Source organism: Enterobacter sp. BIDMC 26 (assembly GCF_000534435.1).
Classification (GTDB): Bacteria; Pseudomonadota; Gammaproteobacteria; order Enterobacterales; family Enterobacteriaceae; genus Enterobacter; species Enterobacter ludwigii.
The window spans coordinates 2405783-2462962 of the sequence record NZ_KI973182.1; the positions used below are offsets into that span (position 1 = coordinate 2405783).

Here is a 57180-nt window from a genome sequence, read left to right on the forward strand (position 1 = left end):
GTCGGTGGTGGGCTGGCGGGTCTGCTCTGTGGTATCAGGCTAACGAAGCAGGGGCTGCGCTGCGCCATCATCACCCGGGGCCAGAGCGCACTGCACTTCTCGTCGGGTTCGCTGGATCTGCTGGATGAGGCATATCGCGATGCCCTGCCGCCAGAGCATCCCTATAACCTGACGGGCAGAGACACCGTCGACCGCTTCGCCCATGAAGCCGAAACCCTTCTGGCCGAGTGCGGCGCACGGCTGCAGGGTAACGCCCGGAAAAATCATCATCGGGTTACTCCGCTCGGCACCCTGCGCTCTGCCTGGCTCAGCCCGGAAGAGGTGCCTGTTGCCCCCTTCAACGCAGGACGGGTCCTGGTCGTGGGTATTAGCGGTTTTCTTGATTTCCAGCCCCACCTCGCTGCGGCATCGCTCTGTCGCCAGGGCGTGAACGCACAAACGGCTGAGATAGAGCTTCCTGAGCTTGACGTCCTGCGCGACAACCCGAGCGAGTTTCGCGCGGTGAATATTGCCCGTTTTCTCGATAACGACGATAAATGGCCGCTGCTGTATGCCGCGCTCCGGCCGCTTGCCGAAGGTTGCGACACGCTGTTTATGCCCGCCTGCTTTGGCTTAAGCGACAACCGGCTCTGGCGCTGGCTCTCGGATCGCCTGCCCTGCTCGCTTGGCCTGCTGCCGACGCTTCCCCCTTCTGTCCCCGGCATTCGCCTGCATACCCAGCTTCAGCGGCGGTTTATCGCTCAGGGTGGCGTGTGGATGGCGGGTGACGAGGTGAAAAAAATCACCCTGACGGATGGTTCGGTGAGCGAAGTCTGGACGCGTAATCACGCTGATATTCCGCTTCGCGCGCGTTATACGGTGCTGGCAAGCGGCAGTTTCTTCAGCAACGGGCTGCTGAGCCGTCGGGACGGCATCCAGGAGGCCATTATGGGGCTGGATGTCCGGCAAACGCCCTCCCGCGCGGACTGGTATCAGAGTGATTTCTTCACCCCACAACCCTGGCAGCAGTTCGGCGTGATTGTCGATAAGCAACTGCACCCGCGACTTTCTGGTCAGCCGGTCAGTAATCTCTATGCCATTGGCTCTCTTCTGGGGGGATACGATCCCATCGCTCAGGGTTGCGGCGGCGGGGTCTGCGCCATCACGGCGCTGTATGTGGCAGAGCAAATTGGCCAGCGCATGGAGGCTGAGCAATGAACGATACCCGGTTTGAAAGCTGCATCAAATGCACAGTTTGTACCACCGTCTGCCCGGTCAGCGGTGTGAATCCGCGCTACCCGGGCCCGAAACAGGCCGGACCTGACGGCGAGCGCCTGCGTCTTAAAGACGGTGCGCTGTACGATGAGGCGCTGAAATACTGCATCAACTGTAAACGTTGCGAAGTGGCCTGTCCGTCGGACGTGAAAATCGGCGATATCATCCAGCGAGCCCGCGCGCGTTACAGCACACAAAAGCCGTCCCTGCGCGATGCGATCCTGAGTCACACCGACCTGATGGGCAGTGTCTCCACGCCTTTTGCCCCGCTGGTGAATGCTGCAACGTCTCTCAAGCCGGTGCGAAAACTGCTGGATGCCACGCTGAAGATAGACCACCACCGCAGCCTGCCAAAATACTCTCACGGTACCTTCCGGCGCTGGTATACATCCGTGGCAGCGGAACAGGCGCAGTACACCGATCAGGTCGCGTTCTTCCACGGCTGCTATGTCAACTACAACCACCCGCAACTGGGAAAAGATCTGCTGAAGGTACTCAACGCGATGGGGACCGGCGTGCAGCTCCTGAATAAAGAGAAGTGCTGCGGTGTGCCGTTGATTGCCAACGGTTTTACCGATAAGGCGCGCAAACAAGCCAAAAGCAACGTCACGTCCCTGCGCGAGGCCATCGTTGATAAAGGGATTCCGGTGCTGGCCACCTCGTCCACCTGTACCTTCACCCTGCGTGATGAGTATCCGCACCTGCTGGACGTGGATAACACCGGTCTGCGCGAGCACATTGAGCTGGCGACGCGTTTCCTGTGGCGCAAACTGGACAGCGGGCAGACGCTGCCGCTGCGGGAACTACCGCTGAAAGTGGTGTATCACACACCGTGTCATATGGAGAAAATGGGCTGGTCGCTCTATACGCTTGAGCTGTTGCGGCTCATTCCGGGGCTGGAGCTGACGGCGCTGGACTCGCGCTGCTGCGGCATCGCGGGCACTTACGGTTTTAAGCGAGAAAACTACGAAACGTCACAGGCGATCGGCGCCCCGCTGTTTCGCCAGATTGAAGAGAGCGGCGCAGATATCGTGGTCACCGACTGCGAAACCTGCAAGTGGCAGATAGAGATGTCTACCAGCAAGCGCTGCGAGCATCCGATCACTCTGCTGGCGAAGGCGCTGGGCTAAACCATGCCGGGGCAAAACGCCCCAGCAAAGGCATCACTCAACAAACAGCGATTCGACAACATTAATCCAGCCGTGCTCGCTGGCCACCTCTTTACCCATCAGCCAGCGGCGCAGCATGTTCAGCGCCATCATGGCGCAGACCTCCTGACGTACCGCCAGACTGTGGCGAGTAATGCTCATTTTAACCCGCAAAGCATACGTGCCTTCCGGCGTCGCCAGCGCAAAGTTGAGATGTTCCTCATCCAGCCCCCCCACAAACAGCGACAGGCCAGCAAAATGTTTCACCCTTCTTTCCGAAGCCCAGCGCGCGGTCTGCGCCAGCGTTTCCTGCTGGAACGGCACCACTTCACTGGCTAACAGCGGCGCACTGGCGCGCGACAGCTGTAGCGCCAGCAGGCCGCCGGTGAACTGTTCGCTTAAGGTCACGCTCAGCTGCCGAGACTGCAGATGTGACGCAATCTGCGCCGGCAGCCCCTCGGTGCCTTCAAAGATCAGGCTTTCACCTGCGACGCGCTGCACCTCCGGCCAGAGCGCCAGCATCGCCGCCTTCTCTGAGGCCGGTCCTGTCAGCTTGAGTTCAATGATGGGCATGGAGGAGCGGTAGCCCATTGAGACACCGGGTGGCAGGGAGAGATGATCAAGACTCTGGGCCAGATCGCTTTCGGAGCGGCCAAACGTGGTCAGACGCAGGCAGAGCGGAGGCTCAGGCAGGGTAAAACGTTCGCGAAGGCGCGGCAGGATCTGCTGCTCAACCATCACTTTAAATTCTGACGGTACGCCCGGCGTGAAGAACATCAGGCAGCGGTTCAGCGTAATGGCAAACCCACACGCGGTACCCACGGGGTTATCGACCAGTTCGGCGCTGGCGGGAATTTCCGCCTGCTTGCGGTTGCTGGGTGCCATAACACGGCCACGTTCGGAGAAGAAATGCTCCATCTGCGCCAGCCACTCTTCATGCAGCACCAGCCCTTCACCTTTTGCGGTCGCGGCGGCCAGGGCGCTGAGATCGTCGCTGGTGGGACCGAGCCCGCCGTTCACAATCAACACATCGGCGTGTTCGCTACGCTCGCGCAGCACATTCATCAGTGACTCAAGATTGTCGCCCACCGTATTGCGGCGCGTTAACGGTAATCCTTGCTCAAAGAAAAGATCGGCAAGCCAGGCAGCATTGGTATCAATAATTTGTCCATGCAGCACTTCGTCGCCGGTGGATAACATCTCCACGTTAATCATTGTGTTCTCCCGCTTATATGGTCAAAACACTATAGCGCAAATGGATGTCGGGAGAAGAGAGAAACTGGCGCGACAGAATGCCGCGCCGGCGTGATTAGAACCCTGCGCTGACCCCCACGTACGGGCCGTCAGCCAGTGCGTTGTCGCGGTTGCCGTCTTTACCCGCCAGGTTCAGATAGCGATAGCCTGCTTCAATCGTAATCGGATGCATGATGGTCCAGCGCGCGCCCGCGTTGGCTTCTTCATAGCTGTCGATACCGCTGGAGAGCGAATCCGGAGAATAGTAATACTCGCCGAACAGGCCGAAGCTATCGCCAATTTTCCACTGCAGGCCGCCGCCTACCGCCGCCGCGTAACCTTCATCGCCGTCGTTCGGGTTAGTGTAAATTCCCTTACCGCCCACGGTGGCCAGGAACGGGCCAAGCGGAATGTTCAGACCCAGGCCGAGGCTTGCCGCATCGCCATCGTCATCGTTATGTGTCCAGCCGCCGGTCATCGCCAGACCGGAGGTCTCGGTCCCAAGGCCAAAGCCGAGGTGAGTATAATCCTGACCCGCCGAGCCGTTGAAGCTGATGGCGTTCGCCGCCGAAGAAACAACCATCAGGCCTAAGCCCACTAATGCCACTTTTTTCATTGTCGTGATCCCGCACAATTTTATAGAGATGTCCCAAAACCGCGAGATTTTAACCTGAGTCGCCCGGGGATCAAGCACTCTGCGTGCGGCAGGCGAGTAGTTTGTAACGATTTGATACCCGGTGTTTTTTTACGTGAGCAGCAGAAAACGCATTTTAACGCTCAGGCCACCCAGCGTTTCGCTGCGCGTCAGCTGCAAAGGACTTCGGTGCAGACGGGCAATATCAGCGGCCAGCGCAAGCCCGATCCCTGACCCGGCGGCATCTCCGACGTTATCCAGCCGGTGGAAAGGCAGCATCGCCTGCTGGATCTGGTCCTCTTCGATGCCCGGACCACTGTCCTCCACGCTCAGCTCAACGGCGCCCTGATCTGTTCGCAGGAACACGGTCACTGTCCCTTCTGCAGGGGTATATTTGATCGCATTCTCCAGCAGGTTGGCGCACAACTCCCCCAGCAGCACGTCATCGCCTTCGATCATGACCGGCTGCTGAAGACCGTCATAGCCCAGGTCAATCGCTTTACTGCGCGCCTGCGCCAGCCGGGAGAAGCAGCAGTTTTGCACCACCTGAACCAAATCCACCGGCGCAAACTGGCCCTCCCCCTGCTCCTTACGCTTCACAGCGGAAAGCTGCAGCAGCCGTTCGGTCAGTACAATGGTGTCATCCAGAGTCGCATTCATTGCCCGCAGGCTCTCCTGCCACAGGGCGGGCTCCTGACGCATCAGGGCAACGGAGACCTGGGTTTTCAGCACCGCCAGCGGGGTTTTGAGCTGATGCGAGGCATCCGCGTTGAAGCGTTCCTGACGCGACAGCACGCCGCGCAGCCTGTCGATATAGCGGTTGAACGCCACAATCAGCAGCCGGGTCTCAGACCAGGGCAACAACTCCGGCAGCGGCGCGAGCAGGCCTGGATCACGACGCACCATCAACGAAGAGAGCTGGCGCATTGGCCGCAGTACGCGACGCAACAACCACGCGGTCAACACCAGGGTCAGCAGCACCAGCAATCCCTGAGAGACCCATGATGAAAAGAGCAACTGACTGGCGAGATAGCGGCGGGACTGGAGCGTCTCCGCAACATAAATCTCCGCCATGCCGACGATATTCCCTTCATTGACGGGCTGCAGCAGACGCGCGACACGGATCGCCTGCCCGCGGTATTCGGTGTGATAAAACCAGGCCAGCGCCGGATAGAGCGTGGTACGGGATGTTGCCGGGGGCATCCGGGGCAGATCGTCATAACCGGAGATCACCCGCCCGTCGGGATCAACCACTTTATAATAGAGCCGGTCGTTCATATTGAGTTCAAAGCTGTCGAGCACCACCCAGGGAACATTCACGCCCAGCCTGCCGTCGTGAACCTCCAGCCGCTCCGATATTGTTCGGGCAGAGGATAACAGCGTGCGGTCGTAAGCCTGCGTGGCCGCCTGCAATGCGCTGACATAGCTGTTAAATGCCGACAACCCCCACAGCAACAACAACGGAAGCCCAAGAAACAGCAGCAGTTGCAGGTAAAGCGACTGCGGCTTAACCCACCTCATCGCCGCACTCCAGCACATAACCCAGTCCGCGAAGGGTGGTGACCCTCACGCCGCTACCGCTGAGCTTTTTGCGCAGACGATGAATATAGAGATCGATACTCTCCGGGCTGACGTCGTCATTCAGGCTAAACACCTGATCGAACAGCTGCTGCCGGGATACGGGGCGGGTCCGGCGATGCATCAACACCTTCAGCAGCGACAGTTCACGCGGTGTGAGCGACAGAGGCTCGTCGCGCAGCAGGAAAAAGCCTTCGTCGTCATATTCCAGCTCCCCAAGGCGCTGACGCTCCTGCGTTCGCCCTTCGCTTCTGCGCAACAGGGCGCGCAGCCGCGCGTCAAGCTCCTCCAGCTCAAACGGTTTCGGCAGATAATCATCCGCCCCGGCGTTGAGCCCTTTCACCCGGTCCGCCACGTTGCTGCGCGCGGTGAGAAACAGGACGGGCAGCGTCTGACCGCGTTTACGCAGACGATGCACAACCTCCAGACCGTCAAAGCCGGGCATTCCGATGTCCAGAATGGCAACCGCATAGCTTTCTCCCTGCAGCAGATGGTCGGCGGCGCGCCCGTCAGAAACGCAGTCCACGGCAAAGCCCTCCTGCACCAGCGCTTTCTCCAGCCAGTGAGCCAGCTCACGATTATCTTCCGCGAGTAAGAGACGCATATCACATCCTGTAAAGTTGGTGTCGCATTGAAAGGGAAATGAAAGGTTATTGTTTTAACAATCACGCAACGGAACCGCTACAAGGTGGTTCACATAATCAGAAAAAAGACCCGTACCCGTACTCCCGGAACTCCGGCGTGAGGATAAACGATGAAAAAACAACTACTTTCGACGCTTGCTGCAAGCGTATTGATGATAAGTGCCTCTGTCGTTCAGGCGCAGGATGCCCCGTCCCGCACCGAGTGCATTGCGCCGGCGAAACCCGGCGGCGGTTTCGATCTCACCTGCAAACTCATTCAGGTCAGCATGCTGGAGACCGGCGCTATCGCAAAACCCATGCGTGTGACCTATATGCCCGGCGGCGTGGGTGCCGTTGCGTACAACGCGATTGTCGCGCAACGCCCTGCGGAAGCCGGCACGGTGGTGGCTTTCTCCGGTGGCTCGCTGTTGAACTTGTCTCAGGGGAAGTTTGGCCGCTACGGCGTGGATGACGTGCGCTGGCTGGCAACCGTCGGTACCGACTACGGCATGATTGCCGTGCGCGCGGATTCACCGTGGAAATCCCTGAAAGACCTGCTGACCGCCATGGAAAAAGATCCGAACAGCGTGGTGATTGGCGCCGGTGCCTCCATCGGCAGCCAGGACTGGATGAAAGCCGCCCTGCTGGCACAGCAGGCGAAGGTTGATCCTCACAAGATGCGCTACGTGGCGTTTGAAGGGGGCGGCGAACCGGTGACGGCGCTGATGGGAAATCACGTTCAGGCGGTATCCGGCGATCTCAGTGAAATGGTGCCCTACCTGAACGGCGATAAAATCCGCGTGCTGGCGGTCTTCTCTGAGAACCGCCTGCCGGGCCAGCTGGCGAACGTCCCTACCGCAAAAGAACAGGGCTATGACCTGGTCTGGCCGATTATCCGCGGTTTCTTCGTCGGGCCAAAAGTGACCGATGCCGAATATCAGTGGTGGGTCGAAACCTTCAATAAACTCCAGCAGACCGAAGCGTTTAAAAAGCAGCGCGATCTGCGCGGGCTGTTTGAGTTCAACCTGAGCGGCAAACCGCTGGATGAGTACGTCAAAAAACAGGTCAATGACTATCGCGAACAGGCGAAAGCCTTTGGCCTTGCCAAATAACCGGAGGCGGTATGAGCGATCGTATTTTTGCCGGGATTTGGCTGCTGCTCTGCGTCGGTGGGATGTTCGTCGCCTGGCAGATCCACAGCGAATACAGCTATGAACCGGTGGGGCCGCGCCCCTTCCCGATGGGCATTGTTGGACTGATGCTGCTCTGCTCGGTGGCCCTGCTGCTCCGTCATCCGGATACCGTAGAGTGGCCACCGCGCCGTATTCTGCAGCGTCTGCTGGTGATGGTCATCGTTCTGCTGATGTACGCCTGGGGTTTTGAGTGGCTCGGCTTTCCGGTGGCAACCGCCATCCTGACGATGGTGATCGGCATGCTGTTTAACGCCACCCTCCCGGCGGCGGGGATTTCCGGCGCGGTAATGGGGATCTTGCTGTGGTTTGCCTTTGACCGCCTGCTGGATGTGACCTTACCGCTCGGCGCATGGTTTAATTAACGGAGCACGCTATGGATACCTGGATTTATCTCTCGCAGGGGTTCGCCGTGGCGATGACCCCCGAAAACCTGGTGATAGCCCTGATCGGCTGCTTTGTCGGGACCATTGTGGGTCTGCTGCCCGGCCTTGGGCCGATTAACGGCGTCGCCATTTTACTCCCGCTGGCGTTTGCCCTGCATCTGCCTGCGGAATCGGCGCTGATCCTGCTGGCGACGGTGTATATCGGCTGTGAATATGGCGGGCGTATTTCATCCATCCTGCTGAACGTGCCAGGCGATGCGGCGGCCATTATGACCGCGCTGGATGGCTACCCGATGGCACGGCAGGGTCGCGGTGGCGTGGCGCTGTCCATCTCCGCGGTCAGTTCGTTTTGTGGTTCGCTGATTGCCATCGGCGGTATCATTCTTTTTGCCCCTGCGCTGGCCCAGTGGTCGCTGGCGTTTGGTCCGGCAGAGTATTTTGCGCTGATGGTCTTTGCCATCGCCTGTCTCGGCAGCATGATGGCGCAGAATCCGCTGAAATCGTTTTTGTCCGCGTTGATTGGTTTAGGGTTAGCCACCGTCGGCGTGGATGCCAACACCGGGGTTTATCGCTTTACCTTTGACAGCGTGCACCTTTCCGACGGTGTGCAGTTTATCGTGGTCGTGATTGGCCTGTTCTCGGTCTCTGAAATTTTATTGATGCTGGAACATACCAGCAGCGGACAGACGCTGGTGCGTAAAACGGGCCGCATGCTTTTCAGTGCCAAAGAGGGCGCACAGTGTATCGGCGCGACGCTGCGTTCGTCGGTGATTGGCTTCTTCGTCGGCATTCTGCCGGGGGCCGGGGCCACCATCGCCAGCGCCATCACTTACATGACCGAGAAAAAGCTCAGCGGCAACAGTGACAGCTTCGGCAAGGGGGACATTCGCGGGGTAGCGGCACCAGAGGCTGCGAATAACGCCTCGGCCTGCGGTTCGTTTATCCCGATGCTGACCCTTGGCGTACCGGGTTCGGGCACCACGGCGGTGATGATGGGCGCGCTGACGCTCTATAACATTACGCCTGGACCGGCCATGTTTACCGAGCAGCCGGATATTGTCTGGGGGTTGATTGCAGCGCTGCTGATCGCCAACGTGATGCTGCTGGTCATGAACATTCCGCTGATTGGTCTGTTCACCCGGATGCTGACAATTCCCCTGTGGTTCCTGGTGCCGGCTATCGCGGCCGTCTCTGCGGTGGGGGTGTATGCGGTACACAGCACCACTTTCGATCTGGTGCTGATGGTGCTGCTTGGCGTACTGGGCTACATCCTGCGTAAGATGCACTTCCCGATGTCACCGCTGATTTTAGGCTTTGTGCTGGGAGAGATGCTGGAGCAGAACCTGCGCCGCGCCTTGTCCATCAGCAACGGCAATATGTCTATTCTGTGGGACAGCAGCGTGACGAAGGTGCTGTTAGCGATGGCCATCCTGGTGATTGTGGTTCCGCCGGTATTGCGTCTGCTGCGTCGCCGCCAGCGCAAACCGGCACCGGATATCGGTTGATTATCCTTTCAACAGACGGGTGACCCACTGTTTTAATGCCTGGCGGGAGATCTTAATCCCGCCATTTTTAAGCTCTGCCGGCAGCATCAGCCAGTGCACCGGCTGCTCAAAGCGCGCCAGTTTACCCTGCACCCATGCCGGGAAGCCGGTGATATCGGTTCCCGGTTCACACTCCACCACCGCCACCGGACGCTGACCGAACTCGGCGTCATCGAGTGGGACGATAAACGCCTGGTTTATCTGCGGATGACGGGCAATAACCCGCTCAAGGCTTTCCGGCTGGATCCCTTCGCCCCCGCTGAAAAAGAGGTTGTCCATTCGGCCAAGGATCGTCAGGCGCCCGTCATGCCATTCCCCGCGATCGCGGGTGGCAAACCAGCCCTGAGCATTGGTCAGCGGAATCAATGCACCGTCCCGCCAGTAACCTGCGGCCATACTTTGCGCTTTGATCCACACTTCACCGTCAACCACCCGCACCTCTCTGCCCGGCAACGCAGCGCCGACGTCCGGTTCACCGTCCGCCTCTTTGGCGCAAACCGTTGAGGCAAACTCCGTCAGACCGTAGCCACAGAAAGTGCGGATCCCCCGCTGGCTCGCCTGCTGAGTCAGATCAACGGGGATCGCGGCCCCGCCAAGCAGTACGGCTTTCAGCGCGACAGGCTGGTGTGCATTAAGCAGACGCCAGAGCTGCGTCGGTACCAGTGAGGCATGCGTACAGCCCTGCAGGGCCTGCGCCAGCGGCTGCTTCTCGCGGACGGTTAAGCGCGCGCCGGCCTGCAACCAGCGCCACAAAATCCCCTGCCCGGAGACATGAAACAGCGGCAGGGAGAGCAGCCAGTCGTCTTCATCGCCGTAGGGCATCAGCGAAAGCACGCCGCGTGCACTGGCAAGATGGGCGGCACAGGTATGGACCGCCGCCTTGGGTAAACCGGTTGAACCGGATGTCAGCGTCATGGAAGCCAGCCGCGATGGTTGCCACGCCACGCGACACCCGCCCGGCGCCTCGCGCATGCTGAGTGCCACCAGCCCGTCGTAGACGCCGTCCAGCACCAGGGCAAAGCGCAGCGTCATCTGCGGGAGCAACACGTCCAGCAGCGGATGCGGCAGCTGCGGGTTAACGGGAAGAATACGTGCCCCGCACTGAAGCAATGCCAGCCACGCCATCAGGGTTTGCGGGTGATTATGCGCCAGCAGCAGTACGCCGTCGCCCTCCTGCACACCCTGCAGCTGAAAGCCTGCGGCCAGTCTGTCGATGCGCGCACACAGCTGTTGCCAGCTGAGCGTCTCATCGTTCAGCCTCAGGGCCGGTTTATCAGCATACTGCGCGCACCAGTGTCGCCACGGCCAGTCGATAAAACTCATAGCAACGGCTCCAGCCCCTCAACGTCAAGGAGCGGCAGCGTGCTGTCTGGCCACGGACGGATAAGCTGATTTTGCATCAGGTTCAGCGTATCGAGACCGGGGACAGTGTCTGGCGTTAACCAGGCGGCAATGCGCGCCAGTTGAGTTAGCCCCAGGCTGGACTCAATCGAAGAGCTAATGACCGCCGTCAGCCCGGCGGCATGGGCCGCCGCGACCTGCTCACGTACCTTAGCAAGGCTGCCGGTCAACGTCGGTTTAATGACCACCGCGCGGACACCCGGTTCGGCGACAAACGCAAAGCCGTCTTCACGCAGGCTTTCATCCCACGCGATGGCAATGCCGGTTTCACGGGCAAACGCCCGGGAATCGTCGCGGGTTTTACACGGCTCTTCCAGAAACGCGATGCGACTGCGGTACGCCGGGTTTACGTACTTCGCGAACTGCTGCGCCTTCAGCGGCGTCCAGGCGCGGTTAGCATCCAGACGCAGATGCAGGTCGGGCAATGCTTCCAGTAAGAGGTTAGCGACCATCCCATCGCGCACCGCTTCATAGAGACCGACTTTGATTTTCGCCACTTTCTCGCCCGGCATGGCGGCGAGCAGCGCAAACAGTTCATCCGGATCGCCCGTACAGAGCGGTGCCGCGCGGTAATTAGCCTCTGCAGGCAAGCTACCGTCCAGCTCCGCCAGCGCGCAGCTAATACCAAAAGCCGCGGAAGGCACCTCCGGCAACGCCGGGTTCGCGCCCTCACGCCACTCACTGGCCCACGCCAGCAATACCGCCTGCGCGTCATCCAGCGATTCAAGGCTAAAACCCGGCAGCGGCGAAATCTCGCCCCAGCCTTCCTGCTCGCCCTGCTGCAAATGCACCAGCATGCCATCACGGGTTTTTAACCGCCGTTCACGCAGCACCACGCCCGCGTCCATCGGTATCTGCCAGCGGTAAACCTGCGCGCGACGCATTACGGATTCCGTTTATATTTGCTGAAGTCAGGCTGGCGTTTTTCGTTAAAGGCGTTGCGACCTTCCTGCCCTTCTTCGGTCATGTAGAACAGCATGGTGGCGTTACCTGCCAGCTCCTGCAGACCTGCCTGACCGTCACAGTCGGCATTCAGGGCCGCTTTCAGGCAGCGTAGCGCCATTGGGCTGTTTTGCAGCATTTCACGACACCAGCGCACGGTCTCTTTCTCGAGGTCGGCAATTGGCACCACGGTGTTCACCAGGCCCATATCCAGCGCTTCCTGAGCAGTGTACTGACGGCACAGGAACCAGATTTCGCGGGCTTTTTTCTGACCGACAATGCGAGCCATGTAGGAAGCCCCCCAGCCACCATCGAACGAACCCACTTTCGGGCCCGTCTGGCCAAAGATGGCGTTCTCTGCGGCAATGGTCAGGTCACACATCATGTGAAGCACATGGCCGCCGCCGATGGAGTAGCCTGCCACCATCGCCACCACCGGTTTTGGACAGGTGCGGATCTGGCGCTGGAAATCGAGCACGTTCAGGTGGTGAACGCCAGAGTCATCCTGGTATCCGCCGTAATCGCCGCGCACTTTCTGATCGCCACCGGCACAGAACGCTTTTTCACCTTCGCCGGTCAGGACGATAACACCGATGTTGTCGTCATAGCGCGCGTCTGCCAGCGCCTGAATCATCTCTTTGACGGTCAGCGGACGGAACGCGTTACGCACCTGCGGGCGGTTGATGGTGATTTTGGCAATGCCGTCTGCGGATTTGTGGTAACGAATGTCGGAGTAACCTTCGGAGCAGTCTTGCCATTCAACCGGCGCATAGAGCATGTGTTCATCAGGATAGATCATAGAGAGTCCTTTATTCGAAGACGCAGTATCTGAGCCAGACTCGCAGCAACCGCAGCGGGGTTTTCCCGGTGGGCGTTGTGTCCGGCATGGGGGATCGCATGGCGTACGGCGTGCAGTTCAGCCGCAAGGGCTTTGAACTTCTCATCACGTTCACCATATAAATAATCAAAAGCGACGTTGCAGGCGCTCAGTGCCGGACGCAAATCAGGCTGCACGGCCAGCGAGGTGGCCTCGAGCATCATCGCCAGAGTCGCGCCATTGTTCTGGCTACGCAGGCGAATAAGCGCCTGCCGCTGAACGTCCGTCAGGGAAGCAAATACGGGTTGTCGGTACCAGTCAGTGAAAACCACGTCGAGCGCCTCGGTACGAAAGCGCCGCGCCCAGCGGCGATCGGATGCCAGCCGCGCACTCCGCTCACCGGCGTCCTGTAGCCCGGGATGGCCGCCTTCCACAATAATGCCCTTCAGCCCCTCTGGCTGCTGGCAGGCATGGAACATCGCAATGCGGCCGCCGAGGGAGTACCCCACCAGCCAGAAATTCAGTATGTTGTAACTAAGCAGGGTTCGGGTCAGCAAATCGCTCATCTCCTCTAACCCGGTCACGCCAGTATTGCCGGAATCACCGTGCCCCGGCAGGTCGAGATACAGCTGCGGGTAATCGCTCAGCGCCGCCCCGACCGTCTGCCACTCGCGGCAATCCCCGGAAAAACCGTGCAAAAAGACCAGCCAGGGATAACCCGGCTTTCCAGCCTGCTGCACGCCCGCGAGGATCACAGGTGGCTTACCTGGGCCAGCAGGCTTTGCAGTTTCTGCGCGCCGTCAGCATCGTTCACCACCAGTTCGATCAGCGTCGCACCGGGCTGTCGCCAGGCGCTGCTGAGGGCCGCATCAAGCGCCTCCCAGCTTTCCGGGCGATGGTATTTCAGGCTGAACATTGCCGCGGCGTGTTCAAACTGCACGTTCTGGGGCATCAGATAGAAACGCTCACGTTCGCTCTGCGGGGTGGGCAGCAGGGAGAAAATCTGTCCACCGTTGTTGTTAACCACAATCAGCACAAACGGTGCCGAAACCTGACGCAGCAGCGCCAGGGCATTGAGGTCGTACAGCGCGGAGAGATCGCCGACGATCGCCAGCGTAGACTTCGCGCTGGCACGCTGTACGCCCGCCGCCGTGGAGATCAACCCGTCAATGCCGCTGGCCCCCCGGTTACTGTAGACCGGGTAACCGGCTGGCAGCTTTGAAAAGGCATCTATCAGGCGAACCACCAGACTGTTGCCGACAAAGAGCTGCCCCTGCTCGGGCAGATACTGACGAATACGGTGTGCCAGCCCGGCCTCACTGAATGCTTCGCAGCTCGCCTGGGTTAACGCCCAGGCCTGTTCCGAAAGCGCCGGGATCGCAACGGCCCAGGGCTTGCGTTTTTCAGCCGGATGGAGTGCAAGCCAGGCGTCAATCTCACTGACCAGACGACGACCACGATGGTGTGCCGGGTCGAGCCGCCCTTCCAGCGAGTCCACCAGCCAGTACTCTTCTGGATCACAGGTTGCCTGCCACTGCAGTAACCGTTTACCGGTCAGGCTTGAGCCGAGCTGGACAATAATCTGCGCCTGCGAAAGCTCGGTGACCGCCTTCGCATTCCCCAGCCAGAGGTCGGCACACGGCAGCGGCTGACCGGTCTGGGAAAGCACGTCGCCAATCAGCGGCCAGCCAAGGGTTTGCGCCCATTCCGCAACCAGCTTGCCTTGCGCGGCGCTCATGCGCCCGGCAACCACCACGCCACGCTTCTGCCGCCAGAAGAACCAGTCACGTTGTCTGGCGCTTTCAGGATGCGGTTGTGCACGCAGCCACGGCTTTTCACTTTGCCACCACTCACCCAGGGTGCGCTGCCATTCAAGACCGGTGTCATCCATTTCACCATACAGCGGTTCGGCAAACGGACAGTTAATATGCAGCGCCCCGCTGCGCAGTGTCCCGATGGCATGATCGATTGTCGAGACCAGCCAGCTTGCCGGAATATCCTGAGTAGGACGCGGTAGCGCGATTGCCTGTGAAGGATGCGAGGCAAAGATGCCCGGCTGACGAATGGCCTGGTTGGCGCCACAGTCGATAAGCTCGGGGGGACGATCCGCGGTCAGCAGGATCAGTTTCTCCCCGGTTAATCCGGCTTCGATCAGCGCCGGATAGAGGTTTGCCACCGCGGTACCGGAGGTCACAATCACCGCCACAGGCTCGTTGCTGACTTTCGCCAGCCCCAGCGCCAGATGGCCAAGCCCGCGTTCATCAAAATGAGTGTGGTGAATAAATGCCCGGTTTTCAGCGGCCGCCAGCGTCAGCGGCGTTGAACGAGAACCCGGTGCAATACACACGTGCCTGACGCCATGGCGAGTCAGGGCTTCAAGGATCACCGCCGCCCAGCGTCGGTTAAAAGAACTTACTGACATGAGATTGTCCGGTATCAAGAATGCGACACAGTATAAATAATAGAAAAAATTGGAATTTTGATATGAATCGGGATTGCGCGAATCAGTATTAATCCCTTAGGAGCAGAGAGCGCAGTCCGGCCGCTTTGTTTTCTATCTCCTGCCACTCCTGCTCCGGGTCAGAGCCGCTGACAATTCCTGCCCCGGCGTACAGCCGCAGGGCGTCTTCGTAAACACGGGCAGAACGCAACGCCACGCAGAACTCGCTTTGTTCAGGGGATAAATACCCGGCAGAACCTGCGTACCACTCGCGGTCGAACGGCTCGTTGTGGTAGATAAAGTCGCGCGCCGCCTGACGCGGCAGGCCGGCGACGGCCGCCGTGGGCTGCAGAACATGCAGGCATTGTGCATCGTCAGCGTGTTTGAGCTCGGTCCAGATACAGCGACGCAGATGCTGTACTTTACGCAGCCGTACAACCTGGGCGGGCAGCACCTCCAGCGTCTGGGTATGGTGCTGGAGCCGCTGGCAAATATCTTCCACCACCAGCATATTTTCTCGCTGATTTTTGTCGTCGTTCATCAGCCAGTCGCCCAGCCGTTCAGCCTGTTTATCATCGGTATGGCTGGCGACGGTGCCTGCCAGCGCTTCCGTGCGCAGCAGCTTGCCGCGTCTGCGCCACAGGCGCTCGGGGGTCGAGCCGAGAAACGCGTTGCTGGCATCGAATACCATGCAGAAATGGTAGCAGTTCAGGTTCAGGGCGCGGCTGGCAGCCATCAGTGCGACAGGGTTAACAGAGTGCTTAAACTGCAGGTCGGTTGCCCGGGCGAGCACCACCTTTTCAAAATCACCGCGAGCGATGGTCTGGGTTGCCTTGCGGATAAGGCGCAGCCATTCGGGTTGTTCCGGATGATGCTTTTCCTGCACAACCTCAACGGACAGCGGACGAATGGGTCTTGCCTCACCGAGCTGCTGGAGAAAATCCAGCGCGGCGCGGGCATCATCGTGAAGTGAACTGTCGCTCCACAGCTGCAGGCGTAACGTGGCCTGTCCGGCGGTACGTCGCCACAGCAGACGCGGTAAAAACAGACTGCCCTGCTCGGGATTAAACGCATTCAGGCCGCAGATACGCGTGTCACGGGCCGCATCATGCGCCTGCAAAAACTGTGAGGCAAATGCCAGAGAGGAGAAATGCGCGACGGCACCAAGCGCAGCAAGTTCTTCATCACCGTTACGCTGTTGCCAGTAAAACTGAGGATAGCAATGCTGAACGCCCAACCAGGCCAGGGGATCGAAGGCGTCGTTTAACGGGAAAGAGACGTCGAAGTGATGTAAACCGGGTGCAGTGGGTAACGCTTGCGTAAGCTGGCTACGCAGATGCTCCAGCGCGGTGGAAATCGAATTCACGCGAACCTCTCCCTGTTAAAACCGCATATTATACGGGGTACTGACCATAAATAGCAGTACCCACGTATAGGGAGTGGTTAACCGTATAAGGAACGTTAACGGCGGGCTAAAAGCAGCCCCAACACCAGCCCGACAGCTGCCCCTACCCCGATGCCTTGCCATGGTTTTTCATGGACGTAATCATCGGCACGGTATACCGCCTTTTTCGCGCGGTAGTAGTAATTGTCCGAAGCATGGCTGACGCGATTTTTAACATCATCCAGCGCTTTTTCGGCACGGGCTTTCAGCTCAATATATTTCTGATCGGCAGGGTCGCCCGACGAACGTAACACCTCTTCCAGCGTTTCGCTCAGCAAGGCCAGGTCGTCATCGATACGGGTATCCCAGGATTGAAATGACATATTTTTCTCCATGTTAGTACACCAGTCCGCTAACTATAGCCAACGACTCGCCATTACGCCTGTTTCGCTTCCCGCGCCATGCCGATGTGTGGAATACCGTCCTCATCGTACACGTCCGTCACGGGGGTAAACCCAAAATGCCCATAGAACGGTTGCAGGTGCGCCTGCGCGCCCAGATATAACGCCTTGTCCGGCCACTGTTTTTGGCACGCTTCCAGCGTTTTTTTCATCAGCTGATAGCCCAGTTTTTCACCACGCGCGTTGCCGCTGATAATCACGCGACCAATCACGACAGGCTCAAAATCGTCTTCGCTTTTCAGAATCCTCGCATACGCCACCAGCGCGTTGTCCCGCCAGCCAAGAATATGGCGATTCTCACCAATAAGATCATCGCCATCGATATCCTGATACGGGCAGGTTTGTTCAACAACAAACACTTCGCAACGCAGTTTAAGCAGCGCGTAAAGTGACGTTACCGTGAGCTCACTATGGTGTAAATCTTGCCACTGGATCATGTCAGTCTCCTTCCTGGGTTCCTCACGTTATACTAAACCCCTCCCCGTTCGGCAAAGGGCTGATTACGTTATGGAACTGATTTTTCTCGGTACGTCCGCTGGAGTGCCAACCCGATCACGAAATGTGACCGCGATTCTGCTGGATTTGCAGCACCCGACGCGGGGTGGATTATGGCTTTTTGACTGCGGTGAAGGAACGCAGCATCAGCTGTTACATACCCCGTATCATCCCGGCAAACTGGATAACATTTTCATTACCCATCTGCATGGCGACCATCTGTTTGGCCTGCCTGGCCTGCTGTGCAGCCGCTCAATGGCGGGCAATGCCAACCCGCTGACGATTTACGGGCCTGCGGGTATCCGGGAATTTGTCGACACCACGCTGCGCCTGAGCGGCTCATGGACAGATTATCCCCTGGAGGTGGTGGAGATAACCGCCGGTCTGGTGCTGGATGACGGTGTGTATCGGGTGACAGCCCAACCCCTGAGCCATCCGGTAGAGTGCTATGGTTATCGCATTGAGGAGCAGGATAAACCCGGCGCGCTCAATGCGTCGGCGTTACTGGCCGACGGGATTAAACCCGGGCCGCTGTTCCAGCGTCTGAAGCAGGGCGAAACCGTGACGCTAGAAGACGGGCGCGTCATCAACGGGCAGGATTACCTCGCCGCCCCGCAGCCCGGGAAAAAACTGGCGATTTTTGGCGACACGGCCCCGTGCCCGTCGGCGTTGCTGCTGGCGCAGGGTGTGGATCTCATGGTGCATGAAGCCACCCTCGAGGCGGCGATGGAAGAGAAAGCCAACAGCCGGGGCCATAGCTCTACGTACCAGGCGGCGCAGCTTGCGCGTGACGCGGGCGTCGGGAAACTGATCGTCACCCATGTCAGCTCGCGCTACGATGCCCGGGGCTGTGAACGCCTGCTGGCAGAGTGCCGTGAACGGTTCCAGGAATGTGAGCTGGCCGAAGATTTCGCTAAGGTCAGCGTTTAGTCCTTCATTTTTCTCTCAGAGTGCCGATAACGATTAAAAGGTCAGCATTTCTCTCGAGGGTAGAATGGATAATTTCCAGAAAGATATTGATGACAGGGCGAATCTCACCCTGTCGAACCGTTTTGAACTGTTGCTGTTCCGTCTTGGCACCTCTCTGAACGCAAATAAATCCGAGCTGTTTGGCATTAACGTCTTTAAGCTGCGTGAAATTGTGCCGATGCCAGAGTTCACGAAACCCGCCGGGATGAAATCACCGCTGATGGGCATGGTGAATATTCGCGATCAGGTTATCCCGGTAATCGACCTGGCTGCCGTGGCCGGCTGTAAGCCAACCACCGGGCTGAACATCCTGCTGATCACGGAATATGCCCGCAGCGTGCAGGCTTTTGCGGTGGAATCCGTTGAGAACATCATGCGTCTTGACTGGAAGCAGGTGCACGCGGCGGAAACTGCCGTCAGCGGGCGGTACATCACCAGTATCGCCTGTCTGGATGAGAAGACCGATACCAATGAGCTGGCGATGGTGCTCGACGTTGAGCAGATCCTGTATGACATCACCCCGGCCAACCACGACCTGCATGCCACGGATCTGAAGACCACGAAATTCCACATCAAGCCCGGTGCCGTCGCGATTGTCGCCGAAGACTCTAAAGTGGCACGCTCGATGCTGGAAAAAGGTCTGCAGGCGATGGAGATCCCGGCGCAGCTGCATATCACCGGCAAAGACGCGTGGGAGAAAATTAGCGTGCTGGCGGCGCAGGCTCAGGCTGAAGGTGTGCCGATTACCGATAAGATTGCACTGGTGCTGACCGACCTGGAAATGCCGGAGATGGACGGCTTTACCCTGACGCGTAAAATCAAAACCGATCCGCTGTTGAAAGATATTCCGGTGGTGATCCACTCTTCCCTCTCCGGCAATGCTAACGAAGATCATATTCGTAAGGTGAAAGCCGACGGTTACGTGGCAAAGTTTGAACTCAATGAACTCTCGTCAGTCATTGAAGAAGTTCTGGATCGGTCAATGAAGAAGATTGACGGTCCGCTGATTAGCCGTAAACAGCTGGCTTAACTTTCAGCAGGCTCACGCCTTCCCGACAGGGCAAGGCCGCAAGCCAACAAAAAACCCGCCGAGGCGGGTTTTTTTATTCACTGCGGTCAAACAGCAACGTGATTACATCAGCGGCATCGCGTGCTGCACGATGGTGATCAGCGGCTGTGGATAGATACCGAAGATCAGTACCAGCAGCGCGGAGATCAGTACCACGATACCACCGGCGCTGTACTGCCAGTTACGCGGCGCATCGCGGTTCAGTTGCTGAGGTGCACTCAGATACAGACTCACGGCCACACGCAGGTAGTAGTAGAGACCGATTGCAGAGCCGATAACCACGCCAGCCGTCAGCCACCACAGGTGTGCCTGCACACCCACTGCCAGCACGTAGAACTTACCGATAAAGCCCAGCGTCATCGGAATACCCGCCAGAGAGAGCATCATTACTGTCATAACGGCGGACAGAATCGGACGGTGCCAGAACAGACCACGGTAGGAGAACAGGGAATCTGCATCCGGACCACGGTACGGGCTGGACATCAGGCTCACCACGCCGAACGCGCCGAGGCTGCTGAACAGGTAACCGGCCAGGTAAACACCGACGGTCTCCATCGACATCTCACCGCTCTGCAGCGCAATCAGTGCCACCATCAGGTAGCCCAGATGGGAGATAGATGAGTAGCCCAGCAGACGTTTAATATTGGTCTGGCTCAGCGCCATCAGGTTACCGAAGATGATGGAAGCAAACGCGATGATACCCAGCACCACGCGAACCGCTTCGCTGTCACCCACCGGCGCGTACAGGAACAGACGCATCACCACCCCGAAGATAGCGATTTTGCTCGCCGTCGCCAGGAAGGTTGAGACTGGAGCAGGCGCGCCCTGGTAGACGTCTGGCGTCCACAGGTGGAACGGAACCAGAGAGAGCTTAAAGCCAAGGCCAACAATCATCATGCCCAGACCCGCCAGCAGCAGCGGTTCGTGCAGCATACCGTCGCCGAGGCTCTTGCCGAGCGCCATGAAAGAGAGGTTTCCGGACTGTGCGTACAGCAGCGCGATACCAAACAGCAGGAAAGACGACGCGGCAGCAGACAGAATGGTGTACTTGATGCTCGCTTCCAGAGAACGTTTCTGACGGAAAGCGTAACCAATCAGACCGAACAGCGGCAGAGAGATAAGCTCAATACCGAGGAACAGCGCAGCCAGATGGTTCGCATTCGCCAGCAGAATACCGCCCAGCGCGGCAATCAGTACCAGCAGGTAAAACTCTTCTTTGTTGTCGTTGTAGCCTTCCAGCCATGGGTACGCAAACGTACAGGTTGCCAGGCTCGCCAGCAGAACCAGACCCGAGTACAGCATGGCATAGCCGTCAACGCGCATCAGTGGAGTGACGTCCATCGCCCCGCCCTGGCCAACAAACCAGAGAGAGACTAATGCGGCGTTCAGACCGATGACCGACAGCGTGGCATTCAGGAAGTGATTGCGTCGCCACGCAATGGAGAGCATCACAACCACCACCGTCAATCCGACGATCAGCAGCGGTAGCAGCGCGATCAGTTGTTGTGGAGTTATTGTCATGGCGAATTACGGCCTTGTAGTAGAAGCAGAATTAACAAACCACTGCTGGATATTCCCCATCGCGGAGTGCGAGGTATCCAGAATTGGCTGCGGGAAGAAGCCCAACAGCACCAGCAGTACGACCAGCAGCAGGATGATGAACAGCTCACGCAGCGACATCCCCGGCAGTTCTTTTGCAGCAATTTCGCTCTTCGCTTTACCGAAGTAAGCGCGATGCAGCATCGCCAGCGAGTAAACGGAAGCGAACACCAGACCAAAGGTGGAGATCACGGTAATGACCGGCACCACTTTGAAGCTGCCGAACAGAATCATAAATTCGCCGACGAAGTTACCGGTGCCTGGCATACCCAGCGTGGCCACCGCGAAGAACATAGAGAGCGCTGGCAGCCATTTAATTTTGCTCCACAGACCGCCCATCATACGCATGTCACGGGTGTGAAGACGTTCGTACAGCTGACCACACAGGATGAAGAGACCGGCTGCGGACAGACCGTGCGCAATCATCTGGATAACCGCACCCTGGTAAGCCAGCTGGCTGCCGGTGTAGATGGCAATCAGTACAAAGCCCATGTGGGAAACGGAGGTGTACGCAATCAGACGTTTAATGTCGTACTGCGTGAAGGCCATCCAGGCACCGTAGAAGATACCGATCACACCAAGCCACATCGCAATTGGCGCGAACTCAGCGGACGCATTCGGGAACAGCGGCAGAGCGAAACGCAGCAGACCGTAGGCCGCGGTTTTCAGCAAGATCCCCGCCAGGTCAACGGAACCCGCCGTTGGCGCCTGTGAGTGCGCGTCTGGCAGCCAGCCGTGCAGGGGAACCACCGGCATTTTCACCGCGAAGGCAATGAAGAAGCCCAGCATCAGCAGGTATTCCACACCGTGAGACATCGGGGTCTTCAGCAGGTCTTCATAGTTGAAGGTCCAGATACCGGTCGCCGTATGGTGAACAAACACCAGCGCCAGAATCGCAATCAACATCACCAGACCGCTCGCCTGGGTATAGATGAAGAACTTGGTTGCCGCCGTGATACGCGTTTTACCGTCGGACGCCTTATGGCCCCACAGCGCGATCAGGAAGTACATCGGCACCAGCATCATCTCCCAGAAGAAGAAGAACAGGAACATGTCGATGGCAAGGAACACGCCGATAACGCCGCCCAGGATCCACATCAGGTTCAGGTGGAAGAAGCCCTGGTATTTTTCAATTTCTCGCCAGGAGCACAGTACCGCCAGAACGCCGAGCAGACCCGTCAGCACCACCATCAGCAGCGACAGACCGTCGATAGCCAGGTGAATGGTTATCCCAAAACGCGGGATCCACGGCAGAATAAATTCAGACTGCCACTGCGGAATCCCCGCAGACTGCGTCAGAGAGTAGCCACCCTGCAACCACAGTTGCAGACCAAGCGCGAGCGTCAATCCCATGGTGATCAGCGCGATCCAGCGCGGCATCTTCACGCCAAAGCGTTCAGTCTGCCAGCACAGGAAGCCGCCGATGAAGGGAATTAATATTAGCCAGGGTAGTAACATGGCGATTTACATTCCTTTTTAAGGCCCCCAGCAGGGGCCTGATTTTCAACGAATTCGAATAAAATTCACTTAACGATCAACGCAACACCATCAGCAGCGCCAGCACGACAACCGCACCGATGCTCATGGACGCCACATACCAGCGCAGGTAACCGTTCTCGCTGAACAGCAGGCCTTTACCTGCAAAGCGGGAAAGGATCGCCGGGATATTCATCAGGGAGTTCAGCGGATCGCGTTTCAGCAGCCACGCAATGCCCAGGAACGGCTTGACGAAGATCATGTCGTACAGCCAGTCGAAGCCCCACGCGTTGTACCACCAGGTCCCCAGCAGGCGGCCTGGCGCACTGTTGGCAACGGCAGTCACCAGCGTACGTTTGCCCAGCCACAGCCATGCTGCGATCAGGATGCCCGCGATAGCGACCACACCCGAGGTGATTTCAAGCGTCAGAACGCGACCGTGCTCAAGCTCGGTGGTGTCCGGCAGTACGCCCTGCAGCGGTGGCACAATCAGTGCGCCAACGAAGGTGGAGAGTACCAGCAGCACAATCAGCGGCAGGTGATGAGTAATCCCCTTCCCTGCGTGAGCGTGAATTTGTTCTTTACCGTGGAATACGATGAAAATCATACGGAAGGTATACAGGGAGGTCATGAACGCACCGACCAGACCCGCAACCATCAGATTGATATGACCATTCGCCATGGCACCGGCAAGGATTTCGTCCTTACTGAAGAAGCCCGCGGTAATCAGCGGCAGTGCCGCCAGCGCCGCGCCGCCCACCAGGAAGCAGACATAAACCAGCGGAATGGACTTACGCAGTCCGCCCATCTTGAAGATATTCTGCTCGTGGTGGCAGGCCAGAATCACGGAACCGGATGAGAGGAACAGCAGCGCTTTAAAGAACGCGTGCGTCATCAGGTGGAAAATGGCTGCGTCCCATGCCTGAACACCCAGTGCCAGGAACATATAACCAATCTGGCTCATGGTGGAGTACGCGAGAACGCGTTTGATGTCGGTTTGCACCAGCGCGGCAAAGCCTGCCAGCACCAGCGTTACCGCACCAACGATACCCACCAGATGCAGAATTTCCGGCGTCATCAGGAACAGACCATGCGTACGCGCAATCAGGTAGACCCCAGCGGTAACCATGGTTGCGGCGTGGATCAGCGCGGAGACAGGCGTTGGACCTGCCATCGCGTCGGCCAGCCATGTCTGCAACGGCAGCTGCGCGGATTTACCCACGGCACCACCCAGCAGCATCAGCGTTGCCCACCACAGCATGTCATTGCCGGCAGCGAAGTGCGCTGGCGCCAGTTCTACCATTTCGCGGAAATTCAGCGTGCCCAGTTCGTTGTAGAGAATGAACAGCGCGAAGGCGAGGAAGACGTCACCCACACGGGTCACGACAAACGCTTTCATGGCCGCTGCGCCATTCTTCGGATCGGTATAGTAGAAGCCGATCAGCAGATAAGAGCAGAGACCCACGCCTTCCCAGCCGAGATACATCAACAGCAGGTTATCGGCCAGCACCAGAACAACCATGCTCGCGATAAACAGGTTGGTGTAGGCGAAGAAGCGGGAGTAACCCTCTTCACCACGCATATACCAGGAGGCAAACATGTGGATCAGGAAGCCCACGCCGGTTACCACGGAGAGCATGGTCAGAGAGAGACCATCCAGCACCAGGTTGAAACCGATGTTGAAATCACCGACCGACATCCAGGTCCACAGCGGTACGCTGAAGGCCTGACGCCCGTTATTAAAGAAGTCGATACCCGCATACGCTGTCACCAGCGCAGCCAGACCCACAGAGCCCATGCCGACGGTAGCGGACAGATTCTCAGACCAGCGGCCACGAGAAAACGCCAGCAGCACGAAGCCAATCAGCGGAAAAATAATGGTTAAGGCAAGCATGTTCATCCACGCAACTCACTTACTGAATCGATGTTCAGGTTCTGGCGGCGACGATGGAGCTGCAGTAACAGCGCCAGGCCAATACTCGCTTCGGCAGCCGCGAGGCTGATGGCGAGAATGTACATCACCTGACCATCGGTCTGGCCCCAGTAGCTTCCGGCGACCACGAAGGCCAGCGCGGAGGCGTTAATCATGATTTCCAGACCGATCAGCATAAACAGCAGATTGCGGCGGATAACCAGACCGGTTAAGCCCAGAACGAATAAAATCGCAGCGAGGATCAGTCCATGTGTTAAGGGGATCATGCGCGTTCCTCCGTTTTTCTTTTCGCGCGGTCGTCAGTGCGGTTGCTCAGCAACTCACCAGCACGCTCTTCGCGGCCAACGTGGAAGGCAACAACCAGGCCCGCCAGCAGCAGCATAGAGGCCAGTTCAACCGCCAGGACGTATGGGCCAAACAGCGTAATACCCACCTCTTTAGCGCCGATTGGCGTGCCGTCGATGCCCTGATCATTCACGCCCAGAATGGCGTAAACAATGACCACCAGCATGATGGCCGACAGGATCGCCGGGCCAATCCAGACCTGCGGTTTTAACCACTGACGTTCCTGCTCAATTTCAGAGCCGCCCAGGTTCAGCATCATCACCACGAAGACGAACAGCACCATGATGGCCCCGGCGTAAACGATGATCTCCAGCGCACCAGCAAAGTGCGCGCCCAGCGCAAAGAACACCCCGGAAATAGCCAGCAGCGAGATAATTAAGTACAGCAGCGCATGCACCGGATTGGTGTGCGTAATCACTCGCAGCGTAGCCAGGATGGCGATAAGGCCACAGATATAAAAAGCGAATTCCATTGCCCTCTCCTTACGGTAACAGGCTCTTGACGTCGATAGGCTTAGCTTCGTTCTCTGCTTCGCCCTTATCTTTGCCGTCGATTGCCATACCCGCCATCCGGTAGAAGTTATATTCCGGGTATTTGCCCGGACCGGAAATCAGCAGATCCTCTTTCTCGTACACCAGGTCCTGACGCTTATACTCACCCAGTTCGAAGTCCGGGGTCAGCTGAATCGCCGTGGTTGGGCACGCTTCTTCACACAGACCGCAGAAAATGCAGCGTGAGAAGTTGATGCGGAAGAACTCAGGATACCAGCGGCCATCTACCGTCTCTGCTTTCTGCAGAGAGATACAGCCCACCGGACACGCTACCGCACACAGGTTACAGGCAACGCAGCGCTCTGAACCGTCCGGATCGCGCGTCAGCACGATACGGCCACGGTAGCGCGGCGGCAGATATACCGGCTCTTCCGGGTACATCCGGGTTTCGCGTTTGGCAAACGCGTGCAGGCCGATCATCCAGATACTGCGTACCTGAGTGCCGAAACCTACCAATAATTCTTTTAAGGTCATGGTCTATAGCCCCTTATGGCTGCTGCCAGAGAATGACAGCCGCCGTTACCAGCAAGTTGATGAGCGTCAGCGGCAGGCACACTTTCCAGCCGAAGGACATTACCTGGTCATAACGCGGACGCGGTAACGCTGCGCGAATCAAAATGAACATCATCATGAAGAACGCGGTTTTCAGCGCGAACCAGATGAACGGCGGTAAGAACGGGCCATGCCAGCCACCAAAGAACAGCGTTACCATCAACGCGGAAATGGTGACAATACCGATGTACTCGCCCACGAAGAACAGACCGAATTTCATACCGGAATATTCGATGTGGTAACCGTCGGCCAGTTCCTGTTCGGCTTCTGGCTGGTCAAACGGGTGACGGTGACACACCGCCACGCCCGCGATAGCAAAGGTAATAAAACCAAAGAACTGCGGGATAACGTTCCAGATGTCAGCCTGGTTGTTGACGATGTCGGTCATGTTGAATGAACCGGCTTGCGCCACCACACCCATCAGGGAAAGCCCCAGGAATACTTCGTAGCTCAGCGTCTGCGCAGAAGCACGCATCGCACCCAGCAGGGAGTATTTGTTGTTACTGGACCAGCCCGCGAACAGCACCGCATACACGGCGAGGCCTGCCATCATCAGGAAGAACAGAATGCCAATGTTCAGGTCAGCCACCACCCAGGTCGGGCTGACAGGAACAATCGCGAACGCCAGCAGCAGCGAGGTAAAGGCGATCATCGGTGCCAGAGTAAAGATCACGCGGTCCGAGAAGCGCGGGATCCAGTCCTCTTTAAAGAACATCTTGATCATGTCCGCTACCAGCTGGAGTGAACCACCCCAGCCCACGCGGTTCGGTCCGTAACGGTTCTGGAACAGACCGAGCAGACGACGTTCACCAAAGCTCATGAACGCGCCACAGGTGACGACCACCAGCAGGATAACTATCGCTTTCAGAATGCTCAGCAGGATGTCGATAAGATCCGGCGTTAACCAACTCATGCTTTTGCCTCCTGCAGATTATCAAGACGCGCACCCGCCAGTACCGGCGCGATGCCAGGCATACCCATCGGCAAACCCACCTGCCCTGCTGTCAGCCTTTCAGAGATAATCAGCGGCAAGCTGATTGTCTGGCCATCATAGCTAAAGGCGATGTTCGCACCCGCGTTAACGCCAAGCTTCGCGGCATCTGCCGGGTTAAGCTTGATGTACGGCTGCGGCATGCGGCTCTGGAATACCGGAGAACGCTGGGACAATTCGTCACTACCGAACAGATGGTAGTACGGCGCAATACGCCAGTTCCCTTCCTGCGCATGGAAGCTCGCCGGCACGGTGGTGAAGAAGTCCAGACCGGTGTCGGAAGCTTCAATCAGACGCACGCCCGGGTCACCGTGGCGCAGAGAGCCGCCCACTTCAGCCTGGAATTTGTTCCATGCCTGCGGGGAGTTCCAGCCTGGTGCCCATGCGAACGGAACCTGAGAGCGCGGTGCAGACGGCTGGTTGTTCCCTTCCATTGAGAAGGCAAACATCGTGTCTTTATCCTGCGGCTGACGAGGTTCGTGAACGCTGATGTTGGCACGCATCGCGGTACGACCGCTGTAACGGTGCGGTTCACGCGCCAGTTTCTGGCCACGAATACGGAAGCTTGCGTCAGGAGCCGCATCTTTGATGCCAGCCAGCTGAGGCAGTTTTTCCACGACCGCGTCGATAACATGGTCGAGCTGCGTCCAGTCCACTTCACGGCTCTGAACGGTGCTGTGCAGAGAGTGCAGCCAGCGCCAGCTTTCCAGCATTATGGTGTTGCTGTCGTAGTACGCCGGGTCATACACCTGGAAGAAACGCTGTGCGCGGCCTTCGTTGTTGATAACCGTACCGTCGCTTTCCGCGAAGCTTGCCGCAGAGAGCACCAGGTGCGCTTTGTCCATGATCGCGGTGCGCTGATGGTCAATAACCATCACCAGCGGCGCTTTGGAGAGCGCTGCGTCAACGCGTGCGGCAGAAGCATGGCGATGCAGGTCGTTTTCCAGCACCACAACGGCGTCAGCGGCACCGGATTCCAGTTCGCTTAACGCAGCTTCCAGAGAGCCACCGCCAATCATTCCCAGACCGATGCTGTTCACCGCACGGGCAATCATGGTCACGCCAACGTCTGCACCACGGCCTTTCAGCGCTTTAGCCACGTTCGCGGCAGCCTGAATGATCTCCGCGCTACCGGCGTTAGTCCCGGAAACAATCAGGGGTTTCTTCGCACCCGCCAGGGCCTGAACAATCACATCAACCTTGTTCTGCAGGTCGCGATCGAGACCTTCAACGGCCGGAGAATTGCTGTCCAGCGCATGAGCAATCGCAAAGCCAAGACGGGCCTGATCTTCAACCGGCGCGCAATAGGTCCACGCCGCGATATCGTCCAGACGCGTGTTGTCGACGTTGGTCACAAACAGAGGATGCTTCGCACGCTGACCGATGTTGAGGATTGCCGCAATCTGCCAGTCAGCCACTTTCTGAGCCGCCGCCATTTCACGTGCTTTACCTTTGACCGCCTGACGAACCGCCAGGGCAGCGCGAGCGCCGGTCTGCGTCAAATCTTCACCCAGCACCAGAACCGCATCATAAGATTCAATTTCACGCAGCGCTGGGGTATGAATACCGCCTTCACGCAGCACTTTCAGTACCAGCTGCAGACGTTCCTGCTCGCCCTGAGCGATACCGGTGTAGAAGTTTTCCGCCCCAACCAGCTCACGCAGCGCAAAGTTACTTTCGATGCTGGCGCGCGGGGAGCCGATACCGATCACTTTCTTCGACTGGCGCAGAATATCTGCCGCGCCCTGCATCGCCTGTTCAGCGTTCAGGGTGATGAAGTCATCACCACGGCGTTGAACGGGCTGACGTGGACGGTCTTTCAGGTTCACGTAGCCGTAGCCGAAACGACCGCGGTCGCACAGGAAGTAATGGTTAACGGTACCGTTATAACGGTTTTCAATACGACGCAGTTCGCCATAGCGCTCACCCGGGCTGGTGTTACAGCCCAGCGAACACTGCTGGCAGATGCTTGGTGCAAACTGCATGTCCCACTTACGGTTGTAACGCTCGGAGTGCGTTTTATCGGTGAAGACGCCGGTTGGACAAATCTCGACCAGGTTACCGGAGAATTCGCTTTCCAGCGTACCGTCTTCCGGACGACCGAAGTAGACGTTGTCATGCGCGCCATACACGCCCAGATCTTGTCCGTCTGCGTAATCTTTGTAGTAACGCACGCAGCGGTAGCAGGCGATGCAGCGGTTCATTTCGTGAGAGATGAACGGCCCCAGGTCCTGATTGCGGTGGGTACGTTTGGTAAAGCGATAGCGACGGAAGCTGTGACCGGTCATTACGGTCATATCCTGAAGGTGGCAGTTACCGCCCTCTTCACAGACCGGGCAATCGTGCGGGTGGTTGGTCATCAACCATTCCACAACGCTTTCACGGAACTGTTTGGCTTCTTCGTCATCAATCGAAATAAAAGTGCCTTCGGTGGCTGGCGTCATACAGGACATCACCAGGCGACCACGCGTGTCTTCCGCGTTTTGATATTGCTTCACCGCACACTGGCGGCAAGCACCGACGCTGCCCAGCGCCGGATGCCAGCAAAAATACGGAATATCAAGGCCGAGCGACAGACAAGCTTCCAGCAGGTTGTCCGCCCCGTTGACCTCATACTCTTTGCCGTCTACATGAATCGTAGCCATTAGCATGCTTCCAGTTGGCTCAGTCGTAACTGAGCGTTAATCAAAATTCTGTTTTACCAGCGCGCTTTCAGCAGGTTCGGCTGAATCCCATTGATTGCATGGGTATTGCTGAACGGCTGCTTGATGCCTGCTTCGAATTCGTCGCGGAAATATTTAATCGCGCTCTGCAGTGGCTCAACGGCGCCTGGTGCGTGGGCACAGAAGGTTTTCCCTGGCCCCAGGAATCGACACAGTTGCTCAAGTGTCTCGATATCGCCAGGCTGGCCTTCGCCACGTTCGATAGCACGCAGGATCTTCACGCTCCACGGCAGACCATCACGGCACGGTGTACACCAGCCGCAGGACTCGCGGGCAAAGAACTCTTCGAGGTTACGCACCAGCGATACCATGCCGATCTCGTGGTCTACGGCCATCGCCAGCGCCGTACCCAGACGGCTGCCTGCTTTACCAATGCTTTCGAATTCCATCGGCAGATCAAGATGGGCCTCGGTCAGGAAGTCGGTCCCTGCACCGCCTGGCTGCCAGGCTTTGAATTTCAGGCCATCACGCATGCCGCCAGCGTAGTCTTCAAGAATTTCACGTGCGGTGGTGCCAAACGGCAGTTCCCAGACGCCAGGGTTCTTCACGCGACCGGAGAAGCCCATCAGCTTGGTACCGGCATCTTTACTGTTCGAGATGCCCTGATACCACTCCACGCCATTGGCGAGGATTGCCGGGACGTTACACAGGGTTTCGACGTTGTTTACACAGGTCGGTTTACCCCAGACGCCAGAGCTTGCCGGGAACGGTGGCTTGGAACGTGGGTTCGCACGGCGGCCTTCAAGGGAGTTAATCAGTGCGGTCTCTTCACCACAGATATAACGCCCTGCCCCGGTGTGCACGAACAGCTCGAAGTCAAAACCGGTGCCAAGGATGTTTTTACCCAACAGGCCCGCTTCAGTGGCTTCGGCAATCGCGCGACGCAGGTTTTCAGCCGCTTCGATGTATTCACCGCGCAGGAAGATGTAACCCCGGTACGCTTTCAGCGCGAACGCGGAGATCAGCATGCCTTCCACCAGCAGGTGCGGCAGCTGTTCCATCAGCAGGCGGTCTTTATAGGTGCCCGGCTCCATTTCATCAGCGTTACACAGCAGGTAACGGATGTTCATGGATTCGTCTTTTGGCATCAGGCTCCACTTCAGACCGGTGGAAAAGCCTGCGCCGCCGCGCCCTTTCAGGCCAGCGTCTTTGACCGCACTGACGATGTCGTCCGGTGCCATGCCGCCCAGGGCTTTACGCGCACCGGCATAGCCGTTTTTGCTCTGGTATTCGTCGAGCCATACCGGCTGTTTGTCATCACGCAGACGCCAGGTCAGTGGATGAGTTTCAGCAGTACGAATTACAGTTTTCATTTGTACTGCTCCAGCAGGTCAGGAATGGCTTCCGGCGTAAGATAACTGTGAGTATCCTCATCAATCATCATGGTCGGCCCCTTGTCGCAGTTCCCCAGGCAGCAGGTTGGCAGCAGCGTAAAGCGGCCATCGAACGTGGTCTGGCCTGGCTTGATATTGAGCTTTTTCTCAATCGCTGCCTGAATGCCCTGATAACCGGTAATGTGACAAACCACGCTGTCACAGTAGCGGATCACATGGCGACCCACCGGCTGACGGAAGATCTGGCTGTAGAACGTGGCTACGCCTTCTACGTCACTTGCCGGAATGCCCAGCACTTTTGCGATCTCATAGATCGCCCCATCCGGCACCCAACCACGCTGTTTCTGTACGATTTTCAGCGCTTCAATGGACGCCGCACGCGGGTCTTCGTAGTGGTGCATCTCGTGCTCAATGGCGGCACGTTCTGCTTCACTCAGCTCAAAAGCCTCGGTTTGTGGTTGTTGATTCTCGTGCATAATTAGCGGTCCACATCTGACATAACAAAATCGATACTACCCAGATACACAATCAGGTCGGAGACCAGACTGCCGCGGATGGCGGACGGGATCTGCTGCAGGTGCGCAAAGCTTGGTGTACGCACGCGGGTACGGTAGCTCATGGTGCTGCCGTCACTGGTCAGGTAGTAACTGTTAATACCCTTGGTCGCTTCAATCATCTGGAAGGATTCTTGCGCCGGCATGACCGGACCCCAGGAAACCTGCAGGAAGTGGGTGATCAGGGTTTCGATATGTTGCAGCGTGCGCTCTTTCGGCGGCGGCGTCGTCAGCGGGTGATCCGCCTTGAACGGGCCTTCCGGCATGTTGTTGAGGCACTGCTCAAGGATGCGCAGACTCTGGCGCAACTCTTCAACTTTCAGCATCACGCGGGTGTAGCAGTCGGAAACACCGCCGCCAACCGGGACTTCGAAGTCGAAGTTCTCATAGCCAGAGTAAGGACGGGCTTTACGCACGTCGAAATCAATACCGGTTGCGCGCAGACCCGCACCTGTCGTACCCCACTCCAGCGCTTCTTTCGCACCGTAGGCTGCAACGCCCTGGGAACGGCCTTTCAGGATGGTGTTACGCAGTGCGGCTTTCTCGTAAGAAGCCAGACGTTTTGGCATCCAGTCGAGGAATTCACGCAGCAGGCGCTCCCAGCCGCGCGGCAGATCGTGTGCCACACCGCCGATACGGAACCAGGCCGGGTGCATACGGAAACCGGTGATGGCTTCTACCAGATCGTAGATTTTCTGACGATCGGTAAAGGCAAAGAAGACCGGGGTCATCGCGCCAACGTCCTGAATGAACGTGGAGATATACAGCAGGTGGCTGTTGATACGGAACAGTTCGGAGAGCATCACGCGGATGACGTTAACGCGATCCGGTACGGTGATACCTGCCAGTTTCTCAACGGCCAGCACGTAAGGCATTTCGTTTACGCAACCGCCGAGGTACTCGATACGGTCGGTATACGGAATGTAGCTGTGCCAGGACTGACGCTCGCCCATCTTCTCAGCACCACGGTGGTGGTAACCGATGTCCGGTACGCAGTCGACAATCTCTTCGCCATCAAGCTGAAGAATAATACGGAAAGCACCGTGCGCAGAGGGGTGGTTTGGACCGAGGTTGAGGAACATGAAGTCCTCGTTTTCCGTCCCGCGTTTCATGCCCCAGTCTTCCGGCTTGAAGGTCAGCGCTTCCATCTCCAGATCCTGTTTGGCTTTCGTCAGCTCAAACGGGTCGAATTCAGTCGCACGTGCCGGATAGTCTTTACGCAGCGGGTGGCCGGTCCACGTCTGCGGCATCATGATGCGCGTCAGATGCGGGTGGCCGTCGAAGGTCATCCCGAACATTTCCCAGGTTTCACGCTCATACCAGTTAGCGTTCGGGAAAAGTTTAGTGATCGTCGGCAGATGCATGTCGTTTTCAGACAATGCCACCTTGAGCATGATATCCGTATTACGGTCTATTGAGATCAGGTGGTAGAAAACGGAAAAATCCGCAGCAGGGAGACCCTGGCGGTGCGTACGCAGACGTTCATCCATGCCGTGTAAGTCAAACAGCATGACGTAAGGTTTTGGCAATTTCTTGAGGAAATCGACCACTTCCAGTAATTGCTCACGCTTCACCCAAACAACGGGTACCCCGGTGCGGGTCGCCTGAACAGTAAAGGCATCCGGCCCAAAACGGTTGCGCAGTTCGCCAATGACAGGGTCATCCAGATGATCCCGTGTTTGCCAGGCGGCTTCTTGCGCGGTTAAGTCGGTCATATTGTTCACCATTGCAAATGGTCCGTGGTGACTGTAGGGCGTGGCTTCGCGCTATTTGAGTAGTGATATGCGAAGGTTTACTCCATGCCCACAGGCGCAAATTAAATTTCGTCAGGCGTACGCAGATTGGTTACTGCAATACGTTCGCCGCGTTTACGCTCGCGCTCAGACTGCATGTTGGCGCGGTAAACACCCTGATCGCCAACCACCCAGGAGAGCGGACGACGTTCTTTACCGATAGACTCCTGCAGCAGCATCAGCGCCTGCATGTAAGCTTCCGGACGCGGCGGACAACCCGGGATGTAAACATCCACTGGAATAAACTTATCTACGCCCTGTACGACGGAATAAATGTCGTACATACCGCCAGAGTTTGCACATGCGCCCATGGAAATAACCCATTTTGGCTCCAGCATCTGGTCATACAGACGCTGAATAACAGGTGCCATCTTGGTAAAGCATGTACCTGCCACCACCATCAGGTCAGCCTGACGTGGGGAAGCACGCAGTACCTCTGCCCCAAAACGCGCAACGTCATGCACCGCAGTGAATGACGTCACCATTTCAACGTAGCAGCAAGAAAGGCCAAAGTTGTAAGGCCAGATGGAGTTCTTACGACCCCAGTTGACCATATCGTGCATGGCATGCTCGAGTTTGCCCATGTACACGCTTTTATTGACTTCTTGCTCCAGGGGGTCGGTTACGATCTCCTGTTTTTGCAGGGGGTAACGGTCATTCTCACCGTTAGGATCTATGCGGGTGAGCGTATAATCCATCTTATTGCCTCGCTGTTACTGCTGACGATTAGAGATACTGTTTTCCGGGTTGATGTGTTCACGACGTGAACGCGCAGGCGTCCAGTCAAGCGCGCCAATACGCACCAGATAAACCAGACCGGCCAGTAACACTAAAATGAAAATTGCGGCCTCGACAAAGCCCACCCAACCACTTTCGCGGATGGAAGTTGACCATGCGAAAAGGTAAAGCGCTTCCACGTCAAAGATGACGAAGAACATGGCTACCAGATAGAACTTGGCAGACAGGCGTAAGCGAGCGGAACCTACTGAATCAATACCTGATTCGAAAGGTGTGTTCTTGTGCCTTGCACGGGCGCGACCGCCCAGGAACCAGCCGCCGACTAACATCAGGCAGCACAGGCCAATGGCTACAATAAGAAAGATTGCGAATGCCCAGTGATGAGCGATGACTTCTGTGGATGTTGACATACTCATTGCTTACTCATCAAAAGTGATACCTACGACACTGCTCTTGCTGGCAGATGGGCATCACATCGATTCATGGGGAGGAACGAAAAACCTTACACTAACTGTCAGAAATGAGACGTAGACAGCAAAATGATGGGGTTTTTTACTCCTTTCTATAACCTTTTGTCAACTTTAACAAAGGTTTCTTCACATTAAATTACATCGAGCGATTCTCATTAACATTTGGTGCCCTTTAACCCTGGTGGGTACCTGAGTTTACGTCAAATGCATGTTGTTGAATCGTGTCCGTTTTGGAAGTAAAAAAAATAACCCTCCTATTTTGACAGGATTTGCCAACGATTCCTCCCCCCAAAGAGGAGTATTTTCTTGATCTGAGACACGCTTTTGTTAATTCACCCAAAAAACCAGCAACATATTTCCTGTTTTATTAACATTGAGGCGAGCTGGAGGGAGACTGAACGGGAAATGCACAACATTTGAACAAAAGCATTTATCTTACTGATAAATAGCGACTATCCTGAAAATCCACGCGGTGATCACGGGTATTACTGCCAAAAAAAAGCCACTGCAGGCGAAAATCGCGTGAGTGGCTTTTTTTTACATTTACAAATTGTTACCAGAATTTTGAGCTGTCGATCACTCAAAGTCCCCTTCAACGATCAGGGAATCATCCCCCCCTTCGGAGGTAACATGTTCGAACTGCCATGGATTATGGTAGTTTTCCATCGCCTCGAACACGACTTTCGCCAGTTCGTTATTGCTGGACGTATTGTGGCAGAGCAGATACTCCGTATCAGGCAAAGCAGGAAGACCATCTGATTTACCCAGTACGCGCAGATCCGGGCTCATCATTTCGACCGGACGGGCCGTTACCCCAAGCCCCGCTTTCACGGCAGCACGTACCGCTGGCAATGTGGAAGCCACATAAGCCAGACGCCATGGAATATTGGCCTCATTGAGCGCCGCCAGCACCATATCGCGGAACGGACTCGGATCATCCAGTAATACCAATGGAATTGGCTCACCTTTTTGCAGCACATATTCAGCGGCACAATACCAATGCGTCGGAGACGTGCGCAACGTCAGGCAATTAAATTGCCCTGGACGGTGCGTGGTCACCACCAGATCGACCTTATTCTCATTTAGCATCTCAATCATAAAAGCATTTCGTTTTACGCTAACGTCCAGCGCAAGCTTCGGATAAACCGAACTAATTCGATTGAGAAGAAATGGCAATATTGTGTCTGCTGACTCATCAGACGCACCTAACGTTAGCACCCCTTGCAGGTTGCTATACATTAATGACATACATGCTTCGTCATTAAAGCGAAGTATTTTCCTGGCATAACCCAGAAGCTGAATACCGTGTTCCGTTAAGAGCTTATTACGCCCGTGACGGGCAAAGAGCTCTTTACCAACCAGTTGTTCCAGCCGTTGCATTTGCTGGCTAACGGCGGACTGGGTTCGGCAAACGGCGGCAGCAGCAGCTGCAAAAGTGTTGAGATCGGCGACCGCAACAAACGTTCTCAGCAGATCGAGGTCGAGATTCATTATCGGACGATTTGCATTTATCATATCTTTTCACTTTCAGGTTGCTCGTGCGGAGCTGCCCGGGTTGAAGCTGTGTGTGTAACAGTTAAGCAATTCCCTCTGAAGGTTTTCCCTCGCATCCCGGCCCGGCAGACTGCCTGACAGATAGTTATTGTGCTGTTTTAATATCAACAGTCAGAAAGCACGTTTCATGACGTTATTTTTATTCTCTTAAACGTTCAGGATATTTAGATGTTTGCAGGTTTATGTAAATTCCATTAAGGGTGATACACCCTTTCTGCCATCTTTCTCGCAGCGCTGTCAACGTAGCAGGAGATGTTTAACCCATTCCGGCCAGAGATAACTCTAACAATAACAATCAATTAATTCAGAAAACCTGTTCCACAAATACAAAACATATGTATCTGTGCCCAGCTTTCCTGAAAGACATCTTAACCCAAATCCACTTTATTTATAAGTCTTATTGCAATATTGCGGATTTATGAGGGTTGTTAAGCTTCTCAACTAATTTTATTAAAATTAACTAAAGTTGCATTTTGTTGGTTAATAATAAATAAATTTTAATTTAGATTAAGGCCATTCATTAATAACACTTAACATTAATTTCACATGAGTAACTTTTAGCCAATGCACACTATTACAATGCCACGTAACGAAGCATTCAGGTTTTACGAAAGGTCACTCAGCGTAACTGCCACGCAGGTTGCGGATATTATTTATTTTTATCAGCACAATATACAACATTTATATTATTTAACAGCACAATAAACCTACTTTCACACCATTAACCTTACTTTACGTCAGTTAAATTGTTCGCTAATAGCGAAAAAGATTCACTCCATTTTCATTCACTCCACAAAATCTTCTCCTGCCCGCCCTTCAAAACGAAGCGAGGGGGGAGTACATTATTCCGTGCTGACTTCCACGGCAGGGAGTGGCAACAATCGCGAAAAGGTTAAAGGTTCATGTCCCCTATCGAAAAATCCAGCAAGCTAGATAACGTCTGTTACGACATCCGTGGCCCGGTTCTGAAAGAGGCTAAACGCCTTGAAGAAGAAGGCAATAAGGTTCTGAAACTCAACATTGGTAACCCTGCGCCATTTGGTTTTGAAGCGCCGGATGAAATTCTGGTTGATGTGATCCGCAACCTGCCTACTGCGCAAGGCTATTGCGATTCAAAAGGACTTTACTCCGCACGAAAAGCCATCATGCAGCACTACCAGGCGCGCGATATGCGTGATGTTACCGTTGAAGATATCTATATCGGCAACGGCGTCTCTGAGCTGATCGTGCAGGCCATGCAAGCGCTGCTGAACAGCGGCGACGAAATGCTGGTTCCCGCGCCGGATTATCCGCTGTGGACGGCGGCCGTATCCCTGTCCAGCGGTAAAGCCGTGCACTATCTTTGCGATGAGTCCTCTGACTGGTTCCCGGATCTCGATGATATTCGTGCGAAAATTACCCCACGCACGCGCGGCATCGTCATTATTAACCCGAACAACCCAACGGGCGCGGTCTACTCAAAAGAGCTGCTGATGGAGATCGTGGAGATCGCCCGCCAGCACAACCTGATCATCTTTGCCGACGAAATTTACGACAAGATCCTGTATGACGCGGCGCAGCACCACTCTATCGCCGCACTGGCTCCGGACCTGCTGACCGTGACCTTTAATGGCCTGTCTAAAACCTACCGTGTGGCCGGTTTCCGTCAGGGCTGGATGGTCTTAAACGGCCCGAAAAAACATGCGAAAGGCTATATTGAAGGGCTGGAAATGCTCGCCTCTATGCGTTTATGTGCCAACGTGCCGGCGCAGCATGCTATCCAGACCGCACTCGGCGGCTATCAGAGCATCAGCGAGTTTATCGTGCCGGGCGGTCGTTTATATGAGCAGCGTAACCGTGCGTGGGAGCTTATCAACGATATTCCAGGCGTCTCCTGCGTGAAGCCGAACGGCGCGCTCTACATGTTCCCGAAAATCGACGCGAAACGCTTTAATATTCATGACGACCAGAAGATGGTGCTCGATTTCCTGCTGCAGGAAAAAGTGCTGCTGGTTCAGGGTACCGCCTTTAACTGGCCGTGGCCGGATCACGTGCGTATCGTTACCCTGCCGCGTGAAGATGACCTCGAGATGGCCATCAGCCGCTTTGGACGTTTCCTCTCAGGTTACCACCAGTAATCTTAAAATCAGGCTACTTCGGTAGCCTGATTTGCATCTTGCCTCCCCTCCCCGCACAATGAAGTCTGTCGCAGTGAAGACAAAAGGTAACCTATGAGTCAGAGTCATTTCTTTGCCCACCTCTCCCGCCTTAAACTGATCAACCGCTGGCCGCTGATGCGCAATGTCCGCACCGAGAATGTGTCGGAGCACAGTCTGCAGGTTGCGATGGTCGCTCACGCTCTGGCTGCCATTAAAAACCGTAAATTCAATGGGCAGGTTAACGCTGAACGTATTGCCCTGCTGGCGATGTATCACGATGCCTCGGAAGTGCTGACCGGGGATTTACCGACACCCGTGAAATATTTCAACTCGCAGATAGCCCAGGAATATAAGGCCATTGAGAAGATTGCTCAGCAGAAACTGATCGACATGGTGCCGGACGAGCTGCGCGATATTTTTGAGCCGCTGATTGATGAGCATCAGTACACGGAAGAGGAAAAATTACTGGTTAAGCAGGCGGATGCGCTATGCGCTTACCTGAAATGTCTGGAAGAGCTGTCCGCGGGGAATAACGAATTTCTGCTGGCGAAAACGCGTCTGGAAAAAACGCTGGAATCACGCCGCAGCGAAGAGATGGATTATTTCATGCAGGTGTTTGTGCCGAGCTTCCATTTGTCGCTGGACGAGATCAGTCAGGACTCCCCTCTCTGACGGTATGCCGGGTCGCGACGTCGCCACCCGGCTTCAGGGTTTAAAACGGGAACAGCACGGGAATCAGTATCACGCACACCACCATCACCAGCACGGTGAAGGGCACGCCTATCTTCACAAAATCACTGAATTTGTAATTTCCCGGGCCAAGCACCAGCGTATTGACCGGTGACGAGACCGGAGTCATAAACGCTGCAGATGCCGCCATAGCGACGATCATGGCAAACGGGTACGGCGAAACCCCCATTGATTTCGCCATCGCCAGTGCAATGGGTGCCATCAGGACGGCCGTGGCCGTATTGGAGATAAACAGGCCTATCGTGGCGCACATGATAAACAGGCAGACCAGCATCATGTAAGGCCCGTATCCACCGCCTGCGTCCATGAGTCCCTTGACGATCAAATCCACCCCACCGGTTTTTTGTAACGCCAGGGCAAAGGGCATCATCCCGACAATCAGAATGATGCTCGGCCAGTGAATGGCTTTGTAGGCACTTTCGGCATCAATACAGCGGAATTTCCCCATCAGAAGACAGGCGATAATAGCCGCAATAGGGTTTGGAATTTCGTCAGTCAGCATCAGTGCGACCATCAACACCAGGCAAAAAATCGCATGCGGTGCCTGGCTGTGCGCCGGCGATGCATCGCTCTCTTCAACCGGCATATTAAGTACCACAAAGTCGCGGCCTTTCTGCCCGAGCTGACCGATCAGTTTCCAGTTGCCGACGACCAGGAAGATATCACCGAGCAGGATGGGCTCATCCACTACCGCCCCTTCCGTCGCCACGCCATCACGCTTTAAACCCACCACATTCAGCCCATAGCGGGTCCTGAAGCCGATTTCGCGCACGGTTTTACCCAGTAATTCTGATTCCGGGATCAGCGACACTTCGGCCATGCCGACATCCAGCGCCTGGTCTGAGAAATACTCCCCACGTAGCACCATGGGTTCCAGCAACTGTTCACTGCAAAACTCGCGCAAATCAACATCGGCGGTGGACATATCAATCAGCAAAACGTCGCGTGCACGGAATTCCGACACCCCGTTGACGTTAACGATAACCCGCCGAAAACGACGCCAGCGCTCTACACCGATCACGTTCGCGCCATAGCGCTCGCGCAGCTTCAGGTCGTCAAGACGCTGGCCAATGAGGGGCGAGCCGGGGCGGATAGCCAGACGGCGCGCCCGCCCGGTCAGACGGTACTCTTTGATCAGATCGCGGAAGGTCCGTCGTTTCCAGCCGTCTTTGCTTTTATCCTGTTTTTCCCCCTTCAGGGCAAAACGGGTTAACAGCATGTAGACAACGCCCAGCACCAGAATCACCAGTCCAAGTGGGGTCACGCTGAAAAAGCTAAAGCCTTCAAACCCTTCGCGGATTAGCTCACTGTTGACGACCAGGTTCGGCGGGGTCGCCACCAGCGTCATCATCCCGCTGATAAGACCGGCAAAGCTCAGTGGCATCATCAGGCGCGACGGCGAGGTTTGCATCCGCATGGAGACGCTCAGCACCACCGGGATAAAGATGGCGACGACGCCCGTGGAGCTCATAAACGCCCCCAGCCCGGCAACCGTCAGCATCAGGTAGATCAACATTTTGGTTTCGCTGTTGCCGGCCACCTTGACCAGCCACGACCCCATAATGGTCGCCACGCCGGTGCGCACCAGCCCGTCGCCAATAATAAACAGGGCGGCAATCAGGATAACGTTGGGATCACTAAATCCGGAGAAAGCTTCCGGCAGCGTGAGCGTACCGCTCAGCACAAAGGCAACGATGACAAACAAGGCGATGGCATCCATGCGCACCTTGCCTGAGGCAAAGAGAAGGATGGCGATTAAAAGCAGGCTCAGGACCCAAATCAGTTCACCGTTCACAACATATCCTTGTCAGTGGAGGAGACAAAATTTTGCCATAAAAAAGCCCCAACAATGTGGGGCTATATCATGGGATTACATTTTAAGCGAGACGGTTACAACTCCGTCCGGTGCCTTCGCAACGTTAATGGCCGTCAGCGTGTTAAGCACCAGATCCGCTTCGTTCAGGCGGGGTGAACCCGCCGGAACGTTAACGGCGATGACGTGGCTTCCGGCGTTCAACCCCGCCAGGACGCCTGCTGCCGCATCCTCCACCACCACGCAATCGGCTGGTGCCAGGCCAAGCAGTTCGGCACCGAGTAAAAAGGCATCCGGTTCAGGCTTGCCGCGCTTCACGCGCTCTGCCGTGATAAACACTTCGGGCGTCGGTAACCCTGCGGCCTTGTGGCGAGCATGGGCAACGGGCACCGAGCCGGAGGTGACGATCGCCCACGGGATTTGGGCTTCGTTCAGATGTTCAAGCAGTTCATGCGCCCCCGGCAGCGCTGTGATGCCATCCGTGTCGGTGGCTTCAATGTGCTCAAGATAGCTGAACTCCGCCTGAATCTCTTCCTCAGAACGTCCTGCTAAGAAGTGCCGCAATGAGGTTATGGCCTGTTTGCCATGGATAAAATTCAGTACTTCCTGATGGTCAATGCCATGTCTGTCCGCCCAATGGCACCATGAACGCTCCACAACCGGCAGCGAATCCACCAGCGTACCGTCCAAATCAAACAGAAAACCTCTACACTGCACAAGCACCTCCGTCAGGCATTAATAATTTGTTGAATCTCATTGTTACTTAAATGGTACTGGCGCGGGCAGGCGTGCCAGACGCTCAGCATGCGCTGATATTTTTCCCACATTGGGGTCTGCGCATTGAAGCCGTGTGTGCCCGCGTCAAAATGGGTATAGCGCCCTTCCGTGTTCACCATAAAACGCACATAGCTCAGATAACGCGCTTCCGTTGCGGCATCAAAGCCCAGGAAGGTGACGCGACGTTCGTCAATGGACTGCTGATCTTTGAGATTGGTCCAGGAAACATGCAGGGCGTGATACATCTCCATAATGTCGATCACGGTGCGGCAGGTTTCTTCTTTCATCTCACCAAACTCGCGGTCCAGTTCACGCATCTGTAAACCGAAGCCACGTTCGACGATTGTCTGCAGGCGGCTGTAGCGCTCAGCGTTATCGGGATCAAGCATAGTCATCATTTTGTACTGGTTGGACAAAATCAGACGTTGAGCATGGGTCATTTCCATCTTTCGGCTCCTGTAGCGCATTGCACTGTAAAAAAAAAGACACGGTAACGGTGAGTTACTGTGCCTTCTTTTATTCGTCGTTTCGATGATCAATCACAAGTCATCGAGGAATGTTTTGTCGAGTTGCTTAAAAGCGCGCTTGAGCGTGTCAGCCAGCGCCTGGTAATCGGGCTTGCCTTCGACCGGGGCAAGCGCCTGCCCGGCTTCCTCCAGTTTCCCGCGAACTTCATAAAACCAGTGTAAAATAGAAGGCGGGAGTGGCGTGATAGAACGTTTACCTAACCACCACAGACCCTGCATCGGCAGACTTAACGCGAAAAGTGCCGTCGCAACGGCCGGGCCAAGCTGCCCGCCCAGCGCGATTTGCCAGCAGAGCGTAAAGATGGCGACAGGTGGCATAAAGCGAATCGCATAGCGCGTGGCGCGGATCGTGCGGTTCTCAATAAACATGGGCGCAAGGCGCTTTTCCATTGGCCACGTCTTTGCGTAATGCTGTCCCCGACGAAACAGACTGAAAAAATTCACGGACGGGTTCTCTGGTGTCGACATGGCTGTACCTCAACTTCACATATAAAAATTAAAATTTTCGTGCAAAACCACAACAGGCTATGACAACGTTCAAAATATTTTGTCATCAGCACCCCGTATCGGGTATTCTGTGCCAGCCTGATAGGCCCTTAGACGAGAACCATTAACTCGTCAAATTATCGCATATTATGCCATTGGCTGAAAAATGTTCAAAATGGCATAAAATCATATGTATTTCTTCCATCATGCCACAATGTTCGTTTGGCATGATGTTAATCATAAATGTCTGAGTCATTATGCGTTACGCTTTTAGACTCCCTGACGTTTTTTTAGCCACGTATCAATAATAGGTACTTCCATGTCGAGTAAGTTAGTACTGGTTCTGAACTGCGGTAGCTCCTCACTGAAATTCGCCATCATCGATGCGCTCAACGGTGACGAATACCTCTCTGGTTTGGCCGAATGTTTCCATCTGCCTGAAGCACGTATCAAGTGGAAGATGGACGGCAGCAAACAGGAAGCGGCTTTAGGTGCAGGCGCCGCTCACAGTGAAGCGCTGAACTTTATCGTTAACACTATTCTGGCACAAAAACCAGAACTGTCTGCTCAGCTGACTGCGATTGGTCACCGTATCGTCCACGGCGGCGAAAAATACACCCGTTCCGTCGTTATCGACGAAACGGTTATCCAGGGCATTAAAGACTCTGCCTCTTTCGCACCGCTGCACAACCCAGCTCACCTGATCGGTATCGCTGAAGCGCTGAAATCCTTCCCGCAGCTGAAAGACAAAAACGTGGCTGTGTTCGACACTGCGTTCCACCAGACCATGCCGGAAGAATCTTACCTCTATGCCCTGCCGTACAGCCTGTACAAAGAGCACGGCGTTCGTCGCTACGGCGCGCACGGCACCAGCCACTTCTATGTGACTCAGGAAGCCGCTAAAGTGCTGAACAAGCCGGTTGAAGAAGTTAACATCATCACCTGCCACCTGGGCAACGGTGGTTCTGTTTCTGCTATCCGCAACGGTAAATGTGTTGATACATCCATGGGTCTGACCCCGCTGGAAGGTCTGGTGATGGGTACCCGTTCCGGTGACATCGACCCGGCGATCATCTTCCACCTGCACGACACCCTGGGCATGAGCGTTGATCAGATCAACAAAATGCTGACCAAAGAGTCTGGCCTGCTGGGTCTGACCGAAGTCACTAGCGACTGCCGTTATGTTGAAGACAACTACGCAGAAAAAGCAGACGCTAAACGTGCAATGGACGTTTACTGCCACCGTCTGGCGAAGTACATCGGCTCTTACACTGCGCTGATGGACGGTCGTCTGGACGCGGTTATCTTCACCGGTGGTATCGGTGAGAACGCGGCAATGGTTCGTGAACTGTCCCTGGGTAAACTGGGCGTTCTGGGCTTCGAAGTTGACCACGAGCGTAACCTGGCTGCCCGCTTCGGCAAGTCTGGCTTCATCAACAAAGAAGGCACCCGTCCGGCTATCGTTATCCCAACTAACGAAGAGCTGGTCATCGCGCAAGACGCGCACCGCCTGACTGCCTGATTCCACACCGCCAGCAATGCTGGCGGTGCTGTTTTGTAGCCCGCCCCCTGTCGGCGGTAACGAAAGAGGATAAACCGTGTCCCGTACTATTATGCTGATCCCTACCGGAACCAGCGTCGGTCTGACCAGCGTCAGCCTTGGCGTTATCCGTGCTATGGAACGCAAAGGCGTTCGTCTGAGCGTCTTTAAGCCTATCGCCCAGCCTCGTGCCGGTGGCGATGCGCCAGACCAGACCACCACCATCGTGCGTAAGAACTCCAATCTGCCAGCGGCTGAACCGCTGAAGATGAGCCACGTTGAATCTCTGCTGTCCAGCAACCAGAAAGACGTGCTGATGGAAGAGATCATCGCCAACTACCACGCTAACACGCAAGATGCGGAAGTGGTGCTGGTTGAAGGCCTGGTCCCGACCCGCAAACACCAGTTCGCTCAGTCTCTGAACTTCGAAATCGCGAAAACGCTGAATGCGGAAATCGTGTTCGTCATGTCCCAGGGTACCGATAACCAGGAACAGCTGAAAGAGCGTATCGAACTGACCCGCAGCAGCTTCGGCGGCGCGAAAAATACCAACATCACTGGCGTTATCGTTAACAAACTGAACGCACCGGTTGATGAACAAGGTCGTACCCGTCCTGACCTGTCCGAAATCTTCGATGACTCTTCTAAAGCGAAAGTGGTTAAAGTTGATCCGGCAACTCTGCAGGATTCCAGCCCGCTGCCAGTACTGGGCGTGGTGCCATGGAGCTTCGACCTGATTGCTACCCGTGCAATCGACATGGCGCGTCACCTGAACGCTACCGTGATTAACGAAGGCGACATCAACACCCGCCGCGTGAAGTCTGTGACCTTCTGTGCGCGTAGCATTCCGCACATGCTGGAACACTTCCGCGCAGGCTCTCTGCTCGTGACCTCCGCTGACCGTCCTGACGTGCTGGTTGCTGCGTGCCTGGCCGCGATGAACGGTGTGGAAATCGGTGCCATTCTGCTGACCGGTGCTTACGAGATGGATCCACGCGTAAGCAAGCTGTGCGAGCGTGCGTTCGCCACTGGCCTGCCAGTCTTTATGGTGAACACCAACACCTGGCAGACCTCTCTGAGCCTGCAGAGCTTCAACCTGGAAGTGCCGGTTGATGACCATGAGCGTATCGAGAAAGTGCAGGAATACGTTGCGGGCTACATCAACGCAGACTGGATTGAATCCCTGACGGCGACCTCCGAGCGTAGCCGTCGTCTGTCTCCTCCGGCCTTCCGTTACCAGCTGACCGAGCTGGCGCGTAAAGCGGGCAAACGTGTTGTTCTGCCAGAAGGCGACGAACCACGTACCGTTAAAGCGGCTGCCATCTGTGCAGAGCGCGGCATCGCGACCTGTGTGCTGCTGGGTAACCCGGATGAAATTAACCGCGTTGCTGCCTCTCAGGGCGTTGAGCTGGGTGCAGGCATTGAAATCGTCGACCCGGAAGTGGTTCGCGAAAGCTATGTTGCGCGCCTGGTTGAGCTGCGTAAGAGCAAGGGCATGACCGAAGCCGTTGCGCGTGAGCAGCTTGAAGACAACGTTGTGCTGGGCACGCTGATGCTGGAGCAGGACGAAGTTGACGGTCTGGTTTCCGGTGCGGTTCACACCACGGCGAACACCATCCGTCCACCGCTGCAGCTGATCAAAACGGCGCCAGGCAGTTCTCTGGTGTCTTCCGTGTTCTTCATGCTGCTGCCTGAACAGGTTTACGTTTACGGTGACTGTGCGATCAACCCGGATCCAACTGCAGAGCAGCTGGCTGAGATCGCTATTCAGTCTGCCGATTCCGCGATTGCCTTCGGTATTGAACCTCGCGTGGCAATGCTCTCCTACTCCACCGGTACTTCTGGTGCAGGTAGCGATGTAGAGAAAGTCCGTGAAGCGACGCGTCTGGCACAGGAAAAACGTCCTGATCTGATGATCGACGGTCCGCTGCAGTATGATGCCGCGGTTATGGCTGACGTTGCGAAATCCAAAGCACCGAACTCACCGGTTGCGGGTCGCGCTACCGTGTTCATCTTCCCGGATCTGAACACCGGTAACACCACCTACAAAGCGGTACAGCGTTCTGCAGACCTGATCTCCATCGGGCCAATGCTGCAGGGTATGCGCAAACCTGTGAACGACCTGTCCCGTGGCGCGCTGGTTGACGATATCGTCTACACCATCGCTCTGACCGCGATCCAGTCTTCACAACAGCAGTAATACGTTACTGACTAAAAAGGCGACCCTCGGGTCGCCTTTTTTATTTACAACAACTCCCTCGCCGCCGACACAATGTCGTGTGCCGTCAGGCCATACTCCTTCTGCAGGAAGTCCTGTGTCCCCACCTGGCCGTAACGCTCCTTCACGCCCACCCGACGCATCGGCACCGGACAGGTTTCCACCAGCACTTCCGCCACTGCCGATCCCAGCCCGTTATGAATGCTGTGGTTTTCGCAGGTCACGATACGTCCGGTTTTCTCGGCGTAGTTTTTCACCAGCATCCGGTCAATCGGCTTAAGGGTAAACATGTCGATCACCGCGGCGCTGACGCCCTCCTGTTCGAGCTGACGCGCCGCTTCAAGCGCTTCCGCCACCATAATGCCGTTGGCAATCAGGGTGATGTCACTGCCTTCGCGCAGTACGTTGCCCTTGCCAAGCGTAAATGTCGAACCCGGCGCATACACGCTCGGGGCCTGCTTACGGATGGTACGCACCCAGTAGAAACCTTCGAGGTCAATAAGCTGGCGCAGTACATCTTCAAACATCACCGCATCCGTTACCTCCAGCACCACCGAATGGGCAAGCCCCCGCACGATGCCCATATCTTCAAACGACATATGCGTGCCGCCGTTATGACAGGCCGTCACGCCGGCATCTGAGGCAATGACCTTCACATTGTTACGCTGGTAGTCCAGGGACATAAACAGCTGGTCGAAACAGCGACGGCTGGCGAAGGCGGTAAAGGTATGCACGAACGGCTTGCGTCCGGTCAGCGACAGCCCCGCCGCCGTCCCCATAACGTTAGCTTCCATGATGCCGCAGTTAATCACATGCTGCGGATAATCACGCGCCACGCCATCCATCGCCATTGAGCTCATCAGATCCGCCTCGAGGGCGATAATGTCGCTCCCGGCTTCAATCTGCTGTGCCACAAACCCCGCGTAGACTTTACGCATCTCAACGGCGTCTTTCTGACCTGCAGGTGCAACCTTAATCATGTGAAGCCTCCAGTTGGCGAATCGTCTCGTTGAGGGCCGCCTTGCTCTCGGCGGTTAATCGCAGATGGTGCGAGTTACTCAGTTGCTCCAGATACGGCACGCCCTGCCCTTTGATACTGTCGAGGATCACCAACAGCGGGCGAGCATCCGCCGCCGGAACCAGCGATGTCACCTCCAGCAGTGCCGGAATGTCATCTCCTTTCACCGTCACCACGTCAAACCCGAAGGCACGGAATTTTCCTTCCAGATCGAACGCACAGATAATGTCGTCGAGTTCGCCATCAAGCTGCTGTTTGTTCCAGTCAACGAATACGGTCAGGTTATTCAGGCGATGGTGTGCAATAAACTGGAACGCTTCCCAGCACTGCCCTTCGTTCAGCTCGCCGTCGCCGACGATACAGAAAACCCGGTTGGGTCGTCCCGCCAGCTTATGCGACAGCGCCATTCCACCGGCGATGGAAATCCCCTGCCCCAGCGAGCCGGTGGTGGCATCCACCCCGCGCGTTTTTAGCCGGTCCGGATGGCTCGGCAGACGCGTACCGTTCTGGTTCAGCGTGCTCAGTTCTTCCATCGGGAAGTAGCCTTTGATCGCCAGGGTGCTGTACAGCGCGGGACCAGCATGTCCTTTTGACAAGACAAAGTAGTCACGCTCTGGCCAGTCCGGGTCGGCCGGGTCAATTTTCATCACTGCGCCGTACAACACGGCCAGGGTTTCAACAACCGACATACTGCCGCCGTAGTGACCAAAGCCCAGCTGGGTCAGCATTTTCAGCGTTTCAAGGCGGATCTGACGCGCCAGATGGGTTATCTCATTCTCATTCATGATTTGGCTCCGGTGTTTTCCTGCGCGTTATCGCCCGCAGATTTATTTTTAGCGAACACGTTGTACGCCACCAGCAGTGCGAACAACGCCACAACAAGGCCGGTGATGGCAAGCGGCGACAGGAAGCGCGCCAGGTTACCCAGCACGATCCCGACAGCGCCAAAGTCAGCGTCCGAGAACGTGGTATTGGCAAATCCAATTGCCCCCAGCACCGGCAGCAGCAGAACCGGCAGGAAGGTGATCAGCAGGCCGTTGGCAAACGCACCAATCATCGCTCCACGACGTCCCCCGGTGGCGTTACCAAACACGCCCGCGGTAGCGCCGGTGAAGAAGTGCGGCACCACACCAGGCAGAATCAGCACCCAGCTGAACTGCCCACAGATAAACAGACCCACCAGCCCGCCAAGGAAGCTGAACAGGAAGCCAATCAGCACCGCATTTGGCGCATACGGATAGACAACCGGGCAGTCCAGAGCCGGACGTGCATTCGGCACCAGTTTTTCAGAAAAGCCGGTAAAGGCCGGGACGATTTCCGCCAGAATCAGGCGCACACCCTGCAGGATGATGAACACCCCCGCGGCGAACGTGATGGCCATGATGATGGCATAGACCAGGTAGTTCTGACCGCCGCTAAAGGTCGCCTCAACGTAGTCACGCCCGGCGCTCACCGCCATGATCAGGTAGATGATCATCATGGTCAGCGAGATGGAGATAGAGCTGTCGCGCAGGAAGCTCAGGTTCTTCGGCAGGTTCATCTCTTCAGTCGAGCGAGAGCCTTTGCCGAACTTGCTGCCAATCCAGCCGGAGAGAACATAGCCCAGGGTACCGAAGTGACCAAAAGCGATGTCATCGTTGCCGGTAATGCGCTTCATGTAACGCTGCGCCAGCGCCGGGAAGAAGGCCATTACCAGACCGAGGATCAGCGACCCGGTAAAGACCAGACCAACGCCCTCAAAGCCCGCCACGGTGAGGATGACCCCAATCATGCATGCCATGTAGAAGGTGTGATGCCCGGTCAGGAAGATATACTTCAGACGCGTAAAGCGGGCGACAATGATATTTGCCACCATACCGAATGCCATAATCAGCGCGGTAGAGGCACCGTATTTCTCCAGCGCAATGGAAACAATTGCCTCGTTATTGGGAATAATGCCCTGAATATTAAAGGCGTGTTCAAACATTCCGCCTAACGGATTTAATGACCCAACCAGCACCGTGGCCCCGCCGCCAAGTACAATAAAACCGAGTATGGTTTTAATGGTCCCTTTCACCACATCAGAAAAAGATTTCTTTTGAGCGACCAGGCCAATTAAGGCTATTAAGCCCACCAGCACCGACGGGACTTTTAATATATCAACAACGAAATTCAGCGTTTCAAGGATAAACATATCCACCTCGCCTTATCAGGATTATTGTCTGTCGAACCAGGCGCGGAGCTGCGCTTCGAGTTCGTTGATATCAATGATGTTGTTGATCACCACCAGCTGGCTTTCCGGCACGCTGGCACTGGCGGCAATGTCCTTCGCCATCACGAAAAGATCGGCGGCACCCGGCGTTGCCGAGGAGAGATCGGAGTGTTCAACGTCGGCGTCAATGGCCAGCTTCTTGAGCACCTTTTTAATATTCATTTCGACCATAAAACTACTGCCCAGGCCTGAACCGCAAATAGCCATAATTTTCATTGTTGTCCCCTTTTTTTGAGTAGAGCACGCCCCATCACGCTAAACGTAATGTTGTGATAAATCGGATGAGAGAATTAAATCAGAAGCGGTCAATAATCGTTTTAATGTCCTCCAGGGTATTCGCCTGATGCAATTCAGCCATATCGTCGTCGCTGGAAAATAATTCAGCGAGGGCAGAGATCATGTCGATGTGACTGTGTTTATCCGGCGCCGCGAGCATAATAATAACATCCACGGGATCGAACTCGCCGGCACCAAAAGAGACTCCCTTTTTCAGTTTTAATAATGAGAGGCCTAATCCTTTGGCCCCCTCTTCCGGCCGCGCATGCGGCATGGCCAGCCCTGGTGCCAGCACATAATAAGGTCCTAATGCATGATGCTGCTCAATGATGGCCGTCACGTATTCCGGGCCAATCACCTGCAGATTCAGCAACGGTTTCGCGCATATTTCCAGCGCCTGCGGCCAGCTTTCCACGCTCTCCTGCAGCGTGATGGTTGTATCATATATCCACTTTTTCAGCATTTCTCCGTCCCGCCACAATGCAAAAGATGAGCAAACTTTATTCAACACATCCCTTATTGACTGCGATCGGGATCACAAAGATAGCGCTACCAATCGCTAACATTCAGAAGTGTGATAGCGCTATCAAATTGTAATCATGGTGTGAATTCACAGCAAAAAAAGGGATTTAAGGCGTATACTGCGTTTCACGTGAAACGAAGGATGATAATAAAAACGCGTCTGGTCAGCAGGAAGGTGTATGTCTCTAACCCGAAAACGGCGCAGTACCGGTAAAGTGACACTCGCCGATGTCGCACAGCTTGCCGGGGTGGGCACGATGACCGTGTCCCGTGCACTCCGCACGCCTGAACAGGTTTCCGATAAACTGCGAGAAAAAATAGAAGCCGCTGTACAGGAATTGGGTTACATGCCTAATCTCGCTGCCAGCGCGCTGGCCTCGGCATCGTCATGGACGATTGCGATGGTCGTTCCTAATCTCTCCGAATCCGGTTGCTCGGAGATGTTCGCCGGGCTTCAGCAGGTACTGCAGCCTGCCGGATACCAGATCATGCTGGCCGAATCACAGCATCGACTCGAGCAGGAAGAAAAATTGCTGGAGACGCTGCTGGCGTCGAACATTGCCGCTGCGATTTTGCTCAGCGTTGAACACTCCGATACTGTCCGCCACTGGCTGAAAAACGCCTCCATTCCGGTCATGGAAATGGGGGCCATGCGCGCCGATCCTATCGATATGAATATCGGGATTGATAACGTCGCGGCGATGTACGAACTGACGGAGATGGTTATTAAGCGTGGCTACCAGAATATTGGCCTGCTGTGCGCTAACCAGGAGCAGTGGATTTTCCAGCAGCATTTACAGGGCTGGTACAAAGCGATGCTTCGCCACCATATGTCACCAAACCGGGTGATTAACGCCGCCATGCCACCGAGTTTTTCCACGGGTGCGGCGCAACTGCCGGAGTTCCTGCTGGCGTGGCCGGAGCTGGATGCACTGGTGTGCGTGTCGGATGAACTGGCCTGCGGGGCACTTTATGAATGCCAGCGTCGGCGTATAAAAGTACCGGACGATCTGGCCGTGGTAGGTTTTGGCGATAGCGACGTCAGCCGGGTCTGTCAGCCACCGCTGACGACCATGGCTGTGCCACATCGTAAGATTGGGATTGAAGCGGGACGCGCGTTACTGGAACGTCTGAATGATGGAGACTGGCGCGATCATAAACCTATCGCGTCCAGCCTGTGTCTGCGGGAGAGCTGTTGAGGCTTACTCCGCCTCTTCCTCTTTTTCCGCTTTCGTGGATTCGTTTTTAGCGTTGCGGGTCATCCACAGCGCCAGCGCTTTTAACGAATCCGGGGTGAACTCGTCGCAACGCGCGGTAATTTCTTCCGGCGTCATCCAGTTCACTTCGCTCACTTCTTCTTCCTGCAGGGCGAACGGGCCATGGGAAACGCAGCTAAACAGCCCGCCCCAGACGCGGCAATGCTCGTCCTCGAAATAGAACTGACCATGCTCGGCAAACGGCACGCCGGCAATCCCTAACTCTTCTTCCGCTTCACGACGCGCGGAGTCCAGCAGAACTTCATCCGCCTGAACAACGCCGCCTGCAGTTGCATCCAGCATACCAGGGAGAAAATCTTTGGTGTCCGTGCGGCGCTGAACCAGAATTTTGCCCATCCCGTCATGCACAACGATGTATGTCGCACGGTGACGCAGACGCTCCGCGCGCATTTGTTCGCGGCTGGCCTGCGCGATCACTTCATTCTCTTCGTTGACAATGTCAACCCACTCTGTACTTGCCAAATGACTCTGCTCCACCATCGGGAAACCTTCTCGTCTAAGCGCTCTTTCGGCGCGTTTGCAGTTGAGGTGTAACTTACGGATTAATCGCTATTTGCGCAATAACTTGCTGATCATTAAGTGCGATTACGCTTAACGTATTCTCATCGAGCATGCCATAGCTTGCTGAATTTCCACCTTTCGGTATGCTGACCGAACCGGGGTTAAAGTGATATATCTCGCCGCGTTTTTCTGCCACCGGAATATGAGTATGACCGTAAACCAGGACATCGCCAGCCGCCAGTGCCGGGAGATTTTCCGGGCTAAAAAGATGACCATGGGTCAGGAACAGACGGCTATTTTCCATCAGCACCTGTTGCCAGGGGGCAGTGATGGGAAAATCCAGCAGCATCTGGTCCACTTCACTGTCGCAGTTACCGCGAACGGCGATAATGCGCGAAGCATACTGATTGAGTTTTTCCGCTACCTGCGCCGGTGCATAGCCTTCCGGCAGCGCATTGCGCGGACCATGATTTAACACATCCCCCAGAATCACCAGCCATTGCGCCCTGCTTTGAGCAAACAGAGAAAGAACACGCTCGGTCGCGGGCAGCGAACCATGGATATCAGACGCAAACATCAGTTTCATCAGTCACTCCCTGGAAATCAGACTGCCCTATCATACCTGAAGCGTCAGGCTATATCAGCCCGCCCGCTTAGCGGAGAGTGCCACATAGCGCTGCACTGAGGCGCGTTGCCACTGAAACGCGGCATAATCCACCAGCAGCTGAGGCACCTCATCCCCATTGAGGATCAGACGGTTCAGCATCAGCGCCAGATCGGTATCGGCAATACACCACTCGCCGAGTAAATTCGGATTACCATGAGCCAGCAGAGAAGTCGCGGTATCGATCAGTTTTTGGGCACTGGCCGCACCGTCTTTACTCAGCGCCGGTTTTTTCACCCCGGCAAACACCACATCCGTGGAGCGTTCCACGCGAATCGGCACCAGATCGCTGCGCAGCCACGCCTGGATCTGACGAGCGCGGGCACGTTTTTGCAGATCGTGAGGGTAGATGCGCTCCCACTCAGGTGGTGCGAACCGATCTTCCAGATACTCATCGATCGCCGACGATTCACTCAGCGCGAAGCCATCAATGTCCAGCACCGGCACGCGACGGGTCAGGGCGTAGCCCTGCCACTGTGGTTTCAGATGTTCACCGCCGTCCAGATCCACCGTCTTTAGCGTAAATGACAGTCCTTTTTCGGCCAGCGCCACATACGCGCTCAGAACATAGGGAGAAAAGAAATCTGCATCGGACCATAACGTGATTACGGGCTGGTTCATAACATCCTCATCGGCTGATCGGTTTTCATTCAACATATAATCTCTTTGCCTCGCTGTCACTTGATGAAAACTCACGATTTACAACAACCACCTATACTCATTTTTCATGGCGTCACTATTTTCACTGACAGGAGTTGAGAATGATCGACCTTTATTATGCCCCTACCCCGAACGGCCATAAGATCACCCTCTTTCTTGAGGAAGCCGAACTGGATTACAGGATCATTCGCGTGGATATCAGCAAAGGCGATCAGTTCAGTCCTCTCTTTCTGGCTATATCGCCAAACAATAAAATCCCGGCCATTATTGATAACCATCCTGCCGATGGGGGCAAGCCGTTGAGCCTGTTTGAATCCGGAGAAATATTGCTCTATCTGGCAGAGAAGACAGGCAAATTGCTGAGCGGAGAGCTGCGCGAGCGTCACCACACGCTGCAGTGGCTTTTCTGGCAGACGAGCGGTCTGGGGCCGATGCTCGGACAAAACCACCATTTTACCGCCTACGCACCGCAGCCGATTCCTTATGCTATCGAACGCTATCAGGTGGAAACCCAGCGGTTATACGGCGTTCTGAACCGTCGGCTGGAGAAAGCACCGTGGCTCGGTGGGGATCATTACAGCATCGCCGACATTGCCTGCTGGCCCTGGGTGAATACCCATGAAAAGCACCGCATTGACCTGGCGTCTTACCCGGCGGTGAACAACTGGTTTGAACGAATCCGCACGCGTCCGGCCACCGAACGCGCCATGCAAAAAATCCAGCAAATTTAAGCCGGTGGCTGGTGTGTGCCGGAGTGGCTCTCATGTATTATGTGAAGGAAATTCTGACACGGAGAAGACCTGCAATGTCACAGCATGACGCTATTATTCGTATAAAAAATTTACGCCTACGCACCTTCATCGGTATCAAAGAGGAAGAGATCGCCAACCGTCAGGATATCGTGATTAATGTGGTTATCCACTACCCGGCTGAGAAAGCGCGGGCCAGCGAAGATATTAATGATGCGCTGAACTACCGCACGATAACCAAAAAAATCATCCAGTACGTGGAAAACAACCGCTTCTCTTTACTGGAAAAATTAACTCAGGATGTGCTCGACATCGCACGCGATCATCACTGGGTCACTTATGCTGAAGTAGAGATCGATAAACTTCACGCCCTGCGTTACGCCGATTCCGTCTCGATGACGTTAAGCTGGCAACGCCAGGCGTAACCCTGGAGGTTGTATGAAGATTTTGCTGACCGGCGGTACCGGCCTGATTGGTCGCCATCTCATTGCGCGTCTGCAGGCGTTGCATCACGACATTACCGTGGTGACGCGCAGTCCAGAGAAAGCGCGCCAGGTGCTGGGCGCAGGTATCGACATCTGGAGAAATCTGGCCGAGCAGCAGAATCTGGACGGGTTTGACGCCGTCATCAACCTGGCAGGCGAACCGATCGCCGATAAGCGCTGGACGGAAGAGCAAAAACAGCTCTTGTGCAGCAGCCGGTGGACCCTCACCGAAAAGCTGGTTGAGCTTATCCGTAACAGTCATACCCCGCCGTCGGTTCTCATTTCGGGTTCCGCCGTAGGGTATTACGGCGATCTCGGCGAGGTGGTGGTAACGGAAGAAGAGCCGCCCCACAACGAGTTCACCCATAAACTTTGCGCCCAGTGGGAGCGTATCGCCTGTGCTGCGCAAAGCGATCATACCCGCGTCTGCCTGCTACGCACCGGTGTGGTCCTTGCCCCGAAAGGCGGCATTCTGGCGAAGATGCTCCCCCCTTTCAGGCTCGGTCTTGGCGGGCCAATCGGCAATGGCCGTCAGTATCTGGCGTGGATCCATATCGACGATATGGTCAACGGTATTCTCTGGCTGCTGGATAACGATCTGCGCGGGCCGTTTAATATGGTTGCGCCCTACCCGGTACGAAATGAACAGTTTGCCCATGCTCTCGGACATGCCCTGCATCGTCCGGCGATTTTGCGCGTGCCTGCTACGATGATCCGCCTGATGATGGGTGAAGCGTCCGTGCTGGTGTTAGGCGGGCAACGGGCCCTGCCAAAACGGCTGGAAGCGGCCGGGTTTGCGTTCCGCTGGTATGACTTAGAAGAGGCGCTGGGGGATGTGGTGAGATAATGTTACAGTGATATGCCATGTTCCGACGAAATGGCATATCTATGGCAACCATTACCACTCCCCGGCTCCATCTCACGCCCTTCGAACCCACTGACTGGCCTTTTTTCCGTGCCCTGCGCGAGGATCGCGCCATCATGCAGTATATGGCCGCTATCGCCCCGGAAAAAGAGACCCGACGCCTGTTTGCCGCACGTCTGACGGCAGCGCATGTGTTCGTTATCCGCTTACGCGATGAAGAGACCCCGCTGGGCGATATCGGCCTGCAAATCAGCGCTGAAAATCGTGAAGAGGCGGATATCGGCTATACGGTCGTGCCTGCCGCGCAGGGCCAGGGCATCGCCAGTGAGGCACTGCGCGCGGTGTGTGACTACGCATTTAACCAGACGGGTGTAAAGGCGATTAACGCATATGTGCTGGCAGACAACGGCGGGTCAGTCCGGGTACTGGAGAAAGCGGGTTTTGTGCGCACGCAGGTGCTGGAAAAAGCGTATGAGATTAACGGTGTGCGGTATGACGACTGGGTGTATCGACTGGAGTGTGGTGCGGTCTGATGCCCACACTCCGGCCCTCTCCCACAGGGAGAGGGGAAAGGCAAAACCTACTTCAAAGACCCCTTCAGGAACTGCTGCAGACGCGGGCTTTGCGGGTTCGCTAACACCTCATCGGGATGCCCCTGCTCTTCGATTTTACCCTGATGCAGGAAGATGACGTGGTTAGAGACGTTCCGGGCAAAGCCCATCTCGTGCGTCACCACCACCATCGTTTTGCCCTCTTCGGCCAGCTTCTGCATGATGCGCAGCACTTCGCCAACGAGTTCCGGGTCCAGCGCGGAGGTCGGTTCGTCGAACAGTAAGACTTCCGGCTCCATCGCCAGCGCGCGGGCAATGGATACACGTTGCTGCTGCCCGCCGGACAGATGTACCGGATACTTCATCTGCTGGCGCTCATCAATACCCACTTTCGCCAGGTATTTCACCGCACGGTCGCGGGCGTCCTGTTTGCTGAGACCCAGCACCTGGATTGGCGCTTCCATTACGTTCTCCAGCACCGTCATATGGCTCCAGAGATTAAAGTGCTGGAAAACCATCGTCAGGCGCGTACGCAACAGACGCAGCTGATTTTTATCCGCCACCTTCAGCTGGCCGTCTTTGTCACGCACCAGATTGATGTTCTGCCCGCTCACCACAATTGAGCCTTCGCTCGGTTTTTCGAGGAAGTTAATGCAGCGCAGGAAAGTACTTTTACCGGAGCCGGATGAGCCGATAATACTGATGACATCGCCCGCGTTTGCCTGCAGCGACACCCCTTTCAGCACTTCATGTTCGCCGTAGCGTTTGTGCAGATCAATAACGTTTAATTTGTTCTCAGCCATCATCATTCTCAGTGCGTCGAAGAAGGTTTTATATGCTGCAACCAGCGTTTTTCTGCCTTACGGAACAGGCTAATCAGGACGTATGAAATTATCAAATAAAGCACTGCCGCAATACCGAATGCGGTAAA

The 57180-nt window shown here is 56.0% G+C and carries 56 protein-coding genes (2 of these 56 only partly in view); 16 read left to right on the forward strand and 40 right to left on the reverse strand.

The features are described from left to right. Together glpB and glpC are read left to right on the forward strand one after the other, a co-directional pair. A protein-coding gene (gene glpB, locus L462_RS12110; RefSeq protein WP_032678600.1) for a glycerol-3-phosphate dehydrogenase subunit GlpB crosses the window boundary here: on the forward strand, positions 1 to 1197 show its 3' portion. Its footprint begins 21 nt before the window's first position; only the last 1197 of its 1218 coding nucleotides appear in the window; the start codon falls outside the window, past its left edge; it ends in the stop codon at positions 1195 to 1197. Then, positions 1194 to 2384, forward strand: coding sequence for an anaerobic glycerol-3-phosphate dehydrogenase subunit GlpC (glpC, locus tag L462_RS12105; RefSeq protein WP_032678601.1), 1191 nt, complete (start codon positions 1194 to 1196; stop codon positions 2382 to 2384). Before glpB ends, glpC begins: the two co-directional genes overlap by 4 nt. 33 nt (positions 2385 to 2417) lie before the next feature. Here the strand turns inward: glpC and L462_RS12100 are convergent, their stop codons facing one another. The 4 genes from L462_RS12100 to tctD form a co-directional block, all read right to left on the reverse strand. Further along, a complete protein-coding gene (locus tag L462_RS12100) occupies positions 2418 to 3617 on the reverse strand; it encodes a nicotinamide mononucleotide deamidase-related protein YfaY (protein ID WP_032678602.1) in 1200 nt (399 codons plus the stop codon). 94 nt (positions 3618 to 3711) lie between these two features. After that, the gene (locus L462_RS12095) at positions 3712 to 4251 is read right to left on the reverse strand and encodes a YfaZ family outer membrane protein (protein ID WP_032678603.1); all 540 of its coding nucleotides are present in this window, start codon (positions 4249 to 4251) and stop codon (positions 3712 to 3714) included. A gap of 129 nt (positions 4252 to 4380) precedes the next feature. Continuing rightward, a complete protein-coding gene (locus L462_RS12090) occupies positions 4381 to 5790 on the reverse strand; it encodes a sensor histidine kinase (RefSeq protein WP_032678604.1) in 1410 nt (469 codons plus the stop codon). Beyond that, positions 5777 to 6451 carry a transcriptional regulator TctD gene (tctD, locus tag L462_RS12085; protein WP_014170976.1) on the reverse strand — a complete coding sequence of 225 codons (675 nt, stop codon included), beginning with the start codon at positions 6449 to 6451 and terminating at the stop codon, positions 5777 to 5779. Before tctD ends, L462_RS12090 begins: the two co-directional genes overlap by 14 nt. A gap of 150 nt (positions 6452 to 6601) precedes the next feature. Here tctD and L462_RS12080 point away from each other — a divergent pair, with 150 nt between their 5' ends. From L462_RS12080 to L462_RS12070, 3 genes are read left to right on the forward strand one after another with little or no spacing between them, the layout of a single operon-like run. Continuing rightward, on the forward strand, positions 6602 to 7582 hold the full coding sequence (locus L462_RS12080; RefSeq protein ID WP_014170977.1) for a Bug family tripartite tricarboxylate transporter substrate binding protein: 981 nt from the start codon (positions 6602 to 6604) through the stop codon (positions 7580 to 7582). Between the two features lie 11 nt (positions 7583 to 7593). Further along, on the forward strand, positions 7594 to 8025 hold the full coding sequence (locus L462_RS12075; RefSeq protein ID WP_020883153.1) for a tripartite tricarboxylate transporter TctB family protein: 432 nt from the start codon (positions 7594 to 7596) through the stop codon (positions 8023 to 8025). Positions 8026 to 8036: 11 nt separating this feature from the next. Beyond that, positions 8037 to 9551, forward strand: a complete 1515-nt coding sequence (locus L462_RS12070) for a tripartite tricarboxylate transporter permease (RefSeq protein ID WP_014170979.1) — start codon at positions 8037 to 8039, stop codon at positions 9549 to 9551. On the opposite strand, the gene menE is transcribed toward L462_RS12070, so the two are convergent. The 8 genes from menE to L462_RS12030 form a co-directional block, all read right to left on the reverse strand. Further along, positions 9552 to 10913 (reverse strand): o-succinylbenzoate--CoA ligase, encoded by a 1362-nt coding sequence (gene menE, locus L462_RS12065; RefSeq protein ID WP_032678605.1) that lies wholly within the window; start codon positions 10911 to 10913, stop codon positions 9552 to 9554. After that, on the reverse strand, positions 10910 to 11875 hold the full coding sequence (gene menC / locus L462_RS12060; protein ID WP_032678606.1) for an o-succinylbenzoate synthase: 966 nt from the start codon (positions 11873 to 11875) through the stop codon (positions 10910 to 10912). The genes menE and menC overlap by 4 nt, the downstream gene beginning before the upstream one ends. After that, positions 11875 to 12732, reverse strand: coding sequence for a 1,4-dihydroxy-2-naphthoyl-CoA synthase (menB, locus tag L462_RS12055; protein ID WP_014170982.1), 858 nt, complete (start codon positions 12730 to 12732; stop codon positions 11875 to 11877). Before menB ends, menC begins: the two co-directional genes overlap by 1 nt. After that, positions 12729 to 13505 carry a 2-succinyl-6-hydroxy-2,4-cyclohexadiene-1-carboxylate synthase gene (menH, locus tag L462_RS12050; protein WP_032678607.1) on the reverse strand — a complete coding sequence of 259 codons (777 nt, stop codon included), beginning with the start codon at positions 13503 to 13505 and terminating at the stop codon, positions 12729 to 12731. The genes menB and menH overlap by 4 nt, the downstream gene beginning before the upstream one ends. Beyond that, positions 13502 to 15172 carry a 2-succinyl-5-enolpyruvyl-6-hydroxy-3-cyclohexene-1-carboxylic-acid synthase gene (menD, locus tag L462_RS12045; protein ID WP_032678608.1) on the reverse strand — a complete coding sequence of 557 codons (1671 nt, stop codon included), beginning with the start codon at positions 15170 to 15172 and terminating at the stop codon, positions 13502 to 13504. The genes menH and menD overlap by 4 nt, the downstream gene beginning before the upstream one ends. Before the next feature lie 88 nt (positions 15173 to 15260). Next, positions 15261 to 16556: an isochorismate synthase MenF gene (gene menF, locus L462_RS12040; protein ID WP_032678609.1), complete on the reverse strand. Its 1296-nt coding sequence runs from the start codon at positions 16554 to 16556 to the stop codon at positions 15261 to 15263. 95 nt (positions 16557 to 16651) lie between these two features. After that, a complete protein-coding gene (gene elaB / locus L462_RS12035; protein WP_020883147.1) occupies positions 16652 to 16957 on the reverse strand; it encodes a stress response protein ElaB in 306 nt (101 codons plus the stop codon). A 53-nt stretch (positions 16958 to 17010) separates the two neighbouring features. Further along, positions 17011 to 17472 (reverse strand): GNAT family N-acetyltransferase, encoded by a 462-nt coding sequence (locus L462_RS12030; protein ID WP_032678610.1) that lies wholly within the window; start codon positions 17470 to 17472, stop codon positions 17011 to 17013. A 70-nt stretch (positions 17473 to 17542) separates the two neighbouring features. Between L462_RS12030 and rnz the strand changes: the two genes are divergently transcribed. Continuing rightward, on the forward strand, positions 17543 to 18460 hold the full coding sequence (gene rnz / locus L462_RS12025) for a ribonuclease Z (protein WP_032678611.1): 918 nt from the start codon (positions 17543 to 17545) through the stop codon (positions 18458 to 18460). Positions 18461 to 18524: 64 nt separating this feature from the next. Continuing rightward, positions 18525 to 19529 (forward strand): chemotaxis protein, encoded by a 1005-nt coding sequence (locus L462_RS12020; protein WP_014170989.1) that lies wholly within the window; start codon positions 18525 to 18527, stop codon positions 19527 to 19529. Between the two features lie 102 nt (positions 19530 to 19631). Here the strand turns inward: L462_RS12020 and nuoN are convergent, their stop codons facing one another. The 14 genes from nuoN to lrhA all read right to left on the reverse strand — a co-directional run bounded on the left by nuoN (position 19632) and on the right by lrhA (position 36142). Further along, positions 19632 to 21089 (reverse strand): NADH-quinone oxidoreductase subunit NuoN, encoded by a 1458-nt coding sequence (nuoN, locus tag L462_RS12015; protein ID WP_014170990.1) that lies wholly within the window; start codon positions 21087 to 21089, stop codon positions 19632 to 19634. A gap of 6 nt (positions 21090 to 21095) precedes the next feature. Beyond that, a complete protein-coding gene (gene nuoM / locus L462_RS12010; protein WP_014170991.1) occupies positions 21096 to 22625 on the reverse strand; it encodes an NADH-quinone oxidoreductase subunit M in 1530 nt (509 codons plus the stop codon). Positions 22626 to 22701: 76 nt separating this feature from the next. After that, a complete protein-coding gene (nuoL, locus tag L462_RS12005; protein WP_014170992.1) occupies positions 22702 to 24543 on the reverse strand; it encodes an NADH-quinone oxidoreductase subunit L in 1842 nt (613 codons plus the stop codon). Continuing rightward, on the reverse strand, positions 24540 to 24842 hold the full coding sequence (nuoK, locus tag L462_RS12000) for an NADH-quinone oxidoreductase subunit NuoK (protein ID WP_003861496.1): 303 nt from the start codon (positions 24840 to 24842) through the stop codon (positions 24540 to 24542). Before nuoK ends, nuoL begins: the two co-directional genes overlap by 4 nt. Next, positions 24839 to 25393 (reverse strand): NADH-quinone oxidoreductase subunit J, encoded by a 555-nt coding sequence (gene nuoJ, locus L462_RS11995; protein WP_014170993.1) that lies wholly within the window; start codon positions 25391 to 25393, stop codon positions 24839 to 24841. The genes nuoK and nuoJ overlap by 4 nt, the downstream gene beginning before the upstream one ends. Before the next feature lie 10 nt (positions 25394 to 25403). After that, positions 25404 to 25946: an NADH-quinone oxidoreductase subunit NuoI gene (gene nuoI / locus L462_RS11990; protein WP_003861491.1), complete on the reverse strand. Its 543-nt coding sequence runs from the start codon at positions 25944 to 25946 to the stop codon at positions 25404 to 25406. Positions 25947 to 25959: 13 nt separating this feature from the next. Continuing rightward, positions 25960 to 26937 (reverse strand): NADH-quinone oxidoreductase subunit NuoH, encoded by a 978-nt coding sequence (gene nuoH, locus L462_RS11985; protein ID WP_014170994.1) that lies wholly within the window; start codon positions 26935 to 26937, stop codon positions 25960 to 25962. After that, positions 26934 to 29660, reverse strand: a complete 2727-nt coding sequence (gene nuoG, locus L462_RS11980) for an NADH-quinone oxidoreductase subunit NuoG (protein ID WP_032678612.1) — start codon at positions 29658 to 29660, stop codon at positions 26934 to 26936. Before nuoG ends, nuoH begins: the two co-directional genes overlap by 4 nt. A gap of 53 nt (positions 29661 to 29713) precedes the next feature. Next, positions 29714 to 31051 (reverse strand): NADH-quinone oxidoreductase subunit NuoF, encoded by a 1338-nt coding sequence (gene nuoF, locus L462_RS11975; protein ID WP_014170996.1) that lies wholly within the window; start codon positions 31049 to 31051, stop codon positions 29714 to 29716. Then, on the reverse strand, positions 31048 to 31548 hold the full coding sequence (gene nuoE / locus L462_RS11970; RefSeq protein WP_014170998.1) for an NADH-quinone oxidoreductase subunit NuoE: 501 nt from the start codon (positions 31546 to 31548) through the stop codon (positions 31048 to 31050). The genes nuoF and nuoE overlap by 4 nt, the downstream gene beginning before the upstream one ends. A gap of 2 nt (positions 31549 to 31550) precedes the next feature. After that, positions 31551 to 33353, reverse strand: a complete 1803-nt coding sequence (gene nuoC / locus L462_RS11965) for an NADH-quinone oxidoreductase subunit C/D (protein WP_014170999.1) — start codon at positions 33351 to 33353, stop codon at positions 31551 to 31553. Between the two features lie 89 nt (positions 33354 to 33442). Beyond that, positions 33443 to 34117 carry an NADH-quinone oxidoreductase subunit NuoB gene (gene nuoB / locus L462_RS11960; RefSeq protein ID WP_003861482.1) on the reverse strand — a complete coding sequence of 225 codons (675 nt, stop codon included), beginning with the start codon at positions 34115 to 34117 and terminating at the stop codon, positions 33443 to 33445. A 15-nt stretch (positions 34118 to 34132) separates the two neighbouring features. Beyond that, a complete protein-coding gene (nuoA, locus tag L462_RS11955) occupies positions 34133 to 34573 on the reverse strand; it encodes an NADH-quinone oxidoreductase subunit NuoA (RefSeq protein ID WP_014171000.1) in 441 nt (146 codons plus the stop codon). A 630-nt stretch (positions 34574 to 35203) separates the two neighbouring features. Beyond that, positions 35204 to 36142 (reverse strand): transcriptional regulator LrhA, encoded by a 939-nt coding sequence (gene lrhA, locus L462_RS11950; protein ID WP_025203584.1) that lies wholly within the window; start codon positions 36140 to 36142, stop codon positions 35204 to 35206. Between the two features lie 941 nt (positions 36143 to 37083). Here lrhA and alaA point away from each other — a divergent pair. Both alaA and yfbR read left to right on the forward strand, forming a co-directional pair. Beyond that, positions 37084 to 38298: an alanine transaminase AlaA gene (gene alaA / locus L462_RS11945; RefSeq protein WP_014171002.1), complete on the forward strand. Its 1215-nt coding sequence runs from the start codon at positions 37084 to 37086 to the stop codon at positions 38296 to 38298. Positions 38299 to 38391: 93 nt separating this feature from the next. Beyond that, the gene (gene yfbR / locus L462_RS11940) at positions 38392 to 38991 is read left to right on the forward strand and encodes a 5'-deoxynucleotidase (protein WP_014171003.1); all 600 of its coding nucleotides are present in this window, start codon (positions 38392 to 38394) and stop codon (positions 38989 to 38991) included. A gap of 40 nt (positions 38992 to 39031) precedes the next feature. Here yfbR and L462_RS11935 read toward each other — a convergent pair whose 3' ends face one another. From L462_RS11935 to yfbV, 4 genes are all read right to left on the reverse strand, one after another. Then, positions 39032 to 40864 (reverse strand): SLC13 family permease, encoded by a 1833-nt coding sequence (locus tag L462_RS11935; protein WP_032678613.1) that lies wholly within the window; start codon positions 40862 to 40864, stop codon positions 39032 to 39034. Between the two features lie 75 nt (positions 40865 to 40939). Next, positions 40940 to 41599: a sugar phosphatase gene (locus tag L462_RS11930; RefSeq protein WP_025203583.1), complete on the reverse strand. Its 660-nt coding sequence runs from the start codon at positions 41597 to 41599 to the stop codon at positions 40940 to 40942. Positions 41600 to 41610: 11 nt separating this feature from the next. Continuing rightward, positions 41611 to 42105 carry a YfbU family protein gene (locus tag L462_RS11925; protein WP_020883140.1) on the reverse strand — a complete coding sequence of 165 codons (495 nt, stop codon included), beginning with the start codon at positions 42103 to 42105 and terminating at the stop codon, positions 41611 to 41613. A gap of 93 nt (positions 42106 to 42198) precedes the next feature. Beyond that, positions 42199 to 42654 carry a terminus macrodomain insulation protein YfbV gene (gene yfbV / locus L462_RS11920; RefSeq protein WP_008502875.1) on the reverse strand — a complete coding sequence of 152 codons (456 nt, stop codon included), beginning with the start codon at positions 42652 to 42654 and terminating at the stop codon, positions 42199 to 42201. A 337-nt stretch (positions 42655 to 42991) separates the two neighbouring features. On the opposite strand from yfbV, the gene ackA reads away from it, so the two are divergent. Then, entirely contained in the window at positions 42992 to 44194 is a 1203-nt protein-coding gene (gene ackA, locus L462_RS11915) for an acetate kinase (RefSeq protein ID WP_014171008.1), read from the forward strand. Positions 44195 to 44270: 76 nt separating this feature from the next. Next, the gene (gene pta / locus L462_RS11910) at positions 44271 to 46412 is read left to right on the forward strand and encodes a phosphate acetyltransferase (protein WP_014171009.1); all 2142 of its coding nucleotides are present in this window, start codon (positions 44271 to 44273) and stop codon (positions 46410 to 46412) included. A 44-nt stretch (positions 46413 to 46456) separates the two neighbouring features. On the opposite strand, the gene L462_RS11905 is transcribed toward pta, so the two are convergent. The 5 genes from L462_RS11905 to L462_RS11885 form a co-directional block, all read right to left on the reverse strand. Then, a complete protein-coding gene (locus tag L462_RS11905; RefSeq protein ID WP_025203581.1) occupies positions 46457 to 47410 on the reverse strand; it encodes a transketolase family protein in 954 nt (317 codons plus the stop codon). Then, positions 47403 to 48233 (reverse strand): transketolase, encoded by an 831-nt coding sequence (locus L462_RS11900; protein WP_032678614.1) that lies wholly within the window; start codon positions 48231 to 48233, stop codon positions 47403 to 47405. The genes L462_RS11905 and L462_RS11900 overlap by 8 nt, the downstream gene beginning before the upstream one ends. Further along, on the reverse strand, positions 48230 to 49621 hold the full coding sequence (locus tag L462_RS11895) for a PTS ascorbate transporter subunit IIC (RefSeq protein WP_020883137.1): 1392 nt from the start codon (positions 49619 to 49621) through the stop codon (positions 48230 to 48232). The genes L462_RS11900 and L462_RS11895 overlap by 4 nt, the downstream gene beginning before the upstream one ends. 21 nt (positions 49622 to 49642) lie before the next feature. Next, positions 49643 to 49915 carry a PTS sugar transporter subunit IIB gene (locus L462_RS11890; RefSeq protein ID WP_014171013.1) on the reverse strand — a complete coding sequence of 91 codons (273 nt, stop codon included), beginning with the start codon at positions 49913 to 49915 and terminating at the stop codon, positions 49643 to 49645. Between the two features lie 79 nt (positions 49916 to 49994). Beyond that, positions 49995 to 50438, reverse strand: coding sequence for a PTS sugar transporter subunit IIA (locus L462_RS11885; protein ID WP_032678615.1), 444 nt, complete (start codon positions 50436 to 50438; stop codon positions 49995 to 49997). Between the two features lie 238 nt (positions 50439 to 50676). Between L462_RS11885 and L462_RS11880 the strand changes: the two genes are divergently transcribed. Next, positions 50677 to 51696 carry a LacI family DNA-binding transcriptional regulator gene (locus L462_RS11880; protein WP_014171015.1) on the forward strand — a complete coding sequence of 340 codons (1020 nt, stop codon included), beginning with the start codon at positions 50677 to 50679 and terminating at the stop codon, positions 51694 to 51696. Between the two features lie 3 nt (positions 51697 to 51699). Here the strand turns inward: L462_RS11880 and yfcD are convergent, their stop codons facing one another. Genes yfcD through yfcF form a run of 3 tightly spaced genes read right to left on the reverse strand, consistent with a single transcriptional unit; the run spans position 51700 to position 53560 of the window. Then, complete coding sequence (yfcD, locus tag L462_RS11875; RefSeq protein WP_014171016.1) at positions 51700 to 52254, reverse strand: NUDIX hydrolase YfcD; 555 nt, start codon at positions 52252 to 52254, stop codon at positions 51700 to 51702. Between the two features lie 55 nt (positions 52255 to 52309). Then, positions 52310 to 52861, reverse strand: coding sequence for a phosphodiesterase (yfcE, locus tag L462_RS11870; RefSeq protein WP_020883134.1), 552 nt, complete (start codon positions 52859 to 52861; stop codon positions 52310 to 52312). A gap of 54 nt (positions 52862 to 52915) precedes the next feature. Continuing rightward, positions 52916 to 53560 (reverse strand): glutathione transferase, encoded by a 645-nt coding sequence (gene yfcF, locus L462_RS11865; protein ID WP_032679720.1) that lies wholly within the window; start codon positions 53558 to 53560, stop codon positions 52916 to 52918. Positions 53561 to 53700: 140 nt separating this feature from the next. Between yfcF and yfcG the strand changes: the two genes are divergently transcribed. The 4 genes from yfcG (at position 53701) to L462_RS11845 (ending at position 56231) form a co-directional block, all read left to right on the forward strand. Further along, positions 53701 to 54330 (forward strand): GSH-dependent disulfide bond oxidoreductase, encoded by a 630-nt coding sequence (yfcG, locus tag L462_RS11860; RefSeq protein ID WP_020883132.1) that lies wholly within the window; start codon positions 53701 to 53703, stop codon positions 54328 to 54330. Between the two features lie 74 nt (positions 54331 to 54404). Next, entirely contained in the window at positions 54405 to 54773 is a 369-nt protein-coding gene (gene folX / locus L462_RS11855; RefSeq protein WP_020883131.1) for a dihydroneopterin triphosphate 2'-epimerase, read from the forward strand. A gap of 13 nt (positions 54774 to 54786) precedes the next feature. After that, the gene (locus tag L462_RS11850; protein WP_032678616.1) at positions 54787 to 55680 is read left to right on the forward strand and encodes a TIGR01777 family oxidoreductase; all 894 of its coding nucleotides are present in this window, start codon (positions 54787 to 54789) and stop codon (positions 55678 to 55680) included. A gap of 41 nt (positions 55681 to 55721) precedes the next feature. Beyond that, positions 55722 to 56231, forward strand: a complete 510-nt coding sequence (locus tag L462_RS11845; protein WP_032678617.1) for a GNAT family N-acetyltransferase — start codon at positions 55722 to 55724, stop codon at positions 56229 to 56231. Between the two features lie 47 nt (positions 56232 to 56278). On the opposite strand, the gene hisP is transcribed toward L462_RS11845, so the two are convergent. Then, the gene (gene hisP, locus L462_RS11840; RefSeq protein WP_020883129.1) at positions 56279 to 57052 is read right to left on the reverse strand and encodes a histidine ABC transporter ATP-binding protein HisP; all 774 of its coding nucleotides are present in this window, start codon (positions 57050 to 57052) and stop codon (positions 56279 to 56281) included. A gap of 8 nt (positions 57053 to 57060) precedes the next feature. After that, positions 57061 to 57180, reverse strand: the end of a protein-coding gene (locus tag L462_RS11835; protein WP_008502590.1) for an ABC transporter permease. The gene runs 597 nt beyond the window's last position; the window shows 120 of its 717 coding nt (coding positions 598–717); the start codon falls outside the window, past its right edge; the stop codon is at positions 57061 to 57063.

Excerpts from the sequence above, each read along its gene's own strand:
- rnz (WP_032678611.1), top strand. The coding sequence starts at position 17,543 with ATGGAACTGATTTTTCTCGGTACGTCCGCTGGAGTGCCAACCCGATCA.
- L462_RS11905 (WP_025203581.1), bottom strand. The coding sequence starts at position 47,410 with ATGATTAAGGTTGCACCTGCAGGTCAGAAAGACGCCGTTGAGATGCGT.
- yfcF (WP_032679720.1), bottom strand. The coding sequence starts at position 53,560 with ATGAACCAGCCCGTAATCACGTTATGGTCCGATGCAGATTTCTTTTCT.
- lrhA (WP_025203584.1), bottom strand. The coding sequence starts at position 36,142 with ATGATAAATGCAAATCGTCCGATAATGAATCTCGACCTCGATCTGCTG.
- nuoB (WP_003861482.1), bottom strand. The coding sequence starts at position 34,117 with ATGGATTATACGCTCACCCGCATAGATCCTAACGGTGAGAATGACCGT.
- menD (WP_032678608.1), bottom strand. The coding sequence starts at position 15,172 with ATGTCAGTAAGTTCTTTTAACCGACGCTGGGCGGCGGTGATCCTTGAA.
- L462_RS11925 (WP_020883140.1), bottom strand. The coding sequence starts at position 42,105 with ATGGAAATGACCCATGCTCAACGTCTGATTTTGTCCAACCAGTACAAA.
- L462_RS11880 (WP_014171015.1), top strand. The coding sequence starts at position 50,677 with ATGTCTCTAACCCGAAAACGGCGCAGTACCGGTAAAGTGACACTCGCC.
- nuoN (WP_014170990.1), bottom strand. The coding sequence starts at position 21,089 with ATGACAATAACTCCACAACAACTGATCGCGCTGCTACCGCTGCTGATC.
- L462_RS12080 (WP_014170977.1), top strand. The coding sequence starts at position 6,602 with ATGAAAAAACAACTACTTTCGACGCTTGCTGCAAGCGTATTGATGATA.
- menB (WP_014170982.1), bottom strand. The coding sequence starts at position 12,732 with ATGATCTATCCTGATGAACACATGCTCTATGCGCCGGTTGAATGGCAA.
- yfcG (WP_020883132.1), top strand. The coding sequence starts at position 53,701 with ATGATCGACCTTTATTATGCCCCTACCCCGAACGGCCATAAGATCACC.
- L462_RS11885 (WP_032678615.1), bottom strand. The coding sequence starts at position 50,438 with ATGCTGAAAAAGTGGATATATGATACAACCATCACGCTGCAGGAGAGC.
- folX (WP_020883131.1), top strand. The coding sequence starts at position 54,405 with ATGTCACAGCATGACGCTATTATTCGTATAAAAAATTTACGCCTACGC.
- elaB (WP_020883147.1), bottom strand. The coding sequence starts at position 16,957 with ATGTCATTTCAATCCTGGGATACCCGTATCGATGACGACCTGGCCTTG.
- L462_RS11850 (WP_032678616.1), top strand. The coding sequence starts at position 54,787 with ATGAAGATTTTGCTGACCGGCGGTACCGGCCTGATTGGTCGCCATCTC.
- yfcE (WP_020883134.1), bottom strand. The coding sequence starts at position 52,861 with ATGAAACTGATGTTTGCGTCTGATATCCATGGTTCGCTGCCCGCGACC.
- L462_RS12100 (WP_032678602.1), bottom strand. The coding sequence starts at position 3,617 with ATGATTAACGTGGAGATGTTATCCACCGGCGACGAAGTGCTGCATGGA.
- menC (WP_032678606.1), bottom strand. The coding sequence starts at position 11,875 with ATGCGTCGCGCGCAGGTTTACCGCTGGCAGATACCGATGGACGCGGGC.
- yfcD (WP_014171016.1), bottom strand. The coding sequence starts at position 52,254 with ATGGTGGAGCAGAGTCATTTGGCAAGTACAGAGTGGGTTGACATTGTC.
- L462_RS11895 (WP_020883137.1), bottom strand. The coding sequence starts at position 49,621 with ATGTTTATCCTTGAAACGCTGAATTTCGTTGTTGATATATTAAAAGTC.
- nuoJ (WP_014170993.1), bottom strand. The coding sequence starts at position 25,393 with ATGGAATTCGCTTTTTATATCTGTGGCCTTATCGCCATCCTGGCTACG.
- nuoK (WP_003861496.1), bottom strand. The coding sequence starts at position 24,842 with ATGATCCCCTTAACACATGGACTGATCCTCGCTGCGATTTTATTCGTT.
- nuoM (WP_014170991.1), bottom strand. The coding sequence starts at position 22,625 with ATGTTACTACCCTGGCTAATATTAATTCCCTTCATCGGCGGCTTCCTG.
- L462_RS12090 (WP_032678604.1), bottom strand. The coding sequence starts at position 5,790 with ATGAGGTGGGTTAAGCCGCAGTCGCTTTACCTGCAACTGCTGCTGTTT.
- L462_RS12020 (WP_014170989.1), top strand. The coding sequence starts at position 18,525 with ATGGATAATTTCCAGAAAGATATTGATGACAGGGCGAATCTCACCCTG.
- L462_RS12075 (WP_020883153.1), top strand. The coding sequence starts at position 7,594 with ATGAGCGATCGTATTTTTGCCGGGATTTGGCTGCTGCTCTGCGTCGGT.
- nuoC (WP_014170999.1), bottom strand. The coding sequence starts at position 33,353 with ATGGTGAACAATATGACCGACTTAACCGCGCAAGAAGCCGCCTGGCAA.
- hisP (WP_020883129.1), bottom strand. The coding sequence starts at position 57,052 with ATGGCTGAGAACAAATTAAACGTTATTGATCTGCACAAACGCTACGGC.
- nuoG (WP_032678612.1), bottom strand. The coding sequence starts at position 29,660 with ATGGCTACGATTCATGTAGACGGCAAAGAGTATGAGGTCAACGGGGCG.
- nuoH (WP_014170994.1), bottom strand. The coding sequence starts at position 26,937 with ATGAGTTGGTTAACGCCGGATCTTATCGACATCCTGCTGAGCATTCTG.
- L462_RS12030 (WP_032678610.1), bottom strand. The coding sequence starts at position 17,472 with ATGATCCAGTGGCAAGATTTACACCATAGTGAGCTCACGGTAACGTCA.
- ackA (WP_014171008.1), top strand. The coding sequence starts at position 42,992 with ATGTCGAGTAAGTTAGTACTGGTTCTGAACTGCGGTAGCTCCTCACTG.
- glpC (WP_032678601.1), top strand. The coding sequence starts at position 1,194 with ATGAACGATACCCGGTTTGAAAGCTGCATCAAATGCACAGTTTGTACC.
- yfbR (WP_014171003.1), top strand. The coding sequence starts at position 38,392 with ATGAGTCAGAGTCATTTCTTTGCCCACCTCTCCCGCCTTAAACTGATC.
- menE (WP_032678605.1), bottom strand. The coding sequence starts at position 10,913 with ATGAGTTTTATCGACTGGCCGTGGCGACACTGGTGCGCGCAGTATGCT.
- yfbV (WP_008502875.1), bottom strand. The coding sequence starts at position 42,654 with ATGTCGACACCAGAGAACCCGTCCGTGAATTTTTTCAGTCTGTTTCGT.
- L462_RS12070 (WP_014170979.1), top strand. The coding sequence starts at position 8,037 with ATGGATACCTGGATTTATCTCTCGCAGGGGTTCGCCGTGGCGATGACC.
- L462_RS12095 (WP_032678603.1), bottom strand. The coding sequence starts at position 4,251 with ATGAAAAAAGTGGCATTAGTGGGCTTAGGCCTGATGGTTGTTTCTTCG.
- tctD (WP_014170976.1), bottom strand. The coding sequence starts at position 6,451 with ATGCGTCTCTTACTCGCGGAAGATAATCGTGAGCTGGCTCACTGGCTG.
- nuoL (WP_014170992.1), bottom strand. The coding sequence starts at position 24,543 with ATGAACATGCTTGCCTTAACCATTATTTTTCCGCTGATTGGCTTCGTG.
- alaA (WP_014171002.1), top strand. The coding sequence starts at position 37,084 with ATGTCCCCTATCGAAAAATCCAGCAAGCTAGATAACGTCTGTTACGAC.
- L462_RS11900 (WP_032678614.1), bottom strand. The coding sequence starts at position 48,233 with ATGAATGAGAATGAGATAACCCATCTGGCGCGTCAGATCCGCCTTGAA.
- nuoF (WP_014170996.1), bottom strand. The coding sequence starts at position 31,051 with ATGAAAACTGTAATTCGTACTGCTGAAACTCATCCACTGACCTGGCGT.
- L462_RS11845 (WP_032678617.1), top strand. The coding sequence starts at position 55,722 with ATGGCAACCATTACCACTCCCCGGCTCCATCTCACGCCCTTCGAACCC.
- nuoE (WP_014170998.1), bottom strand. The coding sequence starts at position 31,548 with ATGCACGAGAATCAACAACCACAAACCGAGGCTTTTGAGCTGAGTGAA.
- nuoI (WP_003861491.1), bottom strand. The coding sequence starts at position 25,946 with ATGACCTTAAAAGAATTATTGGTAGGTTTCGGCACTCAGGTACGCAGT.
- L462_RS11890 (WP_014171013.1), bottom strand. The coding sequence starts at position 49,915 with ATGAAAATTATGGCTATTTGCGGTTCAGGCCTGGGCAGTAGTTTTATG.
- nuoA (WP_014171000.1), bottom strand. The coding sequence starts at position 34,573 with ATGAGTATGTCAACATCCACAGAAGTCATCGCTCATCACTGGGCATTC.